This window comes from Nocardioides sp. B129/18 (assembly GCF_055282735.1).
The window spans coordinates 1-55,329 of the sequence record NZ_JBUZJI010000002.1 but is presented as its reverse complement, the minus strand read 5'-3'; the positions used below and the strand labels follow the sequence as shown (position 1 = coordinate 55,329).

Here is a 55,329-nt window from a genome sequence, read left to right as displayed (position 1 = left end):
CCTCCGCGACCAGGCGCCCGCCGGCGTCGAGGTCAGCATCGTCGAGGGCCTCGACCAGCTGCCCTTCTACAACGAGGAGCTCGACGGCGCCGAGGTGCCCGCCGCCGTCGCCGCCGTCCGCAAGACCATCGAGGACGCCGACCGCGTGCTCGCCGTCACCCCCGAGTACAACGGCACGATGCCGGCCGTGCTCAACAACGCCATCGACTGGCTCTCGCGCCCCTACGGCGCCGGCGCCATCAAGGCCAAGCCCTTCGGCGTCCTCGGCGCCGCTCCCACCCCGTACGGCGCCAAGTGGTCGCACGCCGACACCGCCCGCTCGGCCGGCATCGCCGGCGCGCTGGTCGTCGAGGACGTCACCGTCTCGCAGTCGACCCTCGAGGTCGACCCGGTCGCCGACGAGGCCACTCGCGCGACCCTGCTCGCCGCCCTGCAGACCCTGGTCGACGCCGACCCGGAGCAGCTCGCGGCCTGACGTCGACCGCAGGGAGTCCCGGGTCTGCGCCGGTCCGGGCTAGGTTCGCCGGGTGGCGACCGACCAGGACCTGCACGACCTGACCGCCCTGCAGCAGGGGGCGCTCGTCCGCGCCGGGGAGATCACCCCGCGCGCGCTCGTCGAGCACCACCTCGCCCGCATCGAGGGGCTCGATCCCGGATCACCCGGGGTCGAGCCCCTCGGCGCGTTCGTCACCGTCACCGCCGAGCAGGCGCTGGCGCGGGCCGACGCGCTGCTGCGCGCTGGGCGCCCCGACGACGCCGGCCCGCTGTGGGGCGTCCCGAGCGCGATCAAGGACCTCCAGCCGACGGCCGGCGTCCCGACGTCGTTCGGCTCGCCGGTCTACGAGGGGCACGTGCCGGAGACCTCCGATCAGGTGGTGCTCTCGATGGAGGGCGCGGGGCTGGTGAGCCTGGGCAAGACCAGCACGCCCGAGCTCGGCTCGCCCTGCTACACCGAGCCGGAGGGCCACCCCGCCGCCGTCACCCCGTGGGACCGCACCCGGATGGCCGGCGGCTCCTCGGGCGGTGCGGCCGCGGCCGTGGCCGCCGGACTCGTCCCGCTCGCGCAGGGCTCGGACGGCGGCGGCTCGATCCGCATCCCGGCCTCGTGCTGCGGGATCGTCGGCCTCAAGCCCTCGCGCGGCCGGGTCAGCGGGGCGCCGACCTACGGCGATCCCGTCGGACTCGCGACACCCGGCTCGCTGGCCCGCACCGTCCGCGACGCCGCCGCGCTGCTCGACGTCCTGGCCGGGCGGCGTCCGGGCGACCCGTCGTGGGCCCCGCCGCCGGCCACCACGTTCCTCGACGCCTGCGAGCGCCCGCCCGGGCGGCTGCGGGTGGCGCTGCTGACCGAGCCGCTCATCGCGGACCCGGACGTCGACCCCGTCTGCCTGCAGGCGGTGGACGACGCGGCGCGGCTGCTGGAGGGGCTCGGCCACGCCGTCGAGCCGATCGGCCGTCCGCTGCCGCGCGAGGCCGTCGCCGACTTCGAGACCTGCTGGGCGGTGCTCACCGCGCTCAGCCCGGTGCCGCCCGAGCGTGCCCACCTGCTGCGTCCGCTCACCGCCTGGCTCGCCGCGCGCGGCCACGCCGTCAGAGGCCCGGACTTCGGGCTCGCCATCGGCGCGCTGAGGCGTCACGCCGCCGCGGCGCTGGAGGCGCTCGCGCCCTTCGACGTCGTCCTCTCCCCGACGCTCGCCGCCCCGCCGCTGCCGGTGGGCGCGCTGCGCGACGACGCCGACCCGGCCGCGGACTTCGAGGCGCAGAAGCGCTTCACGCCGTGGACGAGCGCCTGGAACGTCACCGGCATGCCCGCGGTCTCGCTGCCCCTGCACTGGACCGACGCTGGCCTGCCGGTCGGCGTCATGCTCGCCGCGCGTCCGGCCGAGGACGAGCTGCTGCTGGGGCTGGCGGCCCAGGTCGAGGCGGCCGCGCCGTGGGCCGATCGGCGTCCGCCGCGCTGGTGAGTCTCGGCGCAGCCGCGATTCGGGCGGGATCAGGTCAGGGAGAACTGGACGTTGTCGGGGGAAGCTTCCCCTGACAACGTCCAGTTTCCCCGGACATCCGGGGAAACTGCCCCGCTCAGCCCAGCCACTCCCGAGCCCCGGCGACGAACTCCGCACGGGGGAGTCGACCCGAGCCGGCGGGGAGGACGCCGAGGAGGGGGGTGGCGGTGACGCGGGGGAGCTCGGTGCGGTTGACGCCCTCGGCGAGGTCGGGCTGCTCGGGCCACGAGCCGATGACCAGGCCGGCGGGCTCGAGGCCGCGGGCGCGCAGCGCGCCGACGGTGAGCTCGGCGACGTTGAGGGTGCCCAGGGCGCTGGCGACGACCACGACCACCTCGACGACGACGTCGTCGGGCGCCTGCGCCTGCAGGTGGGCGGCGAGGTCGAGGAGGGTGCCGCCGTCGGTGTCGAGGCGCACGAGCAGACCGCCGGCGCCCTCGACGATCACGGTGTCGTGGTCGGCGGCGAGCGCCAGGATGCGCGGCACGTAGGAGGCCACCGGCGGCAGCGTGATGCCGGCGCGGCGCGCGGCGGAGTCGGGGGCGAGCGGCTCGTCGAGCTCGGTCCAGGTCTGCACCTCGACGCCGGTGAGGCGGTGCACGGTGTCGGCGTCGGTGGGGTCGCCGTCGGCGATGCCGGTCTGCGCGGGCTTCACCACGACGACGCGGCCGGCGTCGCTCGCCCGTGCGGCGAGCGCGGCGGTGGCGATGGTCTTGCCGACCTCGGTGCCGGTGCCGGTGACGACGATGACGCGGGTGCTCACTGGTGCTCCTTGACGACGGCGACGAGGACCTCGACGGCCCGGTCCCACGCGGCCTCGGGGACGCCCGCGCTGCCGGTGATGCGCAGGCGGGAGACGCCGTCGGGCACCGACGGCGGGCGGAAGCAGCCGACGCGGACGCCGGCGGCGAGCGCGGCGGCCTGGGCGGCCACGGCCACCTGGGGGCTGGGCATCGGCACCGACAGCACCGCGCCGGCGGGCGGCTCGACGCCGAGCGCGGCGGCGAGGTCGTCGACGCGGGTGCGCACGCGGTGGGCCAGCTCGGGCTCGGAGCGCAGGATCCGCAGCGCCTCGAGCGCGCCGCCGGCGGCGGCGGGGGCGAGGCCGGTGTCGAAGATGAACGGCCGCGCGCGGTTGACCAGGTGGTCGATGAGCGCGGGGGAGCCGAGCACGGCCCCGCCCTGGCTGCCCAGCGCCTTGGAGAGGGTCAGGGTGACGACGACGTGCGGCGCGCCCGCGAGCCCGGCCCGCTCGACGACGCCCGCGCCGTGCACCCCGAGGCCGTGCGCCTCGTCGACGACCAGCAGCGCGCCGTGGTCCTCGCACACCGCCGCCAGCTCGCGCAGGGGCGCCTCGTCGCCGAGCACGGAGTAGATCGACTCGGCGAGCACCAGCGTCCGCTCCCCGCCGCCGGCGGCCAGGGCGTCGGCGACGGCCTCCACCGAGGAGTGCGGGACGACGGTGAGCCCGGCCTTGGAGAGCCGCACGGCGTCGACCAGCGAGGCGTGGATGTGGGCGTCGGAGACGACGTGGCAGTCGCGGTCGACCAGCGCGGTGACGACGGCGAGGTTGGCGTGGTAGCCGGTGGAGAAGGTGAGGGCGGCCGGCTGCCCGAGGTGCTCGGCCAGCTCGCGCTCGAGGGTCTCGTGCAGCGCGAGGGTGCCGGTGACCAGCCGCGACGCACCGGCGCCGGCGCCCCAGGCGAGCGCCGCGTCGGCGGCGGCCCGCGTCACGCGGGGGTCGCGGGCCAGGCCGAGGTAGTCGTTGCCGGCGAGGTCGATGGTGGTGTCGTCGACGGCCCGCGGACGCAGCGAGCGTCGCAGGCCTGCGGCCTCCCGCGCGGCCGCCTGGTCGGCCAGCCACTCCCCCCAGGAGACGTCGGCGCCGTAGCCCTCGTCCATCAGGCCACCTCGCTGGCTCGGGCCACCGCGCGGCAGATCCGGGCGACGTCGTCGTCGGAGGTGACGTAGGGCGGCATCGTGTAGATCAGGTCGCGGAAGGGGCGCAGCCACACGCCCTCCTCGGCGGCGGCGTCGGCGGCCTTCGCACCGTCGACGGGGTGGTCGAGCTGCACGACGCCGACCGCGCCGAGCGTGCGCACGTCGGCGACGCCCGGGGTGCCGCGCAGCGGCTCGAGCCCGGCGCGCAGTCCGGCGCCGACGCGGGCCACGTTGGCCGACCAGTCGCTGCTCTCGAGGAGGTCGAGGCTGGCCAGCGCGACGGCGCAGGCCAGCGGGTTGCCCATGAACGTGGGCCCGTGCATGAGGACGCCGGACTCCGAGGCCGAGAGGCCGCGGGCGACCTCGCCGGTGCACAGCACCGCGGCCATCGTCAGGTAGCCGCCGGTGAGGGCCTTGCCGAGCGCGAGGACGTCGGGGGCCACCCCGGCGGCATCGGCGGCGAAGAGGGTGCCAGCGCGGCCCAGGCCGGTGGCGATCTCGTCGAAGACCAGCACCAGGCCGTGCTCGTCGGCCACCTCGCGCAGCACCCGCAGGCAGGCGGCCGGGTAGGTCCACATGCCGCCGGCGCCCTGCAGCAGCGGCTCGACGACGACGCCGGCCAGCTCGTGGGCGTGCGCGGCGGCGAGGGCGCGGACGCCGTCGGCCCAGGCGGCGATCGTCGCCTCGTCGGCGTCGTGCGCGGGGGGTCGGTCGGCGAAGACGTGCTGGGGGAGCACGTCGGCGAACATCGAGTGCATCCCGCCGACGGGGTCGCACACGCCCATGACCCCGAAGGTGTCGCCGTGGTAGCCGCCGCGGACGCTGAGCATCCGGGTGCGCTCGGGGCGGCCCAGGCCGCGCTGGTGCTGCAGCACCATCTTGAGCGCGACCTCCATGCTCACCGAGCCGGAGTCGGCGAGGAAGACGTGCTCGAGGCCGGCGGGGGTGATCTCCACCAGCCGATGCCCCAGGCGGATCGCCGGCTCGTGGGTCAGCCCGCCGAACATGACGTGCGCCATCCGGCCGGCCTGCTCGGCCAGCGCGGCGTTGAGCACCGGGTGGTTGTAGCCGTGCACGGCCGCCCACCACGACGACATCCCGTCGACGAGCTCGCGGCCGTCGGCCAGGCGCAGGCGGACGCCGTCGGCGCCGGTGACCAGGCGCACCGGCGCGGGGTCGGTCATCGAGGTGTAGGGGTGCCAGACGTGCTCGCGGTCGTAGGCCAGCAGCTCGGCGGGGGTGGTGCCGAGGGGCGCACGTCCGCGGTCAGGGTCGGCGGCGGCGTTCGGGGACATCTGGACGATCCTAGGTTTCGGCGGCCCTCGCGACCCGGGCGGCCCAGGGCGTGAGCGGCCCGGATGTGACCTCGCCCTCGACGTCGCCACGCCGGCCGAGGACCCCTGGTGGTGGGAGGTGCGGGGCGCGCGGCTCAGGCGTTGGGCGCGAGCTCCGTGCCGGCGCCACGACGACGGATCGCGGGGTCGACGGCGGTGCGCTCGGCGGCGGTCTCGGCCAGGTGCTCCTCGGAGCCCAGGACGACGAAGCCGTTGTCGCGGATGAGCTCGAGGTCGGCCTCGGCGGCCTGGCCCTCGGAGGTGAGGTAGTCGCCGAGGAAGATCGAGTTGGCCACGTGCAGCGCGAGGCCCTGCAGCGAGCGCAGGTGCATCTCGCGTCCGCCGGCGATGCGGATCTCCTTGTCGGGGCACACGAAGCGCGCCATCGCGAGGATCTTCACGCAGCGGGTGGGGTCGAGCTCCCAGGTGTTCTCGTACGGGGTGCCGTCGAAGGGCATGAGGAAGTTGATCGGGATGGAGTCGGAGTCGAGCTCCTTGAGCGCGAACAGCGCCTCGACGAGCTGCTCGTCGCTCTCGCCCAGACCGGCGATGAGGCCCGAGCACGGCGAGAGGCCGGCGGACTTCGCCTTGCCGACGGTGTCGACGCGGTCGGCGTAGGTGTGGGTCTGCACGATCTCGTCGTGGTGGGACTCGGCGGTGTTGATGTTGTGGTTGTAGGCGTCGACGCCGGCGGCCTTGAGGCGCTCGGCCTGGCCCTCCTTGAGCAGGCCCAGGCAGGCGCAGACCTCGACCTCGGGGTGCTCGCCCTTGATGGCGCCGACCATGTCGGTGACGCGGTCGATGTCGCGGTTGGTGGGGCCACGGCCCGAGGAGACCATGCAGACGCGGGTGGCGCCGCCCTTGAGACCGGCCGCGGCCTGCTCGAGCGCCTCGCCGGTCTGCAGCCACTTGTACTTCAGGATGTCGGCGGTGGAGCCGACGGCCTGGCTGCAGTAGTTGCAGTTCTCCGGGCACAGACCCGACTTGAGGTTGACCAGGTAGTTGACCTTGACGGTGTTGCCGAAGTGCTCGCGGCGCAGGCGCGAGGCGGCGGCGACGACGTCGAGCAGCTCGGCGTCGTGGGCCCGCAGCACGGCGAGGGCGTCGTCCGCGGTGGCGGGCTTGCCGTCGAGCACGGCGCTCGCGAGCTGGTCGAAGAAGGTCATGCGGGTTCTCCTCAGGGTCTGCTGCGGACGGTCCAGTATGGCGGTGCGGGCTCGACGCCGGTGCAGCGGTCCGAACCCCGGTTGGCCGACGCGCGGGCCCTCACGGCTCGATGATCGCGCCGGACTGCTCGGCGAGGACGATGGCGCCGGCGAGGTCGAGGCGGGTACGCGCCAGGCGGGCGGAGGCGAGGTCGACGCCGTCGAGCCGGGCGCCGCGCAGGTCGGCTCCGGCGAGCTCGGCCTCGCGGAGGGTGGCGCCGGTGAGGTCGGCGTCGCGCAGCACGGCGTCGCGCAGCACGGCCATCGAGAGGTCGGCCTCGCGCAGGTCGAGGCCGGTGAGGTCGAGGCGGGAGAGATCGGCGCCGCGCAGCGACACCCCGCGCCACTGGCCGCCGATGACCCGCATCGGCCGCAGCGTGCCGCCCTCGAAGCTCGTGCCGGTGAGCTTGCAGCCCTCCCAGGTGGAGTCGAAGAGGTGGCAGCGCCCGAGGGTGCAGCCGACCAGCGCGGTGGTGTGGTGCGCCGAGGAGTTGAACCGGCAGCCGTCGAAGACGCAGCCCTCGAACACCGTGCCGCGGGTGGTGACCTCGCTGAGGTCGACGCGGTCGAAGCGACAGTCGACGAACCGGACCGGGCCGATCTCCAGGCCGTACCAGTCGCACTGGCTGAACACGACGCCCTCCGCGCCCTCGGCGGGCGGCGCGTCGGCGTGGGGGTCAGCCATCGACGTCGGCCACGCTGCCGCCGGTGCGCCAGTAGACGGCGTCCTCGCGGGAGAGCAGCCCCTCGATCACCAGGTAGCGGCGCAGCGCGGCGTGGTCGGGGTGGCGACGGGTCAGCACCTCGACGACCTCCGCCTCCGGGTAGCGGCGGCCCGGCTCGAAGTCCTGGACGAGCCAGTCGAGCACGACCAGCTGCTTGGAGCGCTTGCTGGGGATGGTGTGCAGGCGGCCGTCGTCGTCGAGGAACCCGCGCAGCACGCGCTGCCCCTCGGGGCTGTGGCAGGAGACCGAGTCCATGCGGAGCAACCTACGGCCCCCTGCCGACAGCCCGCGCCGTCAGCCGTGGACCAGCGGGCTGTCGAGCCACCCGGCGTAGAGGAACGACGACGCCTGGTCGTCCAGGCTCACCATCGTGCGCGGGTTGCGCAGCTGTAGCCGGTTGAGGCAGGAGTGCCGGAACCGCGGTCGCAGCAGGTCGTAGTGCGCGACGGCGTCGGCCAGCTCGGGGTGGTCGGCGGCGTGCTCCTCGATCACGGCGCGGGTCAGCGCCCAGAACCGCTCGACGTCGAGCAGGCCGGCGTCCTGGGCCAGGGCGGCGAGGTGGCGCAGGACGCCGTCGACGACGTCGGTGAGGATCGGCAGCGCCCGCTCGTCGTCGCCGACCAGCATCCGCACCCGCTCGCAGGCCTCCGGCAGCGGACGCTCGGAGAGCACCGCGATCTCCTCGCCGACGTCCTTGCCGATCGTGCGCACCACCCGGTGCTCGCGCAGCACGACGATGACGTTCTCGCCGTGCGGCATGAACGCGAGGTCGTGGGCCAGCAGGCAGTGGACGAGCGGACGCACGTAGGCCCGCAGCAGGTCGGCCAGCCACGCCTCGGGCGACAGCCCGGAGGCCTCGATCAGCGCGGCCAGCAGCGGGACGCCGTCGGGGTCGCGGTGCAGCATCGCGGCCAGCGTCATCGCCCGCTCGCCCTCGGCCAGCCGGGTCGAGACGTTCTCGCGCCACAGCGCGGCCACCATCTTGCGCTGGGGCGCGGACGCGGTGGCGTCGGTGGCGTGGAAGACGTCGCCGGTGTACCCGATCGCGGCCCGCTCGCGCAGCACCTCGAAGCCGCTCGAGCGCAGCTCGGGGTCGGAGGTCACCAGCGCGTGCACCCAGTCGTTGATGGCCGGGGTGTCGGCCATGTAGGCCGGGGACAGGCCGCGGGTGAAGCCCATCGTGCGCACGGCCACGGCGGTCTTGACGTAGGGCCGCGTCGGGTCGTCGACGTCGGCCATCGTCCGCAGCGACTGCAGCGGCACGTGGACGGCGTCGCCCTCGCCGAGGTGCACCAGGTCGCGTCGCGCGAGGTCGGGGGCGAAGGTCGTCGTCAGCGTGTGCTCCCACTGCCAGGGGTGCGCCGGGAGCAGGTGGTAGTCGGCCGGGTCGAGGCCCAGGCCGCGCAGCCGTGCGTCGAACCGGTCACGGCACTCCTTGCCCGGCAGCAGCGTCTCCACCTCGACTCCCTCCCCGAGGGAGAGCAGCGTCGCGTCGCGGCGGGCGGCCAGCCACTGCAGCCGCAGCCCGGCGGCCGACTCGGGGGAGTGGCGGTGCTGGTCGGTGACGCCGAAGCCGATGCGGCCGCTGTTGGCGATGAACCCGGGGTGCCCGTCGGTCATGGCGCCCTCGACGGTCAGGTGGTCGGCGTCGGCCAGCGCGCGGGCCGACGGGCCGGGGTGGGCCAGTCGCCAGCAGCGTCCGGCCAGCGTGGTCGCGAGCTCCTCGAGGTACAGCGGCAGGACGCCGTCGCCGAGCGGCAGCACGTCGACGAGGTCGAGCACGAGGCGCTGGACGTCGAGCTCGGTGGGCGCGCCGTCGACGAGCCGCTCGACGCTGTCGGGCTCGATCGCCCAGTGCTCGCCGGGCTGCACCTGTGCGTGGAAGCGGTACTCCACGCCGAGGCCGTCGACGACCCACGCGTCGGCGTCGCGGCGCGGCGTCAGCACCCGCTCGTGGCTCAGCTCACCGAGCGCCTTGGTGACCAGGTGGCGCTGGGCGGCGGCGAGCACGTCGGGACGCAGGTGGTCGTCGACGCGCGGACGTCGCTGCTCGTGCACGGCGCGCTCGAGCACGCTGAGCGCGGCGGTCTTGGTGGCCAGCGGCACCTCGCGCAGCACCCGGAACCCGGCCTCGGCGTTGCGACGCGCGATGGCCTCGTTGCGCACGTCGGGCTCGACGACGACGCGCCGCACCGTCGGATCGGCGAAGCAGGCGTCGAGCACGGCGGCCATGACGGCGCGGGTGTGGCCGGGCACCCGGCGACGGGGTGGGGCCAGCAGCACGTGCATGCCGAGGTCGCCGGGCTCCAGCTCGTCGAGGTGGGCGATCTCCGAGGCCTGCGCCAGCGCGGGGTCGTAGAGCTCGGCGAGGAACGCCGGCTCGCCGTCGACCCGCCCCAGCAGGACGCGGTGGTGCGGGTCGGCGAGCAGCGCCTCGTGGGCCTCGCGCACCTCGGCGGGCGTGGCGTCGCCCATCTGCCAGAACACCGCACGCGGGTGGGTGACCCACGCGTGGAGGGTGGCGACGGTGGCGTCGTCGAGCACCAGCGGCTCCAAGGTCAGGCCGGTCCTCATCGCAGCGCTCCCGCCCGCTCGCGGCCCGGCAGGACCTCGAGGCCCTGCGGCACGCCGAAGGTCTGCACGGCCACCCGCTCCTCGATCGGGTAGACCTCGCGGCCGAGCACCTCGCGCAGGATGATCGAGCTGCGGTGGGCGCCCATCCCGAGGTCGGGGGCCACCAGTCCGTGGGTGTGGGACTCGGCGTTCTGCACGTAGATCTCTCCTCCGGCGCGGTCGACCGCGTAGTGGGGGCTGACGTCGTAGCGACCCTGCGCGTCCAGCCGCAGCCGATCGCGGACGGGGTCGAGGAACGACGGGACGGGGGTGGCGTAGCCGGTGCCGAGCACCAGGCCGTCGGTGGCGACCTCGAACGGCTCGTCGAGGTCGCGCTGGCGCAGCGTCAGACGGTGCTCGCGACCGTCCCAGACGGCGTCCTCGAGCGCGCAGCCGGCCGCCAGCGTCGTGCGCGGCCCGTGGCCGAGCGCGCGCAGGCGGTGGTGCAGGTCGGAGATCTCGTCGATCAGGTCGGCGCTGATGCCGCGGTAGAGCGACTGGTGCTCCTCGAGGCGCTGGTCGCGCAGGCGCGGCGGGAGCGCATGGAAGTACGCGGTGTGCTCGGGCGAGGTGAGCTCGAGGGTGAGCTTGGTGTACTCCAGCGGGAAGAACCGGGCGCTGCGCGTGAGCCAGACCAGCTCGTAGTCGTGCTCGGGGCTGGCGGCGAGGAGGTCGCGGTAGACCTCGGCGGCGCTCTGGCCGCTGCCCACGATCGTGATCCGGCGGCAGCGCTGCAGCCGCTCGCGGTGACGCAGGTAGTCGCCGGTGTGCGTCCACGGCCCGCCGGCGCGCCGCACGACGTCGGGCACCTGCGGCTGGGAGCCGACGCCGAGCACGAGGCGTCGGGTGCGCAGCGTCTCCCCGCCGGCGGTGCGGACGACGTAGGCCTCGCCGTCGTGCTCGACGCTGGTGACCGGCCAGCCGAAGCGCACCGAGGCCAGCTGCTCGGCCACCCAGCGGCAGTAGTCGGAGTACTCCCGGCGCAGCGGGTGCCAGTGCTCGCGCAGGTAGAAGGGGTAGATCCGGCCGGTGGCCTTGAGCCAGGCCAGGAACGACCAGCGCGACGTCGGGTCGGCCAGCGTCACGAGGTCGGCGAGGAACGGCACCTGCAGGGTGGCGTCGTCGAGCATGAGGCCGGGGTGCCACTCGAAGCGCGGGCGCGCCTCGAGGAACACCGCGTCGAGGTCGTCGATCGGCTCGGCGAGCGCCGCTAGGCCGAGGTTGAACGGACCCAGGCCGATGCCGACGAGGTCGTGCACGTGGCCGCTCATGCGCGGGCTCCCGCGGTCGCGGCTGCGCGCGTCCGGCGGTCGGCGGCGGAGGCGATCTCCTCGACGATGGCGCGGACGTCGTCGAGCCCGGCCATCGGGTTGAGCAGCGTGAGCTTGAGCCAGCGGCGTCCGTCGACCCGGGTGGAGGCAACGAGCGCGCGGCCCTCGCGGGCGAGGTCGTGGCGCACGAGCGGCACGAGGGCGTCGACGGCGTCGGCGGCGGCAGGGGAGTCGTCGGCTGGACGCGGACGCAGCAGCAGCGTGGAGAGCTCGGGGGCGGCCCGCAGCTCGATGCGCGGGTCGTCGACGAGGTCGGCGTGCGCCGCGCGGGCCAGCTCGACGAGCGCGTCGACGTAGGAGCCGAGGGTCTCGGCGCCGATCAGCCGCAGGGTCAGCCACAGCTTGAGGGGGTCGAAGCGGCGGGTGGTCTGGAGGGTCTTGGCCACCTGGTCGGCCGGGCGGACGCCGGTGCCGCCGCCGTCGGCGGGGTTGAGGTAGTCGGCGTGCCAGGCGACGTGGCGCAGGTGGTCGGCCTGGCGCACGACGATCGCGCTGCAGGCCACCGGCTGGAAGAACGTCTTGTGGAAGTCGACGGTGGCGGAGTCGGCGCGCTCGACGCCGGCCAGCCGGCCGCGGTGCCGGGCCGAGAGCAGCAGCCCGCCGCCGTAGGCGGCGTCGACGTGCAGCCAGGGGCGATGGGCGTCGGGGTGGGTGGCGACGTGCTCGTCGAGCACGGCGGCGATCGCCTCGATCGGGTCGATGGCGCCGTGGTCGGTGGTGCCGGCGGTGGCGACGACGGCCGCGGGCACCAGCCCGGCGGCGAGGATCGCCTCGAGGCTGCGGGCCAGGGCGACGGGATCCATGCGGCGGCGGGCGTCGACGGGCACGCTGAGGACCGCGTCGGGGGCCAGGCCCAGCAGGCGCGCGGCGCGGTCGACGCTCATGTGGGCGTCGGCCGAGGCCAGCACGCGCAGGCGCTCCAGCGGCGCGCCGGTGCGCTCGCGGGCGTGGTCGCGGGCCAGGTGCAGGCCCTGCAGGTTCGAGGTGGTGCCGCCGGGGGTGAACACGCCGTCGGCGCGGTCGGCGTCGAAGCCCAGGAGGCCGGCGGTCCAGCCGATGAGCCGCTGCTCGATGAACGTGGCGCCCATCGACTGGTCGACGGTGTCGATGCTCGGGTTCACCGTGGCGGTGAGGAGCTCGGCGAGCACGGCCGGCGCGACGATCGGGCAGTTGAGGTGGGCGGCGTAGCCGGGCTCGTGGAACCACACGGCGTCGTCGAGCCACACGGCGTCGAGCTCGGCGAGCGCGGCGGCCGGGTCGGCCAGCGGACGGTCGAGGTCGACGGCGGCCACGCGGGCCGCGACCTCGGCGGGGTCGGCGCCGGTGTGCGGCCGGGTGGCCGCGGCGAGCCGGCCGTGCAGGTGCGTGAGGCCGGTGCGCAGCAGGGCGTCGAGGTGGTCGGCGGTGCGCGCGTGGACGAGGTGCCGCGCGTCGGGAGAGGGGGGCATGAAGGCGTCCTTCCGAGTAGGTAAGGCGAGCCTAACCTAACTTGAAGTGCCTGCCGGATCGGGGGTCAGTCGACGGACCCCCGCAGCCGCCACAGGTGGTCGACCGGACCGTGGCCGCGGCCCACCAGCCGCCCCGCGCCCGAGCGCAGCGCCCCCTGGAGGAACGCGTGCGCGGCGGCGACGGCGTCCGGCACGTCGTCGCCCAGTGCGAGCCGTGCGGCGATGCCGGCCGCGAGCGTGCAGCCGGTGCCGTGGGTGTGCGGGGTGTCGAGCCAGGGCGCCTCGAGCCGCCGCTCGCCGTCGGCGTCGACGAGCAGGTCCGTCACCACGCCGTCGCGCGGCACGTGCCCGCCCTTCACCAGCGCCCAGCGCGCGCCCATCGCGAGGAGTCGCCGCGCCGCCTCGGGGCGATCGGCGGTGCCGGTGAGCACCTCGGCCTCCGGCGCGTTCGGCGTCACCACCAGCGCCCGCGGCACCAGCAGCTCCGCGATCGCGGCGACGGCGTCCGCGGGCACCAGGCGGTGACCCGAGGTGGCGACCATGACGGGGTCGAGCACCAGCGGCACCCCGGGCAGCGACGCGTCCAGGCCCTCGGCCACGGCGCGCACGAGGGCGGCGTCGCCGAGCATGCCGGTCTTGACCGCGCGCACGTCGAGGTCGGCGGCCACCGCGTCGAGCTGGGCGCGCACCACCTCCGGCGGCACCGGGTGCACGCCGTGCACGCCGGTGGTGTCCTGCACGGTGAGCCCGGTGACGACGCTCGCGCCGTAGCAGCCGAGCGCCGTCGCGGTCTTGAGATCGGCCTGCAGGCCGGCGCCGCCGGAGGGATCGGAGCCGGCGATGGTGAGGACGACGGGCTCGCGCGCGCTCATGCGTCCCCCGTGCTCGCCGCCCTGCTCACTGCCGTGCCCACTGCCGCACGCAGAGCGCCCGCCGCGGTCGCAGGATCGTCGGCGTCGAGGATCGCGCTGATCACCGCGACCCCCACCGCCCCGGCCCGCACGACGTCGGCGGCGTTGGCGGCGTCGACGCCGCCGATGCCGATCACCGGGATCGGCAGACCGCGCTCGGCCAGGGCGTCCACGATCCAGCGGACGCCGTCGAGGCCCCACGGCTCGGTGTGCCTGGGCTTGCTGGCCGTCGGCCACACCGGTGCGGCGGCCAGGTAGGAGCAGGCGCGCAGCGCGTCGAGGTCGTCGAGCTGGGCCCGGTCGTGCAGCGACCAGCCGACCACCGCGTCGGGTCCCAGCCGCTCGCGCGCCACCGTCGGCGGGGCGTCGTCGGGGCCGACGTGCACGCCGTCGACCGCGGCCGCCGCCTCGAGGTCGTCGTTCACCACCACCAGCGCCCCCGGGCAGTGCTCCCGCACCGCGAGCGCGAGCGCGCGACGACGCGCGGTGTCGGCGTGCTTCTCGCGCACCTGCACGATGCCGACGCCGCCGGCCACCGCCTGCGCCGCGATCGCCGGCAGGCCCGGGCCCTCGGGCGGATCGGGGATCGGGCGGCTGACGAGGTAGAGGCCCAGGGCGTCCCTCAGGTCGTTGCTGGGATCAGGACGGAGATGTCCCACGTCGGCTCCCTCCACCGGTGCTAGCCGGATCAGGTTCGGCGGGTGTGATCTCAGCCCTCCCCGATGGAGGGCACCCCGGCCACGTGCTGTCGAACCTAGCGGGACGCCGGTCGGGGATCCGTCAGTCGAGCGTGACGCGCAGCGCCTCGGCGGCGCGACGGGCGCGATCGCGCGCCTCGGCGGTGGTGGCCCCGCGGGCCAGGGTCACCGCGACCCGGCGCTCGCCCTCGACCCGCGGCTTGCCGAACAGTCGCACCTGCACGCTCGGGTCGACGGCGTAGGCGGCCTCGAGCCCGTCGAAGGACGGCACCCCGTGGCCCTCCACCTTCACCGGCCACGACGCCGCGGCGCCCGGCCAGCGGGTGGCGGCCACCGGCAGCCCGAGGACGGCGCGCGCGTGCACGGCGAACTCGCTGACGTCCTGGCTGACCAGCGTCACCAGGCCGGTGTCGTGGGGCCGCGGCGAGACCTCGGAGAACACCACGCCGTCGGCGGTCAGGAACAGCTCGACGCCGAACAGGCCGAAGCCGCCGAGCGCGTCGGTGATCCGCCGGGCGACGTCCTGGGCCTCGACGAGCTGCGCCTCGGAGACGGTGCGGTCCTCGGGCGCCTCCTGCCACGACTCCGCGTAGTCGCCGTCGACCTGGCGGTGCAGCACCGGGTCGAGGAACAGCGTGCCGTCGACGTGGCGGGCGGTGAGCAGGGTGATCTCGGTGTCGAAGGCCACGAAGCCCTCGACGATGCACCGCGCGCTCTGGCTGCCGCGGCCGCCGGTCTGCGCGAACTCCCAGGCGGCGGCGAGGTCGTCGGGGGAGCGGACGAGCGACTGGCCCTTGCCGCTGCTCGACATCACCGGCTTGAGCACCACCGGCCAGCCGAGCTCGTCGGCCGCCGCGGTGAGCTCCTCGAGGGTGTCGACGAACGCGTACGGCGAGGTCGGCAGGCCGAGCTCCTCGGCGGCGAGCCGCCGGATGCCCTCGCGGTTCATCGTCAGCACCGTGGCCCGCGCGGTGGGCGCGACCCGCAGCGGCCACTCCTGGGCGGCCTCCAGCTCGGCGAGCACGCCGGTGGCGATCGCCTCGATCTCCGGTACGACGACGTCGGGCCGCTCGGCGCGCAGCACGGCGCGCAGCGCGTCGGCGTCCTGCATGTCGACGACGTGGCTGCGGTGGGCCACCTGCATGGCCGGGGCGTCGGCGTAGCGGTCGACCGCGACGGTCTCGACGCCGAGCCGCTGCAGCTCGAGCACCACCTCCTTGCCGAGCTCACCCGAGCCGAGGAGCAGCGCGGTGGTGGACGAGGCAGAGAGCGGGGTGCCGATCACGGGGCGAGTGTGGCAGGTGAGCGGGAACGGCGTCGTGCTCGACCGGGCGGGGTGGGCGCCGCCCCGCGAGCTGTGCGCGTGGGCCGGGACGGCACGCGCGCGACTGAGCGTCAGGTTCCGCGGGGTCCCGCGGTGCCGTGGGCCACCGCGCGCTCAGCGCCGCGCGGCCTCGACGGCCGCCGCGAACCGCTTCGCGCCGTAGCAGCGGATCCGCAGTCGCCCGCCGGGCCAGCCGACGTCGACGATGTTCATGCCGAGGGCCTTCGTGAACCGGACGTCCTGGATCTGGCGGAGATCGACGGTCACGTCCATCGTGCCGCTCTGGACGGCGCGGTTGGCTGCGTTGGCGGCGAAGACCAGCTCGGTCTCCGACAACGTCACCCGTCCGCCGACCCACAGCCCGCCGTCGCGTCGACGCCATCGGTCCATCTGGCGCTTGAAGCCGGGCGCGGCCTCCAGGGGCGAGGAGGCGTCCTCGATCAGGACGTTGGCGAGCTTCGTGATCGCGGGCACGGCTTCGAGTCTCGCAGCCCGGGTGCCGCGGCTCGCCTCAGGCCTGCCCCGTCAGCAGCCGCTCGCACTCCTTGAGGAGGCTGCGCCGGATCGGCTCGGCCCGCTCGCTGAAGATCCGCTGCTGCTCGGCGTACTCCCGCTTGCCCTCGGCGGTCTCGATCGGCACCGGCGTCCAGGGCTCGCCGGTGGGGTCGAGCGTCCAGCCGCTCATGTCGTAGGGCGCGGCCCGCATGTCGAGGACGCGGATGTCCCAGGCCAGCTCGAAGCAGTCGGCCACGAGGTCCGAGGGCAGCAGCGGGCTGAGCCGGAAGGCGTGCTTGTAGAGGTCCATGCCGGCGTGGAGGCAGCCCGGCTGCTCGAAGGCGGGGCGGTCGTCGCGGCCGGGCGCGAGGGTGTTGAGCGGGCGGGCGGGCTCGGTGAAGAAGCGGTATGCGTCGAAGTGGGTGCAGGCGATCCGGTGGCCCTCGACGACGGCGTCGGTGCCGGTGGTGCCCAGCCGCAGCGGCAGGGGGTGGCGGGTCTGCGGGCTGCCCGGGCCGCGGTCGGCGCCGTAGACCATCGCCCACTCGTGCAGGCCGAAGCAGCCCAGGTTCGCCGGACGTCCGAGGGTGGCGACGAGCAGGCGCCGCACCGCCTCGGAGATCGGACGGCGTCGCTCGAGCAGGTCGTCGGTGACGGCGCCGTCCTCGTACGCGGCCAGCGCCTCGTGCTCGGGAGCGTCCTCCAGCCGCACGCCCAGACCGGGGTGCCACATCAGCAGCTGCGCGGGGCGGTGGGAGTAGTAGGTGAAGAGGAAGTCGTGCACCGGGTGCGGATCGCCCGCGCGTCGACGCTCCAGGTGCGGCTCGACGTAGGGCGCGAGCCGGGCGCGGTGGGCGGCGGCCCGGGGCTCCCACTCCGCGCGGCTCATCGAGATCACGGCGGCCAGGCTAGGCGGGGTCGGCCCCGGACCCCGAGTCGCCGGCCGCTCCCGGCCAGACGTAGGCGCCCGGAAGCAGGTCCGGGACGCCGACGCTGCGCAGACCGTCCGCGGTCGGAATGATCACCCGGCAGTCGGGATGCAGGTCGAGCAGCACCTGTCGGTCGCGACCGCACGGCGCGAGGACCCCGCGGCCGCCGTTGCCGACGGCGACGATCGTCGACACCGCGCGACCGCCCCCGGCGCGCGCGGCGCCGAGCGCGACCAGCTCCGCGCAGGGCCCGCCGGTGAAGTGGTAGAGGTTCACGCCGACGAACGCGCGGCCGTCGGCGCACCGGACCGCCGCGCCGACGGTGTGGACGCCGTCGTCCTCGGCGGAAGCGGCGTCGGTCTGCGCGTCGATCGTCGCGGTGGCCAGCGCGAGGAGCTCCTCGTCGGCGTCGTCCAGGGGGCGGGCGCTCGGGAAGGTCATGGGGTGATCCTCCCAGCGCCGACGTCGTCCTCCTCGTGCGAGGGTGGACGCGCACGCCCGCCCGCGCCCCCGCTCGGGCGCCCGCCCCGAGAGGAGCCCCGATGACCCGCACGCGTCCGGTCCGACTGCTCGCCGCCGGCCTGCTCGCGACGCTCCTCGGCGGCGTGGCCGCCTGCAGCGACGACGCCGAGCCGGAGTCGAGCGGGGTGGTCAGCCCGACCGCGTCGACGAGCCCGACGGCGTCCCCGAGCCCGACGGCCAGCGCGTCGCCGAGCGACGACCCCTCGGAGTCCGCGTCGGCGAGCACGCCGAGCGTCACGAGCAGTCCGGGCACCCCGAGCACCGGGGGAGGAGCCGCGGCCGACGGCGCGCCCGGCGCCCTGGCGTTCTTCCGCGAGACCGAGGCCACCTGCCGCGCCTGGGCCCAGCGCACCGACAACCCGGTGCCGCCGGCGCGGCTGTGGGCGGGTGCGCGGGTCGTGGGCTCGCGGGGCGCGGCGGTGTGGGAGGTCCGCGACGGCGCCGGAGCGCGGCTGCTCGTCGACCTCGCCCAGCGCAAGGTCGCGCCGGCCTCGCCGGGCGGGCTCCCGCGGGCGTACTCCTTCGGCTGCCCCTCCGAGCTCTACCTCTCGGGCGCGCTCACCTGAGAGGACGACGGAATCTTTCGGTGGGCGTTCGAACCTTCGAACGCTCACCGTGCGTCTCGGCGGCTGGCCGCTGAAGCTTCGGCGGTTGGCCGCCGAATCTTTCACCACCCCGCGGATGCGGCCCACCCCGAGCCCCCTCGCTAGGGTCGGAGCCGTGCGCATCGTCCGATTCACCACCGGTGACGACCCCCAGTACGGCGTGCTGACCGGGGAGCTCGACTCCTACGGCCAGCCCGACCCCGACGCCGTCGTGGTCGCACTCGCGGGCGACCCGCTCTACGTCGGCGTCCGCCTCCTCGAGCAGCAGCACCGGCTCGAGGACGTCCGGCTGCTGGCGCCGGTGCTGCCGCGCAGCAAGGTGGTGGCGATCGGCCGCAACTACGCCGCGCACGCCGCGGAGCTGGGCAACGACGTGCCCGAGGAGCCCCTGATGTTCCTCAAGCCGAACACCAGCGTCATCGGGCCCGACGACGCCATCTCCTACCCGCGCCAGACCCAGGACCTCCACTACGAGGGCGAGCTGGCCGTGGTGATCGGGCGCATCTGCCGCGACGTCCCGGCCGAGCAGGCCACCGACGTCATCCACGGCTACACCATCGCCAACGACGTCACCGCCCGCGACCTCCAGCGCTCCGACGGCCAGTGGACCCGCGCGAAGGGCTTCGACACCTTCTGCCCGCTCGGCCCGTGGATCGAGACCGACCTCGACCCGCAGCACTTCATCGACGGAGTCCGCCTGCAGACCCACCTCAACGGCGACGTCGTCCAGGACGGCTCCACCGCCGACATGATCTTCGACGTCCCCACGCTCATCGCGCACGTCTCCTCGGTGATGACGCTCCTGCCCGGCGACGTCCTCCTCACCGGCACCCCCGAGGGCGTCGGTCCCATGCAGGTCGGCGACGAGGTCGAGGTCTCGATCGCGGGCCTGGGCACCCTCACGAACTCCGTCAAGGCAAGGTGAACCACCCCGTGAGCACGACCTCCGAGCGTCCCGTCCGCGTCCGCATGGCCCCGTCCCCGACGGGCAGCCCCCACGTCGGCCTGGTGCGCACCGCCCTCTACAACTGGGCCTTCGCGCGCCACCACGGCGGCACCTTCGTGCTGCGCATCGAGGACACCGACAAGCAGCGCTCCACCGAGGAGTCCTACCGCGGCATCCTCGACCTCTTCGCCTGGCTCGGCCTCACCTGGGACGAGGGCGTCGAGGTCGGCGGCCCCTACGGCCCCTACCGCCAGTCCGAGCGCAGCGACCTCTACCGCGACGTCCTCGCGAGGCTGGCGGAGTCGTCGTACACCTACGACTGCTTCTGCACCACTGACGAGGTCGAGGCGCGGCGCAAGGAGTTGGGCTCCAAGGTCGTCGGCTACGACGGCTTCTGCCGCGAGCTGAGCGCCGAGCAGCGCGCCGCCTTCGAGGCCGAGGGCCGCACGAGCGTCGTGCGGTTCCGCATGCCCGAGGGGTCGATCACCTGGGACGACCTCGTCCGCGGCGAGGTCACCTTCGAGACCCAGTACGTGCCCGACTTCGCGCTGTGCCGCGCCAACGGCGACCCGCTCTACACCCTCACCGCCCCGGTCGACGACGCCACGATGGCCATCACCCACGTGCTGCGCGGCGAGGACCTCCTCTCCTCCACACCCCGCCAGATCGCGCTCTTCGACGCGCTGAAGGCCGTCGGCGTCGCGGAGGAGACCCCGGCCTACGGCCACCTGCCCTACGTCATGGGCCAGGGCAACAAGAAGCTCTCCAAGCGCGACCCCGAGGCCAACGCGCTGGCCTACCGCGACCAGGGCTACCTGCCCGAGGGCCTGCTCAACTACATGGCGCTGCTGGGCTGGTCGATCGCCGCCGACCGCGACGTCTTCTCCACCGAGGAGATGGTCGAGGCCTTCGAGATCGGCGACGTGAACCCCAACCCGGCGCGCTTCGACCTCAAGAAGTGCGACGCCATCAACGCCTCGCACATGCGGCTGCTCTCCGTCGAGGAGATCCAGCACCGCGTGCTGCCGTTCCTCCAGGACGCCGGCGTCGTCTCCGACCCCGTCTCCGACGCCGACGCCCAGCTCCTCGAGCAGGCGATGCCGCTGGTGGCCGAGCGCATCAACAAGCTCGCCGAGGCGCCCGACATGCTCGGCTTCCTCTTCGTCGACGAGGCCGCCTTCACCCGCGAGCCCGCCGACGTCGAGAAGCTGCTCGACGAGGCCGGCCGCGAGATCGTGCAGGCCTCCCACGACGCCGTGGCGGCGCTCGAGGTCTGGAGCACCGAGGCCATCCAGGACGCCCTGCAGACCGCCCTCGTCGAGGAGCGCGGTCTCAAGCCGCGCGTCGCCTTCGGCCCGGTGCGCGTGGCCATCACCGGACGCCGGGTCAGCCCGCCGCTCTTCGAGTCGATGGAGCTGCTGGGCCGCGAGCGCTCGCTGGCGCGCCTGGCCTCGGCGCTGGAGCCCGCCTCCGTCTGAGCGACGAGCCGCCACCCCTCCGGCCCGCCTGGCAGGCTGGAGGGGTGAGCACCTCCGCCGCGCCCCTCGAGGGTCCCCAGGAACCCCTGGCCTACGACCGGCTGCTGCTGCGCGGCCAGGCGGCCTGGTGGCGCTCGCTGCTCGGCGTCGTCGCGCTGCTGGCCAGCGTCCTGGTGGTCATCCAGGTGGTTCTGGTCGTCGTCTTCGTCGCGGGCTACGCCGTGGCCGGCGTGGGGGGCCAGGACGCCCTCGACCGGCTCACCTCCACGACCGACCTCTCGCCGGTGGGGCTGGCCTTCGTCAACCTGACCCTGGCCAGCGCGATCCCCACGGTCTGGCTGATCGTCCGGGTGCTGCACGGTCTGCGGCCGGGCTGGGTGGCCAGCGTCGCCGGCCGCATCCGCTGGCGCTGGCTGGTCACCTGCCTGGGCCTCGCGGCGGCGACCCTCCTGGTCACCCTCGTCGTCGGCTCGTTCGTCCCCACCGATGCCGCCTCCACCCAGGACGACGGCAGCGGCCTGAACGCCATGACGTCCACGACGTGGTGGTTCGTGCTCGTCGTCCTGCTGCTCACGCCCCTCCAGGCGGCGGGGGAGGAGTACGCCTTCCGCGGCTACCTCACCCAGGTCTTCGGGGTGCTGCTGCGACGCCAGTGGCTCGCGATCGTGCTTCCGGCGGTGCTCTTCGCGCTCGCCCACGGGGCGCAGGACCCGCCGGTCTTCGCCGATCGCCTGGCCTTCGGCCTGGTCTCGGGCTACCTCGTGGTGCGCACCGGCGGCCTCGAGGCCGGCATCGCGATGCACGTGCTGAACAACCTGCTGGCCTACGGCGCGGCGCTGGCCTTCGGCGACATCGCCACGGTGCTCGAGCCGCGGGAGTCCTCCTGGTGGGGCATCGTCGTGACGCTCACGCAGTCGCTGGTCTTCGTCGCCCTCGTGCTGCCCGCGGCCCGGCGTCGAGGGCTCGCGACGACGGCGCCGGCGGCCGAATTGGTGGCCCCGGAAGCCCGCGTGTAAGGTCTGCTCTCGGTTCGGGACGCGGTGCGCGAGCAGCGTCGGCCCGATGCCCCTTGGGGTATGGTGTAATTGGCAGCACGACTGATTCTGGTTCAGTTAGTCTAGGTTCGAGTCCTAGTACCCCAGCGAGTCGCAGGACCTCCTCGTGAGACCCCCGCGATTTGGTGAGAACGACGGCTGAGGCTAGAGTTCCGCAGGCAGTCAGGGCCCACCGCGAGGCGGTCCCGAGCTCACGCCCCCGTTGTGTAGCGGCCTAGCACGCCGCCCTCTCAAGGCGGTAGCGCCGGTTCGAATCCGGTCGGGGGTACAGAGCAGATCAGGCCCCAGTCCTTCTCCAGGACTGGGGCCTGACGCCTTTCCGGGGCACGCCTCCTCGCGTCTCGGCCTCAGGGGGGCTCGGCCTCAGGGGAGCGGCTCCTCCCCGAGCCCCTCGAGCGCCCGCCCCAGGATGTCGCGCAGCCGCACAGCGTCCTCGGGGTCCAGGCCCAGCGAGTCCCACAGTCGCTGGGGCACGTCGGCCACCTGCTCCTGCAGGGCGACGCCGGCCGCGGTGACGTCCAGGAGCACGCGCCGCTCGTCGGCGGCGTCGCGGCGGCGCACCACCAGCCCGGCGGCCTCCAGGCGCTTGAGCACCGGCGTCAGGGTGCCGGAGTCCAGGTGCAGCCGCTCGCCGAGCCCGCCGACGGTCAGGGGCTGCTCGGCCTCCCAGAGCGCCAGCATCGTGAGGTACTGCGGATAGGTCAGGCCGACGTCGGCGAGCAGGGTCGCGTAGCGGCGTCCGACCGCGCGGGTCGCCACGTGCAGGGGGAAGCAGACCTGGGCGTCCAGGGCCAGCTGCGGAGGGACGGTCGACGACATGCCCCCACTTTAGCGTTTGCGCGATTCAATTGCGCGCAATACGTTTCTCGCATGGAGACCGTCTACACCGCGAGCGCCGTCGCCTCTGGCGACGGCCGCAATGGCCACGTCCGCTCCCTCGACGGACACATCGACGCCGACGTCCGCGTCCCCCAGGAGATGGGCGGACCCGGCGGCGCCACCAACCCCGAGCAGCTCTTCGCCGCCGGCTACGCCGCCTGCTTCCACTCCGCCCTGCGGATCGTGGCGGGGCAGGCCAAGGCCGACGTCACCGACTCCGAGGTCGTCGCCGACGTCTCGATCGGCCCCAACGGCTCCGGCGGCTACGGCCTGGCCGTGCAGCTGGAGATCACCCTGCCCGGCGTCGAGCGCGAGGTCGCCCAGGGCCTCGTCGAGCAGGCCCACCAGGTCTGCCCGTACTCCAACGCCACCCGCGGCAACGTCGAGGTCACCCTCACCGTTGCCTGAGCGATCGACCCCTCCGACGGCCTCCCGGCCGGACCTTGAGTCCGGTCAGGGGGCCGTCGGCGTCACCGCGGTCGCGCGGACGCTCCCGCGCCCGTCGTCGAGCGGGGTGCCCTGGCACGACCAGGTCGTGCCCCGGCCGCAGTCGTAGTCGAGCCCGGCGTTGACGAGCACCACCTCGGCGCTGCGCACCGTGCCGCTGGAGAACGGCACGACGACGCTGCCCGCGCCGGTGACGTCGAGGGGCACGCGGGTCAGCCGGTGGCCGCCTGAGGCCTGCACGACGTCGAGGAGCACTCGCGAGCCCGTGCCGGAGGGCACCTGCACGTCGAGACGCACGTCCTCGCCGGTCGTGACGTCGGTGGCGTAGACCGAGGTCGAGGAGCTGGCCAGGTGCCGCAGCACGACCGACCGCACGACCGAGCCGCTGCCCGGCCGCAGCCGCGCGGGGGTCGGGACGAGGCGCGTGTAGGCCGCGCCCTCGGAGAACGAGCCGGCAGGGTGGCGCAGCGCGAAGGCGAAGTCGGCGAAGACGTTCGCGAACGTCACCGGCCGCGCGGCGAGGACGTCGTCGACGCCCTCGATGGAGTAGGCGTCCGGCTCGCCGCGGTTGGTGCCGAGCTCGCGCCACAGGTCGCGGATGATGCGCGGCATCGAGCCGTAGCGGGCGGGGTAGCGCTCGGAGAGGTAGCGGAAGAAGATCCAGTCGCCGTAGACCCAGGTGTCGCGGCTCGAACCGTCGTCGAGCGAGCGGGACGGCGTGCTGATCGGGCTGGTGCGCAGGTACTGGCGGTTGTCGTTGACGCGCGTGTAGAGCTGGTCCTCCGCCCACGTCGCGGTGGCCTCCATGAGCCAGGTGTCCTCGCCGTAGTCGTAGGCGAACTGCACGGCGTGGAAGTACTCGTGGGCCGCGGTGACCCGCAGGTTGTCGGTGGAGGAGTGCGCGGGGTACTGGCTGCGGCTGAAGTCGTTGTCGAGCACGCAGAACGACGTCGCGGTGCGCGTGCCGGCCTTCGTGCGGCTCTCGGGCTGGCAGTAGCCGTAGAGGCCCTGCGGGCCGAGGTCGCGCAGGTAGACGTCGAACCGGCCGCTGCCACCCGCGCGACCGTCGGCGGGGGGACGCCGGTAGCCGGCGTCGGCGTAGGTGCTGCGGACGTGGTCGAGCACGGTCAGCACCCGGCTCACGTAGGCCGACGACGCCCGGTTGGCCCCCGACGTCGTGTAGTGCACGCACACGCTGGCACAGCGCACCCGCCCGCTGCTGGGGCGGGCGAGGAGGGCGTCGGCACGGGCGCGGTCGGTGCGGGCGAGGGCGCCCCGGCGCTGCCACAGGTCGTTCAGCGCCATGCTGGCGTCGGTCAAGGACGACGGGTCGGCCGCGACGGCGCGGCGCGCCGCCGTGCCGACGGGCGCCAGCAGGGACTCGACCCGCGCGAGCGAGGCCTCCGCGGCGGTGCGCGAGGGATCGTCGGCGCCCCCGGAGGAGGAGGCGGCGGTGGAGGAGGCCAGGGCGGGGGCCGCGAGCGAGGCGGCGAGCAGCGCCAGCGTGGCGAGGAGCGGGACGGACGAGCGACGGTGCATGGACCCTCCAGGGTCGAGGACCGTCCGGGGCGGGTGGTCCGAGATGGGTGGCGGGAGGTGGCAGGTGCGGTCAGGCGCAGAGGCCGTTGGCGAGGTTCTCCTGGGCCTGGGCGGAGTCGCTGGGCGAGGCGCTGGGGCTCTGGCTGGGGCTGGCGGTGCCGCTGGGGCTGCTGCTGGGGCTGGCGCTGGGCGAGCTCGACGCCGTGCCGCCCGGAGGCGCGGCCGCGGTGATCGAGCCGGAGGAGAACTGCGAGCCCAGCGGCTGGTCGAGGCGGATGCGCTTCCACAGCTCGGCGGCCTCCGGTGCCAGCACGAGGCGGTTCGGGTCGGGCTTGTAGGCCTCGAAGGGCACGGTGACGAAGCGGATGTCGCCCAGGCCGGTGGAGCCGAACTGCTGGGCGAGGTCGACGAGCTTGCCGAGGCTGCCCAGCCCCTGGTCGAGGCGCAGCGAGCCGATGGCGGCGTCGAGGAAGTTGTAGATGCGGTCGGGGCGCGCGAGCGTGCCGGCGGAGAAGACCTTGTTGATCATCGAGGCGATGAAGGCCTGCTGGCGCTTCATGCGGCCGATGTCGGAGTTGGTGGAGAGCACGTAGCGCTCGCGGACGTAGTCGAGCGCCTGCTCGCCCTTGAGCACCTGGGTGCCGGCGTCGAAGACGATGCCGTGCTGGCGGTCGTCGACCGGCCGGGGGATGCAGACCTGCACGCCGCCGACGGCGTCGACCATGTCGCGGAAGCCGCGGAAGTCGACGACCACCCAGTGGTCGATGTGGATGCCGGTGATGGCGCCGACCGTCGAGATGGTGCAGGCGGCGCCGCCGGCGGAGAAGGCGCTGTTGAACATCTGCAGGTCGGCGCCGGGGATGTCGGAGCCGTCCTTGGCCTTGCAGTCGGGCCGCGTGACGAGGGTGTCGCGCGGGATGGAGACCCCGTAGGCCTCCTTCCGGTCCGCGGAGACGTGCAGCAGGATCGTGGTGTCCGAGCGCTCGCCGCCGCCCTTCTGGCCGTCGATGTCGTTGCCGGCGCCGTCGCGGGAGTCCGAGCCCATGACGAGGATGTTGAGCGGCTCGCGGGGGCCGGAGACGGCCACCTTCTTGGGGTCCACCGTCACGCGACCGCCGAGGTCCTCGGTGCGCAGGTTGCCGTCGAGGTGGTTGTAGACGAGCACGACGGTGAGTCCGGTGAGCAGCGCCAGGCACAGCTGCGAGGCCAGGATCACCCGCAGGACGACGTGGTGGTGCGGGCGCGCTGCACGGCGCCGAGCGTGCTTGGAACGACTCACGATCACCGATCCTCCCAAACAGGTGGTCACCGCGGGTGCGAACCTCCGACCTCGCGGTCCGCACGGGCCCGGGAGGCCCTGGCGTCGCCGCGTCCGATTCCCGCCAGAACGCCGCCCCGCGGTGGGGCAGGATGGCGGCATGGCCCCGGTTCCCGCGCACGACGTCTGCTACGCCGCGGTGCGCTCCCGCGACCGGCGCTTCGACGGCGTCTTCTACACCGCCGTGCGCACCACCGGCATCTACTGCCGTCCCTCCTGCCCGGCCCGCACCCCGGCGCCCGGCAACGTCACCTTCCATCCGACCGCCGCGGCCGCCCAGGCCGCCGGGTACCGCTCGTGCCGCCGCTGCCGCCCCGACGCCACCCCCGGCAGCCCCGACTGGGACGTCGCCGGCGACGTCGCCGGCCGGGCGATGCGCCTGATCGCCGACGGCGTCGTCGACCGCGACGGCGTCGAGGGCCTGGCCGATCGGCTCGGCTACACCTCGCGCCACCTCGGGCGGATCCTGCAGTCCGAGCTCGGCGCCGGCCCCCTCGCCCTGGCGCGCGCCCAGCGCGCCCGGGTGGCTCGCACGCTCCTGGAGACCACCGAGCTCTCCTGCGCCGACGTCGCCTTCGCCGCCGGGTTCTCCAGCGTCCGCCAGTTCAACGACACCGTCCGCGAGGTCTACGCCGGCACGCCGTCGGACCTGCGGGGTCGCCGCTCGCTGCCCGCCGCTCCCGGCACGCTGCGGCTGCGCATCGCCGTCCGCACGCCCTACGCCGCGCGCGAGGCCCACGCCTTCCTCGCCCTCCACGCCGTCGCCGGCGTCGAGGCCGCCGGCCCGGACTGGTACGCGCGCACCCTCGACCTGCCCCGTGGCCCGGGGGCCGTGCGCATCGACTTCTCGCCGCTCCTCGACGAGGCCGCCGTGCCCGGCGTGGGTCACGTCGTCGCCGACCTCGAGCTCGGCGACCTGCGCGACACCACCGCCGCCCTCGAGCGCACCCGCCGGCTCCTCGACGCCGACTGCGACCCCGTCGCCGTCGACGAGCACCTCGGTGCCGACCCGGTGCTCGGCCCGCTGGTCGCGGCGCTGCCGGGGCTGCGGATGCCGGGCCAGACCGACGGCGACGAGCTCGCCGTGCGCGCCATCGTCGGCCAGCAGGTCAGCCTCGCCGGTGCCCGCACCGTCACCGGCCGCATCGTGCACGAGCACGGCGACGTCGTCGTCTCGGCCTTCCCGGGCCTCTCGCGGCTCTTCCCGCGCGCGGCCACCCTCGCCGCCGTCGACCCCGAGACGCTGCCGATGCCGCGCGCCCGGGGCCGGGCCCTGGTGACGCTCGCGGGGGCGCTGGCCGCCGGCGCGGTGGTCCTCGATCGCGGCGCCGACCGCGCGGAGGTGCGCGCCTCTCTCCTCGCGCTGCCCGGGATCGGCCCGTGGACGGCCGACTACGTGGCCCTGCGCGCCCTCGGCGACCCCGACGTCTGGCTGCCCACCGACCTCGCGGTGCGACGCGTCGTCGCGCGGCTCGGAGGGCCCGGCGACGCCCGGGGCGTCGCGGCGCTGGGGGAGTCCTGGCGGCCCTGGCGCAGCTACGCGCTGGCCCACGTCTGGCAGCGGGCGCTGGCCGACGTCCCCGTCCCCCTGACCCATCCTGCTGATCCCGCCGATCCCGCCGTTCCAGCCGAGGAGACCTGACCATGTGGACCGTCCTGGAGACCCCCATCGGACCCCTGCGCGTGGTCGAGCACGACGGCGCGCTCACCGCGATCGAGTTCCATCCCTGGACCGACGGCGACGGGCGTCCGCGCGGCACCCGCGACGACGACGTCCCGGTGCTCGCGGCCGCGCGCTCGCAGCTGGCGGAGTACTTCGACGGCGACCGCCACGACTTCGACCTGCCGCTCGCGCCGGAGGGCTCGGAGTTCCAGCAGCGGGTCTGGGGCGCGCTGCGGGAGGTGGGCTACGGCGTCACCGCCACCTACGGCGAGGTCGCCCGGGCCATCGGCATGACGCCGGCCGCCTCGCGCGCCGTCGGCCTGGCCAACGGCCGCAACCCGCTGCCGGTCGTCATCCCGTGCCACCGCGTCATCGGCGCCAACGGCACCCTCACCGGATATGCGGGCGGGCTGGAGCGCAAGCGGCGTCTGCTCGACCTCGAGCAGGGCGCCCTGCAGATCTGAGGCCGATCCGAGGATCAGCCCTCGGCGGCCGCGCGGCGCAGCGACTCCGAGAGCCGCTCGGCCGCGGCGAGCACCGCGGGGGCGTGCATGCGGCCGGGCTGGCGCGAGAGCCGCTCGAGCGGGCCGGACACCGACACCGCGGCGATCACCTTGCCGCTGGGGGAGCGGACCGGCGCGGACACCGACGCGACGCCCTGCTCGCGCTCGCCGACCGACTGCGCCCAGCCGCGACGACGGATGCCGGAGAGGGCGGCGGCGGAGAAGGCGGCGTTCTGCAGGCCGCGGTGCATGCGGTCCGGGTCCTCCCAGGCCAGCAGTATCTGGGCGGCGGAGCCCGCGCGCATCGTCAGCTGCGAGCCGACGGGGATGGTGTCGCGCAGGCCCGAGGGACGTTCGGCTGCGGCGACGCAGACGCGGTGGTCGCCCTGGCGTCGCCACAGCTGCGCGGACTCGCCGGTGATGTCGCGCAGGCGGGCCAGCACGGGGCCGGCAGTGGCCAGCAGGCGGTCCTCGCCGGCGGCGGCGGAGAGCTCGGCCAGCCGGGGGCCGAGCACGAAGCGACCCTGCATGTCGCGCGCCACGAGACGGTGGTGCTCGAGGGCGACGGCGAGGCGATGCGCCGTGGGACGGGCCAGCCCGGTGGCCGTCACCAGTCCGGCCAACGTGGCCGGCCCCGACTCCAGGGCGGTGAGGACGAGGGCTGCCTTGTCGAGAACGCCGACTCCACTGCTGTCCATATGGCAATACTCGCGTCTCGGATCATGGGATGCAAGCATTGTGACGCGTGCCTCACCGGGACCTCATCCTGGCCGACGTCCGACCGTGACACAAGGCGGAAGGTCTCATATGGCAAGACGCCAGTCTCATTCAGTGGGACGATGGTCGTATGGTCGGCAGGCACGCGGTGCGACGCGGCCATCCATGCCGTCCGCGCCGTGGCTGCGTCCACCCACGTTCCGCATCACGCGACGGTCACACGAAGGAGTGCGTCATGGGCAAGACCCTGGCCGAGAAGGTCTGGGACGAGCACGTCGTCCGCTCGACCCCCGGAGAGCCGGACCTGCTCTACATCGACCTGCACCTCATCCACGAGGTCACCTCGCCGCAGGCCTTCGACGGCCTGCGTCTCGCCGGGCGTCCCGTGCGCCGTCCCGACCTCACCCTCGCCACCGAGGACCACAACGTCCCCACGGTCGACTGGGACCAGCCCATCGCCGACCCCGTCTCCAAGACCCAGGTCGACACCCTGCGTCGCAACGCCGAGGAGTTCGGCGTGCGCCTGCACCCCCTCGGCGACGTCGAGCAGGGCATCGTCCACGTCGTCGGCCCGCAGCTGGGCCTGACCCAGCCCGGCATGACGATCGTCTGCGGCGACTCCCACACCTCCACGCACGGCGCCTTCGGCGCGATCGCGTTCGGCATCGGCACCTCCGAGGTCGAGCACGTGCTGGCCACCCAGACCCTGACCCAGGCGCGCCCCAAGACGATGGCCGTCACGGTCAACGGCAGCCTGCCCGAGGGCGTCACCGCCAAGGACCTCGTCCTCACCCTCATCACGCACACCGGCACCGGCGGCGGCCAGGGCTACATCGTGGAGTACCGCGGCCAGGCCATCGAGGAGCTCTCGATGGAGGGCCGCATGACGGTCTGCAACATGAGCATCGAGTGGGGCGCCAAGGCCGGCATGATCGCGCCGGACCAGACGACCTTCGACTACATCGAGGGCAAGCCCGAGGCGCCCACCGGCGCCGACTGGGACGCCGCCGTCGCGCACTGGCGCACGCTGGTCACCGACCCCGACGCGCAGTTCGACAAGGAGATCGTCCTCGACGCCTCCACGATGACGCCCTTCGTCACCTGGGGCACCAACCCCGGCCAGGGCGCGCCGCTGGGCGGCGTCGTCCCGACCCCGGCCGACTTCGAGCACGAGCAGGACCGCGTCGCGGCCGAGAAGGCGCTGGAGTACATGGGCCTGGAGGCCGGCACCCCGCTGCGCGAGGTCAAGGTCGACACCGTCTTCGTCGGCTCGTGCACCAACGGCCGCATCGAGGACCTCCGCCTGGCCGCGGAGATCATCCAGGGCCACCGGGTCGCCGACGGCACCCGCCTGCTCGTCGTCCCCGGCTCGGTGCGCGTGCGCCTGCAGGCCATGGAGGAGGGCCTCGACAAGATCTTCATCGAGGCCGGCGCCGAGTGGCGTGGCGCGGGCTGCTCGATGTGCCTGGGCATGAACCCCGACCAGCTCGCCCCGCAGGAGCGCAGCGCGTCCACCTCCAACCGCAACTTCGAGGGACGTCAGGGCAAGGGCGGACGCACCCACCTGGTCTCGGTGCCGGTCGCCGCGGCCACCGCCGTGCGCGGCACCCTCTCCTCGCCCGCCGACCTCGTCTCGGCCACCACCACGGGAGGCAACTGACATGGAGAAGTTCACGACGCACACCGGCGTCGGCGTGCCGCTGCGCCGCAGCAACGTCGACACCGACCAGATCATCCCGGCGGTCTACCTCAAGCGCGTGACGCGCTCGGGCTTCGAGGACGGGCTGTTCGCCGCCTGGCGCGGCGATGAGTCGTTCGTCCTCAACCAGCCGGCCTACGCGCAGGGCTCCGTGCTGGTCGCCGGCCCGGACTTCGGCACCGGCTCCTCGCGCGAGCACGCGGTGTGGGCGCTGCAGAACTACGGCTTCAAGGTCGTCATCTCCTCGCGCTTCGCCGACATCTTCCGGGGCAACTCCGGCAAGGCCGGCCTGCTGGCCGCGCAGGTCGACGAGAAGGTCGTCCAGGCGCTGTGGGATCACCTCGAGGCCCACCCGGGCGCGAGCATCACCGTCGACCTCGAGGCCCGCACGGTGCGTGCCGGCGAGGGCGCGGAGGCCATCGAGGACTCCTTCGACATCGACGACTACACCCGCTGGCGCCTGCTCGAGGGCCTCGACGACATCGGCATCACCCTCGGGCACGCCGACGCCATCGCGGACTTCGAGGCCACGCGCCCCACGTGGAAGCCGGTCACCCAGCGGGCCTGACCTGCTCCAGCCCACCGCCTCCCGAGGGGCGGACGCCGATCACGGCGTCCGCCCCTCGCCGCGTCTCCGGCCGTCCCTCTCCGCGTCCACCACCCCTCGGGGCGTGGCCGGATCTCCCCGGATCGGGGATTGTCTTGTGTGCAAGGTAAGCAGATCCCGTCCCCGATCCGAGGAGCACTCGTGCCCACCCTGCAGAGCAACGGCATCACCCTCAACTACACCGACGACGGCGAGGGCCGCCCCGTCGTCCTGATCCACGGCTGGCCGCTCTCGGGCGCCTCGTGGTCCGAGCAGATCCCCGCGCTCACCGCCGCCGGGCATCGCGTCATCGCCTACGACCGTCGCGGCTTCGGCGCCTCCGACAAGCCCGAGTCCGGCTACGACTACGACACCCTGGCCGCGGACCTGGCCGGTCTGCTCGAGGCCCTCGACCTGCGCGACGTCACCCTCGTCGGCTTCTCGATGGGCGGCGGCGAGGTGGCCCGCTACCTCGGGGCCCACGGCTCGGAGCGGATCCGCTCGGCGGTCTTCGCCGCGGCGGTGCCGCCCTACCTCCTCAAGAGCGACGACAACCCCGACGGCGGCCTCTCCGCCGAGGACGTCGAGGGCATGGTGCAGGGCGTCACCGACGACCGCGAGTCCTTCCTCGACCAGTTCACCACCGACTTCTTCTCCGTCGACGGCGAGATCAAGGTCAGCGAGGAGCAGCGCCAGGAGGCCCTCGAGCTGGAGAAGCCGGCCGTCCCGGCCGCGCTGGCCGGCTGCATCCGCGCCTTCGCCCTCACCGACTTCCGCGCCGACCTCGCGCGCATCGACGTGCCCACGCTGGTGATCCACGGCGACAGCGACGCGACGGTGCCCGTCGAGGTCTCCGGCGACCGCACCGCGGAGAGCGTCGCGGGCGCGAGCAAGGTGATCGTGGCCGGCGCACCGCACGGCTTCAACGTCAGCCACGCCCAGGAGTTCAACCAGGCGCTGCTGGAGTTCCTCGCACGCTGAGCGAACGAGAATCCCCAGTCCCTGCTGGGATTCCGGACCCGCCGCACCTCAGATGCGGCGGGCCCGTCGTCTCTCGAGGGCTCCTGAGTCGCGTGTCGAGGGGGCTCAGGAGGCCCGTGGTTGAGCGAAATTTGTCGTCGTTCATGACGGCGTGGTGATTGTCGCGGTGCTCAGAAGTCCCTAGCGTGCCTTGGAAAACCGGGCCAGGTGCCCGGTGCCGATCCGCCTTCGACGACGCAGGTGCGCGTGGTGGAGGTCGATCCGGCTCCATCCCGTGGGAACCCGAAGGGGAGACAAGTGAACAAGTCACAGCTGGTCGAGACGCTCGCAGAGCGCTTCGAGGGCAACAAGAAGGCGGCCGCGCACGCGCTGGAGTCGGTCCTCGACACCATCACCCGCGAGGTCGCCAAGGGGGAGAAGGTCGCCATCACCGGCTTCGGCTCCTTCGAGAAGCGCGTGCGCGAGGCCCGCTGGGTCCGCAACCCGCAGACCGGTGAGCGGATCAAGGCCAAGAAGACCTCCGTGCCGAAGTTCACCCCCGGCGCCGACCTGAAGAACGTCGTCTCCGGCGCCAAGAAGCTCCCCAAGCTGCCGAAGACCGCGGTCAGCGCGGCGGGAAGCTCGGTCAAGAAGGCCGCCGCCGCCCCGGCGAAGGCCGCCGGCGCGGTCAAGAAGGCCGTTCCGACCAAGGCGACGGCGAAGAAGGCCGCCCCCGCGAAGAAGGCCGCTCCGGCCAAGGCCGCCGCCACCAAGGCCGCTCCCGCGAAGAAGGCGCCGGCGAAGAAGGCCGCTCCGGCCAAGGCCGCCGCCACCAAGGCCGCTCCGGCCAAGAAGGCTCCCGCGAAGAAGGCGCCGGCCACGAAGGCCCCGGCGACGAAGGCGTCCGCGAAGAAGGCTCCGGCCAAGGCCGCCGCCACGAAGGCCGCTCCCGCGAAGAAGGCGCCCGCCAAGAAGGCCCCGGCGAAGAAGGCTCCGGCGAAGAAGGCCGCCGCCAAGAAGACCGCGTCCTGACCTGACGCCGCACCACCCCACCGACACGGCGGGCGCCCTCGGGCGCCCGCCGTGTCGGCGTTCCGGCTGCTGGGTCGGACTAGGCCGGTCGTGCCAGCCCGATGCGGTCGGCCATCGCGCGGGTGTGCTCGCCGACGCCCAGGCGCAGGGCCGCCTGCAGGTCGCGCAGGTCGTCGACGTCCTGCCGCAGGGGAGCCAGCGCGTCGTCCTCGAGCCGCACCACGCCCGCGTCCTCGTGGGCCGCGCAGGAGTCGAGGCCGTAGCGGGGCGCGAAGCGCTCCGGTGCCGCTGCGTAGAGCACCGTCCCGGTGCCGGCGGCGTCGGCCACGAACACCGGATCGCCTGCTGCCAGCGGCCCCTCGGCGAGGGCGAGGGCGGCGTCCAGGCTGGCGGCGCTGACGGCCGGGACGTCCGCGCACAGCGCCGCGGCCACCGCTCCCGGCCAGCGGCGGGCCACCTCGGCGGCGGCCAGGCGCAGCGCCTCGTTGAGGTCGGCGGAGGTGCCGTCGGGGATGGCCGGCACGCCGAGCGTCCCGACCCGGTGGGCCAGCCGCACGTCGTCGGTGACGACCAGCACCTGCGCGACGCGCTCGGCGGCCAGGGCGGCGGCGACGGTGTCGAGCGCGAACGCCTCGGCCAGGTCGGTGCGGTCGTCGTCGCTGAGGCCGACCAGGCGGGACTTCCCGTGCGCGGGCGGCTTCACGGGCACGAGGACGACGACGGGCGGCGTGGGAGGGGCGGTGGGGGACATCGCTGCCGATCCTGACATCTCACCCGGGCGGCGGCGCACGTGTCGCACCACCCGGACGCAGGGGTCGGTACGAGTACCCTGCGGCTCGTGAGTGTGGTGAGACGTCTGCAGCAGCCGCGCGGACTGGCGTACTCGATCGCCGTCCCGATCATCAAGCCGCTGCTCAAGGCCACCACCGTCCGGCACTGGGACGGCGGCACCCGCATCCCCGAGACCGGCGGCTGCGTGATCGCGCTCAACCACAACTCCCACGTCGATCCGCTCACCGCCGCGCACCTGGTCTACGACCACGGTCGCCTGCCGCGCTACCTCGCCAAGTCGGGCCTGTTCCGCGTGCGCGGTCTGGGCGCGTTCATGCACGCCGCCGGCCAGATCCCGGTCGAGCGCGAGAGCGCGGCCGCGGCCGGCGCCTTCGACGCCGCCGTCGAGGCCGTGCGCCGGGGCGAGTGCGTCGTGGTCTACCCCGAGGGCACCATCACCCGCGACCCCGACGGCTGGCCGATGCGCGGCAAGTCGGGCGCGGCCCGCATCGCGCTCGAGACCGGCTGCCCGGTGATCCCGGTCGGCCAGTGGGGCGCCCAGGCGCTGCTCAAGCCCTACTCCAAGCAGGTGCACCTGCTGCCGCCGCGCAAGCCGATCACCATGCTCGTCGGCGAGCCGGTGGAGCTCGACGACCTGCGCGAGCGCGCCGGCGACGGCCCGCTGCCCGCGGAGATCGTCGCCGAGGCCAGCGACCGCATCATGCACGCGATCGTCGAGCTCGTCGCGCAGATCCGGCAGGAGACCCCGCCGGACCACCTCTTCGACCCCCGCGCCGCCGGGGTCCGCACCATCGGCAACCCCCAGGAGGGCCAGGCCTCGTGAGCGCAGGGCAGAGCAACGGACGCGGCAAGGTCGCCGTCTTCGGCGCGGGGGCGTGGGGAACCGCGTTCTCCATCGTGCTGGCCGACGCCGGCAACGACGTCACCATCTGGGCGCGCCGCCAGGAGGTGGCCGACGCGATCAACTCCGAGCGGGAGAACGCCGACTACCAGCCCGGCGTCCAGCTGCCCGAGCGGATCTCGGCCACCCACGACGTCGAGAAGGCGCTGCACGGCGCCGACGTCGTCGTGCTCGCGACGCCCTCGCAGACCCTGCGCGCGAACCTCGCCGAGTGGGCCCCGCACATCGCCTCCGACGCGGTGCTCGTCTCGCTGATGAAGGGCGTCGAGCTCGGCACGCTGAACCGGATGAGCGAGGTGATCCACCAGGTCACCGGCGCCGGCCCCGAGCGCATCGCCGTCATCTCCGGCCCGAACCTCTCCCCGGAGATCGCGCGCCGCGAGCCGGCCGCCTCCGTGGTGGCCTGCGAGGACGAGGCGGTGGCGCGGATGCTGCAGGAGCGCGTGCACTCGCCGGCCTTCCGCCCCTACACCAGCGTCGACGTCCTGGGCTGCGAGCTCGGCGGCGCCTACAAGAACGTCGTCGGCCTCGCCGTCGGCATGGCCGTGGGCCTGGGCTTCGGCGACAACACCACCGCGTCGGTCATCACGCGCGGCCTGGCCGAGACGGCGCGGCTGGCGATGAGCCTCGGCGCCAACCCGCTGACCCTCATGGGCCTCGCGGGCCTCGGCGACCTCGTCGCCACCTGCTCCTCGCCGCTCTCGCGCAACCGCTCCTTCGGCGAGCGGCTCGGCCAGGGCATGACCACCGAGGAGATCTACGCCTCCACGCGCCAGGTCGCCGAGGGCGCGAAGTCGTGCTCCTCGCTGCGGGCGCTGGCCGAGCAGTCCGGCGTCGACGCGCCCGTCGCGCAGTACGTCGACGACGTCGTCGGCGGGCGGCTCACCGCGCAGCAGATGATGGACGAGATCCTCGCGCGCAGCACCAAGGCCGAGACCGACTGACGCCTCAGCGCACCTGATCCACTCGGTCGACCACGCGGTCGGCGCGGTGCGCGGCGGCCTCCACCAGCCGGGCGTTGGCCTCGTCGACGGCGCTCACCCACGCCTCGGCATCGGCGCGGGCCTTGCCGAACCGGACGTGCCGCTCGACGAGACGCCGCCGGCGCACGTCGTCGTCGACGCGCAGGTGCCAGGTGGCGTCGAGGGTCTCGGTCACGGGCGTCCAGGGACCGTCGAGGAGCAGGTAGTTGCCCTCGGTGAGCACGAACCGGCTTCCGGCGGGCACGACGAGCGCGGCGGCGAGCGGCTGCTCGAGGTCGCGCTCGAAGCCGGGCACGTAGACGTCGCGATCGAGCTCGTCGCGGCAGCGGCGCAGGACCGCGGCGTACCCGTCGGCATCGAAGGTGTCGGGTGCGCCCTTGCGGTCGCGTCGGCCCAGGCGCTCGAGCTGGGCGTCGGCGAGGTGGAAGCCGTCCATCGGCACGTGCGCGGCCCCGACGCCGTCGGCGCGCAGGGCGGCGAGCAGCTCCTCGACGAGGGTGGTCTTCCCGGCCCCGGGCGCTCCGGTGACGCCGAGCAGGCAGCGTCGCGTCGTCGGCGTCGCGTCCAGCAGCGCGCGGACGTCGGCGACGAGCCCTGGAACGTCGGGGCTCACGGGCGTGGCAGCGCGTCCAGGGCGGTGCGCAGGTCGTCCCAGAGGTCGTCGACGTCCTCGATGCCCACGGAGAGCCGCACGAGCGCGTCAGGGATGGTCTGCGGCTCCGAGGCCCAGCGACGTCGCCGCTCGAAGGTCGACTCGACGCCGCCGAGGCTGGTGGTGAAGACCCACAGGGAGGTCGAGCGGGTGAGCAGGTCGGCGGCCAGCGGCCCGCCCTCGAGCACGATCGAGACGATCGCGCCGAAGCCCGGGTGGCGCACCTCGGCGACGGCCGGGTGCGCGCGCAGCCGCTCGACGAGGGTGATCGCGTTGGCCTGCGCCCGCTCCAGCCGCACGTGCAGGGTGCGCAGACCGCGGGTGGCCAGGAACGCCTCGAGGGTGCCGGGCACGGCGCCGATGAGGTCGCGGCGGCCCTTGAGGACGCCGTGCAGCTGCTCGTCGCGCACCACGATCGCGCCCATGAGCACGTCGCTGTGGCCGGCGAGGTACTTCGTCACCGAGTGCACGACGATGTCGGCGCCGACGTCGAGGGGCCGCTGCAGCAGCGGCGTCGCGAAGGTGTTGTCGACGACGACCGACGCGCCCGCCTCGTGCGCCACCCGCACGGCCGCCTCGAGGTCGATGACCTCCAGGGCCGGGTTGGTGGGGGACTCCAGCCACACCAGGGCGACGTCGTCGTCGCAGGCGCGGGCCAGCGCGTCGGGGTCGGTGACGTCGACCAGGCGCGTGGTGATGCGCCCGCGCGCCTCGAGGTCGCCGAGCTGCAGGATCGTGCCGTTGTAGGAGTGCTGCGGCGCCACGACGACGCCGTCCTGCCCGACGAGGTCGAGCACCGTGGCCACCGCGGCGAGGCCGGAGGAGAACGACAGCGCGCGGCCGCCCTCCAGCGCCCCGAGGGCCTCCTCGAAGGCCTGCCAGGTGGGATTGCCCCAGCGCCCGTACTCGCGGTCGCCGCCGCCGACGAAGGTCGAGGCCGGCACCAGCGGGGTGTTGAGCGGCTGGTCGGCCTCGTGGGGCGGGCGTCCGGCGTGGACGGCGAGGGTCGCGGGCTTGCGGGAGTCCATGGCCCCAGGCTAGTGAGGCCCCTGACGACGCCGGCAGGCGCCGGTACTAGGTTCTGGCCATGCTCACCCTGCCGGAGACCGTGTCGGAGACCGTGTCGGAGACCGCGTCGTGATCGCCCTGACCCTCGCCGAGATCGCCGCGATCGTCGGCGGCGAGGTCGTCGGCACGGACGCGGGTGCGCGCGAGGTCGTCGTCAGCGCCCCGGCCGTGATCGACGGGCGCGAGGCGCGGCCCGGCGCGCTGTTCGCCGCGTTCGTCGGCGAGCGCGTCGACGGCCACGAGCACGCCGCCCAGGCCGCGGAGCACGGCGCCGTCGCGGTGCTCGGCTCGCGGCCCACCGTGCTGCCCACCGTCGTCGTCGCCGATCCGCGTGCGGCTCTGCAGCATCTGGCCTCCCACGTCGTCGCCCGTCTGCGCGCCGAGGGCGAGCTGCGCGTCGTCGGGCTCACCGGCTCCCAGGGCAAGACCTCCACCAAGGACCTCCTGGCGGCGATCCTCGCCGACGTCGCGCCCACCGTCGCCACGGCCGGGTCGTTCAACAACGAGCTCGGCATGCCGCTCACCGCGCTGCGCGCCGATGCCGACACCCGCTTCCTCGTGCTCGAGATGGGCGCCCGCGGCATCGGCCACATCGCCGAGCTCACCTCCCTCATCACCCCCGACGTCGGCGTCGTCCTCAACGTCGGCCAGGCGCACCTGAGCGAGTTCGGCTCGGTCGAGGCGATCGCGCAGGGCAAGGGCGAGCTGGTCGAGTGCCTGCCGGCCACCGGCACCGCCGTGCTCAACGCCGACGACCACCGCGTCGCCGCGATGGCCTCGCGCACCTCCGCGCCGGTGCGCACCTTCGGCGACCCGGGCGCCGACGTCGCGGTCGAGGACGTCGTGCTCGACCGGCTGGGACGCCCGTCCTTCGACCTCGTGACGGGCGGCGAGCGGGTCGCGGTGCGCCTCGGTCTCGTCGGCGGCCACCAGGCCCGCAACGCCGCGGCCGCGGCCACCGCCGCCCTGGCGCTCGGCGTCGACCTGCCGCGCATCGGCGCCGCGCTCAGCGGCGTCCAGGAGCTCTCGCACTGGCGCATGGAGCTGCACGAGCGACCCGACGGCCTGATCGTGCTCAACGACGCCTACAACGCCAACCCCGACTCCATGCGCGCCGCCCTCGACGCCCTCGGCGTGATCGGCGCCGACGCCGACGTCGTGCGCACCGTCGCGGTGCTGGGCCCGATGTTCGAGCTCGGCGAGACCTCGGCCGCCGAGCACGCCGGCATCGGCCGGCACGCCGTCGCCGCCGGGATCACCCAGGTCGTCGGCGTGGGCGAGGCCGCCCGCGCGATCCTCGAGGGAGCCGGCGGCCGCGACGGCGACGTCTGGCTGCCCGACAACGACGCCGCCACGGCCTGGGCGCGCGAGCACCTCGGCGCCGGTGACGCCGTGCTGTTCAAGGCCTCCAACGGGGCGCGCCTGTTCGAGGTCGCTGCGAGCGTTCTGTAGCGTCGACCCCCGTGTCCGACTCCACGCAGCCGCCCGTGACCGCGCCAGCCGAGGGACGCAAGGTGCGCGTCGCCCTGCTCTTCGGTGGACGCTCGGGGGAGCACCCGATCTCGGCGGCCACCGCGGCCGGCGTCATGAAGGCGATCGACCGCGACCGCTTCGAGGTGCTGCCGGTCGGCATCACGCGGCAGGGCCAGTGGGTCCTCACCGGCGGCGACACCGCGCGCTTCGAGCTGCAGGGCGATCGGCTGCCCGAGGTCACCGACGAGGTCGGCAGCGCGATCGCCACCCTCGGCGACCTCGGCGAGGTCGACGTCGTCTTCCCGCTCCTGCACGGCCCCTTCGGCGAGGACGGCACCATCCAGGGCCTCCTCGAGCTGGCCGACGTCCCGTACGTCGGCGCCGGCGTGCTCGCCTCGGCGGTCGGCATGGACAAGCACTACATGAAGATCGTGCTCGCCGGGCACGGCCTGCCCGTGGGTCCGTGGGTCACCATCACGCCGCGCGAGTGGGAGCACCGCCGCGACGAGGCGCTGGCCCGCGTCGAGAGCGAGCTGCAGTTCCCCGTGTTCGTGAAGCCCGCCCGCGCCGGCTCCTCGCTCGGCGTCACCCGCGTCGACACCCCCGGCGGGCTGGTCGAGGCGATCGAGGAGGCCCGCTACCACGATCCGAAGGTCCTGGTGGAGCAGGGACTCGAGGGCCGCGAGATCGAGTGCGCGATCCTCGGCGGTCGTCACGGCGCCGAGCCGCGTGCCTCGGTGTGCGGGGAGATCGTCGTCGACCACGACGCCGCCGACTTCTACGACTTCGAGGCCAAGTACGTCCACGACTCCGATGCGCGCACCGACGCCCCCGCCGACCTGCCCGAGGAGGTCTCCGAGCGGGTGCGGGCGATGGCGATCGCGGCGTTCGAGGCGGTCGGCGCCGAGGGGCTCTCGCGCGTCGACGTGTTCGTCACCGAGGACGGCCACGTGACGATCAACGAGATCAACACGTTGCCGGGCTTCACCCCGATCTCGATGTACTCCAAGCTCTGGGAGGCCTCCGGCCTGTCCTACACCGAGCTGGTCTCCGAGCTCATCGAGCTCGCGCTCGAGCGGCCCACCGGCCTGCGCTGAGCAGCACCGCGGGCCCGGCCGGGGAGCTCAGCGGGCGAGGACGCCCAGCACGAGGTCGCGGGCCACGGCGCCGAGCGAGGTGCCCGAGAGCGTGCACGCGAACGGCATCACCGAGGTCTCGGTGGTGCCGGGGGTGATGGCGGTCTCGAGCAGCACGGCCGAGCCGTCGGGGCCGACGATGAAGTCCGAGCGGGAGACGTCGGAGAGGCCGAGCACGCGGTGGGCCTCGACGGCGGTGCGGCCGAGCTCCTCGATGAGCGAGGCGTCGAGCGCCGGGCCGTTCAGCGAGACGAACTCCGCGGTGTAGCGGGCGGAGAAGTCGAACTCGTGGCCCTTCTCGTAGGCCACCTCCACCGGCGCGAGCGCGCGCGGGCCGTCGGCGTCCTCGACCACGACGACCGAGACGTCGACGCCGTCGTGGTAGCGCTCGATGAGGGCGTCCTCGCCGTAGGCGTAGCAGCCGACGAGCGCCGAGGGCAGCGCGGAGAGGCCGTCGACGCCGGTGACGCCGAGCGCGGAGCCGCAGCGGGTGGGCTTGACGACGACGCGGGTGCCGAGGCGCTCCATGACGTGCTCCATGAGCGCGGCCGCGCCGACGTCGCGGAAGGTCTGGGCGGACAGGCCGACGCTCTCGGGCACCGGGATGCCGGCGCGCCGCAGGAGCTCACGGGCCGTGCCCTTGTCGAAGGCGACGCGGCAGGCGTTGCTGGAGGAGCCGACGAACGGCAGGCCGAGCAGCTCGAGGAGCGTCTGGATCTCGCCGTCCTCGCCGAACTGGCCGTGCAGCGCGGGCACGGCCGCGACGACCTTGTCGCGCTCGAGCGCGCTCATCAGGGCGCGGTCGAAGTCGTAGGCGTGGGCCTCGACGCCGACCGAGCGCAGCTCGCGGACGAGGTTGCGGCCCGAGGCCAGGGAGACGTCGCGTTCGTGGCTGAGCCCTCCGGCGATGACGGCGACGGGGCCGCGCAGCTCGGGGGTGGCGGGGGTGCTCGCGCTCATGGGGTCAGCGTCCCACACGCCGATGACCGCTCCGTGACGCCCTCCGGCGTGCGGTCGTCGGCCGGATCTCAGCGGCAGGGCTTGACCAGCTGGAGGTGCTTGCGCACGGGGTCCGCGAGGGTGGAGAGCGCGTCGAGGGAGACGTTGCCGCGGTAGTCGGCCGGCACCGTCAGGCTGACCCGGGGGCGGTATCCCACGGCGGTGGCGGTGAGGGTCGTGGTCGGGTCGGCGTACTCGGCGGGCGGGAAGTACCAGCCGACGCCGCGGATCTCGTCGCAGCCGGAGACCTGGTTGAAGTCCGCCGGCTGGGGCGCGCCGCAGGTCAGCACCAGGCCCTGGTCGCCCCAGGCGCGCGCGGGGGCGTCGTCGGGGGAGATGTCGCGGGAGGAGAGCCCGGCGATCTTCTCGGGCAGGGCGTCGAGCAGGGCGGTGCAGGCGCGGGCGTCGGAGTCCGAGAGCGTGGGGGAGTCGACGTCGACCGCCCCGGCGCTGCAGCCCGACAGCGCGGCGCAGAGCAGCGGTGCGGTCACCGCGAGCGCGACGACGCCCCGCAGCCGGAGCGGCGCGGGGCGTCGGGACGCGGTGGTGCTCACCGATCTGCTGGTCTCAGATGTGGACGACCGGGCAGGTCAGGGTGCGGGTGATGCCGTCGAGGGTCTGCACCTTGGCGACCACCAGCTTGCCGAGCTCGTCGACGTTGCGGGCCTCGGCGCGCACGATGACGTCGTAGGGGCCGGTGACGTCCTCGGCGAGGGTGACGCCCTTGACCTGCGCGATGGCGGCAGCGACCTCGGCGGCCTTGCCGACGTCGGTCTGGATGAGGATGTAGGCCTGGACGACCATCGGGTTCTCCCTCTACAGCGGCGTTGCTGGATCGTTGGTGGGATCGCGGTGCGGACCCCGGGGTGGGAGTCCGCAGGTCAACCTAGCGCGGGAGCGCCGGGGACCGTTACTCGGGCGGCGGTGCCGGACCCGGCACGTCCGGACCGGTCAGGGGTGATGGGATGGGGGCATGTCGACGCCCGAGCCGGCCGCCCGTCCCGACCTGCGCACCGCCACCCTCGCCGAGGCGGGGGAGTTCGGCCTGATCGCCGCGCTCACCGAGATCTTCGCCCAGGGCGAGCACGTGATCGTCGGGCCCGGCGACGACGCCGCCGTGCTCCGGATCCGGCAGGGCCACGTCGTCGTCTCCACCGACCTGATGGTCGAGGGGCGGCACTTCCGGCGCGAGTGGGCCGACGCCGCCGACGTGGGCCGTCGCGCCGCCGCCCAGAACCTCTCCGACCTCAACGCGATGGGCGGCCGCGCCCACTCCCTCACCGTCGGCCTGGCCGCCCCCGCCGACCTCCCCGCCCAGTGGGCCCTGGACTTCGCCACCGGCTTCGCCGAGGAGTGCGCGAAGGTCGGCGCCAGCGTGGTCGGCGGCGACGTCACCCGCGCCGACGAGGTCGTCATCGCCGTCACCGTCATCGGCGCCTGCACCGTCGCCCCCGTGCTGCGCGACGGCGCCCGCCCCGGCGACGTCCTCGCGCTCTGCGGCCGCCAGGGCTGGGCCGCCGGCGGCCTGGCCGTGCTGGGCCGCGGCTTCCGCTCCCCGCGCGTGCTCGTCGAGGCCTACCGTCGCCCGGAGCCTCCGTACGAGGCCGGAGCGCAGGCGGCCGAGGCCGGCGCGAGCTCGATGATCGACGTCTCCGACGGCCTCCTCGCCGAGGCCGGCCACCTCGCCGAGGCCTCCGGCGTGGCCATCGACGTGCGCAGCGACTCCCTCGAGGTCGCCGAGCCCCTCCACGCGGTCGGCGCAGCGCTCGGCGCCGAGCCGATCTCCTTCGTGCTCACCGGCGGCGACGACCATCCGCTCCTCGCGACCTTCCCGCCCGACGTCGCCCTCCCCGAGGGCTGGCAGGCGATCGGCGAGGTGCGCGCGGGCTCCGGCGTCACCGTCGACGGCGCGCCCTTCGAGGGCCCCACCGGGTGGACGCACTTCTGAGGTCGCTCGCGCCGTGAGGACGCACCTTCAGCCCGGGACCGGGTGTCGGTCACGGGCTGGGGTCTCGACAGGCTCGACCACCGGAGCCAGCGCGACCACCGGAATCTGACGGTGATCGAGCCTGTCGAGATCCGGTGAGCCGACGGGTGTCAGGTCCCGAACCCGCATCCGCCCAGCTGCGCCTGTCACAGGACGAAGCGGACCAGGAGGCCGCCGACGACGAGCAGGCCCGCACCGGCAGGCGCGCCACGAACAACCCTGGAAAGCACGACAGGCCGCCTCCCTCAGGAGACGGCCCGTCGCGGGTGGTTCAAGGGGTCAGCGGGTGACCTTGCCGGCCTTGAGGCAGCCGGTGCACACGTTGAGGCGCTTGGGCGTGCCGTTGACCGTGGCGCGGACGCGCTGGATGTTGGGGTTGAAGCGACGCTTCGTGATCTTGCGCGACCAGGGTCGGTTGTTGCCGAAGCCCGGCTTCTTGGCGCAGATGTCGCAGACGGCAGCCACCGTGAACTCCTGAGTGATGAGGAAAGAATGGTCATGTCGGCCCGCCTCCGGCTCACGGGCCGGGGCCCGGAGGTGGCGGGGCAACCGGACGAGGATATCCGCTCCGCCGGACCAGGGCGAATCGTCGGGCACGCGGGGCCGGGACCGTCGGTGTCATGGCCTAGTCTCGCGCGCAGCAGGTCGGCACGAGTGGACGGGGGAGTGGCGGTGAAGGCACCCGAGGACGTCCGCGGCGTCCAGGTGGGCGTCGTGTGCCGGTTCGTCGACATCGCCACCGACGCGCTCGAGCAGGCGCGCGAGGAGATCGACGCCCTCAACGTCTACCCGGTGCCCGACGGCGACACCGGCACCAACATGTACTTCACCGTCAGCGCGGCCCGCGACGCCCTGCGCCGCGAGCGGGCCCGCCTGGCCGACGACGACGTCCCGGCCGACGCCCCCGAGCACCTCGCCGCGGTGCTCGCCGCGCTCTCGCGCGGGGCGCTGCTCGGCGCCCGCGGCAACAGCGGGGTCATCGTCAGCGAGATGCTCCGCGCCGTGTGCAGCCGGCTGGCCGACGCCACGCCCGAGGAGCGCAACGCCGTCGTCCTCGCCGACTCCCTGCTGCGGGCCAGCGAGGCCAGCCACGCCGCGGTCGGCACGCCCGTCGAGGGCACGATGCTCACCGTCGCCCGCGAGGCGGCCCATGCGGCCGTCGCCGCCGCCGAGGAGCCCGGCTCCCGGGGGCGCGACGTCTTCACCGCGGCCGCCCAGGCGGCTCGCGAGGCCCTGGCCCGCACCCCCGAGCAGCTCGAGACCCTGCGCCTGGCGGGGGTCGTCGACGCCGGCGGGCGCGGCTTCTGCGTCATCCTCGACGCCGCCGAGACCGCCATGACCGGACGCCGTCCGGTGGCCGTGCCGGCGCCCCTGGGCAGCCGCTCCATCCCGGTGCCGCAGCTGCCGGTCGGCGACCTCACCGCCGACGGCCCCGCCTACGAGGTCATGTACCTCCTCGACGCCCCCGCCGAGCGCATCGGGCCGCTGCGTGCGCGGCTGGCCGGGCTCGGCGACTCCCTGGTCGTCGTCGGCGACGAGACCCTCTGGAACGTCCACGTGCACGTCGACGACGTCGGCGCGGCCATCGAGGCCGGCATCGAGGCCGGGCGTCCGCACCGCATCCGCGTCACCCACTTCGCCGACCAGGCCGGCGACCCGCGCGGCGAGCAGCCGGCCCCGGTGCGGGTCCGCGAGGGCCGGCGGGTCGTCGCCGTGGCCGCGGGCCCGGGCCTGCGCGCGGTCTTCGAGCAGGCCGGCGCCGTCGTGGTCGAGACCTCGCCCGGACGCCGTCCCTCGGCCGGCGAGGTGCTCGAGGCCATCACCTCCTGCGGCGCCAGCGAGGTCGTCGTGCTGCCCAACGACGCCGACTCCGTGCGCGTCGCCCAGCTGGCCGCCGGCACCGCCACCCACGACCACGGCCTCACCGTCGCCGTCATCCCCACCCGCGCCCAGGTGCAGGGGCTCGCGGCGCTGGCGGTGCACGAGCCCGGCCGCGCCTTCGACGCCGACGTGCTCGAGATGACCGCCACCTCCCGCCACGTCCGCCACGGCGGCGTCACCCGCGCCGCCCGCGCGGCCATGACCATGGCCGGGCCCTGCGAGGCCGGCGACGCGCTCGGCATCATCGCCGGCGACTTCGCCGTGGTCGGCCCCGAGGTCGAGGACGTCGCCCGCGAGGTGCTCGCCCGCCTGCTGGCCGGCGGCGGCGAGCTCGTCACGCTCGTCGCGGGCCTCGAGGCGCCCGATCTCGCCGAGCGCTGCGCCGCGTGGCTCGAGCGCGAGCATCCGTTCGTCGACGTCGTCGTGTACGACGGTGGCCAGGAGCGCTACCCGCTCCTGGTCTCGGTCGAGTGATCGGCCTGGACTCCCCGATCGAGACGGTGCTCGGGGACGCGCAGGGCAAGACCCAGCGGGAGAAGCGCGAGAAGATCATCAAGAAGCTCGGGCTGGAGACCGTCGGCGACCTCCTGCGCCACTTCCCCCGGCGCTACCTCAAGACCGGCGAGCTCTCCGAGGTCACCGACGTCGCCGAGGGCGACCCCATCATCGTCGTCGGGCAGATCCTCACCTCCGAGATCCGCACCTACGTCGACCGCCGCACCGGCCGCACGGCCTTCCGCCTCGACGCCGTCGTCGGCACCAACGGCCTGCGCCTGCAGATGTCGTTCTTCGCCAAGCAGCACCACATGGCCGAGTGGCACAAGAAGCGCATGCCCGTGGGGCGGCGCGGCATCTTCCAGGGCAAGGTCGGCCGGTTCCGCAACGACTGGACCCTCACCAACCCGCAGATCGTCCTGTTCGGCTCCGAGGAGGAGGACGCCGCCCAGCTCGCGCTCGACGCCATGGGCGACCTCTACCCGATCTACCCGCTCACCGCCGGCGTCGAGTCCTGGGACCTCCAGCGCGCCATCGCGTTCGCGCTCACCGTGCTCGACGACGTCCCCGACGTCCTGCCGGAGTCGCTGCGCCACGAGCGCGACCTCGCCGACCTCGTCACGGCCCTGCGCCTGGTGCACCTGCCGCGCTCCCACGGCGACATCACCCGCGGCCACCAGCGCTTCCGCTTCGAGGAGGCGCTGATCACCCAGCTCGTGCTGGCGCGGCGACGCCGGCTCCACGCCGAGGCGGGCGCGCAGGCCCGCACCGGCGGCCAGGGCGGGCTGCTGGCCGCCTTCGACGCCCGTCTGCCCTTCGAGCTCACCGCCGGCCAGCGCGAGGTCGGCGCCACGATCGAGGCCGACCTCGCGCGCTCCCGGCCGATGAACCGGCTGCTGCAGGGCGAGGTCGGCTCGGGCAAGACCCTCGTCGCGCTGCGGGCGATGCTCCACGTCGTCGACTCCGGCGGCCAGGCGGCGCTGCTGGCGCCCACCGAGGTGCTCGCCCAGCAGCATCACCGCTCCATCACCGCGATGCTCGGCGACCTCGCCGCGGGCGGGATGCTCGGCGGGGCCGCGGAGGCCACCGGCGTCGAGCTGCTCACCGGCTCGATGACCAAGGGCCAGCGCACGGCGCCGATGTCGCGCCTGGCCTCCGGCGAGGCAGGCATCGTCATCGGCACCCACGCCCTGCTGGAGCAGAAGGTGCAGTTCGCCGACCTCGGCCTGGTCGTCGTCGACGAGCAGCACCGCTTCGGCGTCGAGCAGCGCTCGGCGCTCACCGAGAAGTCCGGCGGCACCCCGCCGCACGTGCTCGTCATGACCGCCACGCCGATCCCGCGCACCGTCGCCATGACCGTCTTCGGCGACCTCGAGGTCTCCACGCTCAGCGAGCTGCCGGCCGGCCGTGCGCCGATCCAGAGCACCGTGGTGCCGCTGGCCGACGCCCCGCACTGGTTCCCGCGGGTCTGGGAGCGAGTGCGCGAGGAGGTCGAGAAGGGTCACCAGGCCTACGTCGTGTGCCCCCGCATCTCCGGCGACGTCGCCGAGCAGGGCGAGCTCGACGACGTCCTGCTCGGGGCGCCCGAGGCATCGAGCGGCTCCGGCGGCAAGGGCGGCTCGGGCGGCTCGGGCGGCAAGGGCGGCAAGGACGCCAAGCCCGCGCCGGCGCCGCTGCACGCCGTGGAGGAGGTCCTCGCCGAGGTCGCCGAGGGTCCGCTCGCGGGTCTGCGGGTGGCCGCGCTGCACGGTCGTCTGCCTCCCGAGGAGAAGGAGCGCACCATGCGCGACTTCGCCGCCGGCGAGATCGACGTCCTGATCTCCACCACCGTCATCGAGGTCGGCGTCGACGTCGCCAACGCCACCATGATGGTCCTGCTCGACGCCGACCGCTTCGGCATCTCCCAGCTCCACCAGCTGCGCGGCCGCGTCGGCCGCGGCGGCCTGCCCGGCCTGTGCCTGCTGGTCACCCGGGCCGAGGCCGGCAGCGACGCCCGCGAGCGGCTCGACGCCGTCGCGTCCACCACCGACGGCTTCGAGCTCAGTCGCGTCGACCTCGAGATGCGCCGCGAGGGCGACGTCCTGGGCCGCTCGCAGTCGGGCTGGCGCTCGAGCCTGCAGAACCTGCGGGTGCTGCGCGACGAGAGGACCATCGTGGCCGCCCGCGAGGTGGCCGAGCGGCTCCTCGACGCCGACCCCGCGCTGGCCTCCGCGCCGCTGCTGGCGCGCGCCGTCGCCGAGCTCGAGGCCGACGTCGCCTCGGAGTACATGGAGAAGGGATGACCCGCATCATCGCGGGCACGGCCGGCGGCCGGCGCCTGCAGACCCCCGCGGGCCGTGACACCCGGCCCACCACCGACCGCGTCCGCGAGGCGCTGTTCTCCGCGATCACCACCTGGGCCGGCTCGCTCGCCGATCTGGAGGTGCTCGACCTCTACGCCGGCTCCGGCGCGCTCGGGCTCGAGGCGTGGTCGCGGGGCGCACGCCGGGTCACCCTCGTGGAGTCCGACCGCCGCACCGCCGGCGTCATCGCCGCCAACGTCCGCGCCCTCGACGCCGGGGGAGCCGCTCGCGTCGTCACCGGCTCGGTGCCCACGGTGCTCGCCCGGGGGCCCGAGCGCCCCTGCGACCTCGTGCTCTCCGACCCGCCCTACCCGCTCGCCGAGGAGGCGCTGGCCGCCGACCTCGCGCTGCTGCTCGACCACGGCTGGCTGACGCCCGACGCGCTCGTCGTCGTCGAGCGCTCCTCCCGCAGTCCCGAGCCCACCTGGCCGCCGGGCCTCGTCGACGTCGAGCGCCGCGCGTACGGTGAGACCACCCTGTGGCTGGCCCACACCCCGCCATCCCCGACCCAGGAGACCTGAGTGCGCGCCGTCTGCCCCGGATCCTTCGATCCCGTCCACCTCGGCCATCTCGACGTCATCGCCCGCGCCGCGCGGCTCTTCGACGAGGTGATCGTGGCCGTGGGCGTCAACGTCTCCAAGTCGCGGCTCTTCGAGCCCGAGGAGCGCCTGGAGATGCTGCGCGAGGCCACTGCCGACCTGCCCGGCGTCCGCGTGGAGGGCTTCACCGGCCTGGTCACGGAGTTCTGCGCCGCCCACGACGTCCAGACGATCGCCAAGGGGCTGCGCGGCGGGGGCGACTACGCGTACGAGCAGCAGATGGCGCACATGAACCGGCACCTCACCGGCGTCGACACCGTCTTCCTGCCCACGAGCCCCGAGCTGTCGTTCGTGTCCTCCAGCCTCGTCAAGGAGGTCGCCTCCTTCGGGGGCGACGTCTCCGCGTTCCTGCCGCCCCTCGTCCACGCGCGGCTGCAGGCGCGGCTGGCCGAGCGGCGCGACCGAGCCGGGCGGCCGTGAGGGGGAGGGTGCGTTTTGCCCGGTCAACAGCCCGGGCGTTACCCTTCTCGACGATTCGTCGTGCACCGGAACCGGAAGTGATCCCCTGACCAGCCTGGACCCGAGAGCGCCGCTCGTGCTCGACACCCGCGAGCTCGGCCGCCGCCCGGGGTCCATGCGTCAGGTGTCACGTCAGGTCCCGGCGCCGGCGGATCTGGGCATCGAAGTCCTCCGTGTCCCCGAAGGCTCCCAGGTCGACCTCGACCTGAGGCTCGAGGCGGTCATGGAGGGGGTCCTGGTCACGGGGACGGCGCGAGCCGGCCTCGAGGGCGAGTGCGTGCGGTGCCTGGAGCCGATCTCCGACGACGTCGAGGTCGATCTCCAGGAGCTCTACGTCTATCCCGACCAGCGGCTCTCCGACGAGGAGGACGACGACGTCAGCACGCTCGAGGACGACCTGCTCGACCTCGAGCCCCTGCTGCGGGACGCGGTGGTGCTCGCACTGCCGTTCCAGCCCATGTGCGAGGACGACTGTCCTGGCCTCTGCCCCGAGTGCGGGGCACGCCTGGTCGAGGACCCCGAGCACAGCCACGAGGCACCGATCGACCCGCGCTGGGCCGGTCTGACCGCCCTCGCGCAGACCGACGACCAGCCCACCGGCTCGTCGTCCTAGGGCCCCGGCCCACCCCGACCATCCGGCGGATCCGAGGAACGGACCCGCCAGCAGCACCCGAGCGCCGGCACGACGCCGGCCCAGGCAGAGGAGAGAACAGTGGCAGTCCCGAAGCGGAAGATGTCGCGCAGCAACACCCGTCACCGCCGTTCGGCGTGGAAGGCCACCGTGCCGACCCTGGTGACCTGCGCGAACCCCGCCTGCGGTGCCCAGCACCTTCCGCACCGCGCGTGCGGCGAGTGCGGCCAGTACGGCGCGCGTGCCAGCCGCCGTCAGGTCCTCTGAGCCCGGCCGCATCAGCGCCCTGACTCAGTACGACGCCTTGCGCGCAGCGCTCGGGGATCCGATCCTGGACCCCGAGCTGCTGGACCGCGCCCTCACGCACCGCTCGTACGCCTACGAGAACGGCGGACTGCCCACCAACGAGCGCCTGGAGTTCCTGGGCGACTCGGTGCTGGGCGTCGTCGTCACCGAGACGCTCTACCGCACCCACCCCGATCTCTCCGAGGGTCGGCTGGCCAAGCTGCGGGCCGCGGTCGTCAACGCCCGCGCGCTGGCGGAGGTCGGCCGCGCGATCGGGCTGGGCGAGCACGTCAAGCTCGGCCGGGGCGAGGAGTCCACGGGCGGACGTGAGAAGGCCTCGATCGTCTCCGACACCGTCGAGGCGGTCATCGGGGCCATCCACCTCAGCGGCGGCTTCGAGGTCTCCGCGCCGGTCGTCCACCGGCTCTTCGACCCTCTCATCGAGGCGGCGTCGGCGATGGGGGCCGGGCTGGACTGGAAGACCTCGCTGCAGGAGCTCGCCGCCGCGCACTCCCTCGGCGTGCCGGAGTACGTCATCGAGGACGCCGGCCCCGACCACCAGAAGACCTTCACCGCCCAGGTGCGCGTGGGGGACTCCCTCTACGGCAACGGCACCGGCCGGTCGAAGAAGGAGGCCGAGCAGGCCGCCGCCGAGACCGCCTACGGCGAGATCGCCGCGGCCGTCGCGCTCGGCACGGAGGGCTCCGGCGACGCCGGCGCGCCCGGCACCGCCGAGACCGCCTGAGGCCGGCTCCGTGCCCGAGCTCCCCGAGGTCGAGGTCGTCCGCGCCGGCCTCGAGCGTCACGTCCTCGGTGCGCGCATCCGCGGGGTCGAGGTGCTCCACGAGCGCCCGATCCGCCGCGAGCCCGGCGGCGCCTCGGCCTTCGCCGCGGCCCTGGTCGGCCGCACCCTCACCGGCGCCTCGCGCCGCGGCAAGTACCTCTGGCTGCCCCTCGACGACGGCGCCGCCCTGCTGGCCCACCTCGGCATGAGCGGCCAGCTGCTGGTGCAGCCGCCCGACGCCCCGCCGGAGCGTCATCTGCGCGTGCGGCTGCGCCTCGACGGCGCCGCGGGGGGTCGCGAGCTGCGCTTCGTCGACCAGCGGATGTTCGGCGGGCTCAGCGTCTCGCCGGGCGGTGCCGCGTTGCCCGCCGAGGTCGCCCACATCGCGCTCGACCCCCTCGACCCCGCCTTCGACGCCGTCGCCGTCACCGCCCGCATCCGGCACCGCGCCTCGGCGATCAAGCGCCAGCTGCTGGACCAGACCCTCGTCTCCGGCGTCGGCAACATCTACGCCGACGAGGCCCTCTGGCGCGCCCGCATCCACGGCGAGCGCCCGGGCGACCGGCTCTCGCGCGCCCAGGTGTTCGAGCTGCTCGGCCACGTCCGCGACGTCATGGTCGACGCCCTCGCGCAGGGCGGCACCTCCTTCGACGCGCTCTACGTCAACGTCAACGGCCAGTCCGGCTACTTCGACCGCTCGCTGCACGCCTACGGCCAGCAGGACCGGCCCTGCGAGAGGTGCGGCACGCCGATCCGCCGGGTGGCGTTCATGAACCGCTCGAGCCACTTCTGCCCCACCTGTCAGCCGCCGCCCCGGGCGCGGCGCACGAGCGCGGTGCGAGGCCCTCGCACGAATTGACCGGCCGGGGTCTCGGTGGGACTCTTGAAGACGGCCCGCCAGACCGTGTGGGCTCACCCATCCACCCGGAGGCTCACCCATGGCCAAGGCGCTGATCGGCCACCTGAACAGCGACCTGCGGGACCCGCGTCTCGCGATCGAGAACGCCCGACTCCGCACCCGCGTGCGCGAGCTCGAGGCCCTCGTGCTCCGTCTGTCCGAGGAGAACGACTCCCTGGTGGCCACTCGTGCCGCCGAGCTGCTCGACGCGCCGCTGCAGGAGATGCAGCCCGCCTGAGCCCGTCGGCCTCCCGGCCGATCGGAAACCCGGTGGCTCCGCCCCGGAGCATCACCTAGGGTCACGTCCTCGTGACCTCCACGCGGATCTGGACGCCGGCTCCCGCGCGCCTCGGGCCCGACTTCCGCCGGCTCCTCGGCTCCAGCTGGGTCTCCCAGATCGGCGACGGCATCGGCCTCGCCGCCGGACCTCTGCTCGTCGCCCAGCAGACCAGCGACGCCGGCCTGGTCGCGCTGGCCGCCACCGTGCAGTGGCTGGCCCCGCTGCTGCTGGCGCTGGTGGCCGGCACGGTCGCCGACCGCTTCGACCGGCGCCGCATCGTCGTCGTGGTCGACCTGCTGCGCGTGGGCGTCCTGACGCTGCTGGCGGTGACGATCCTCGGCGGCGCGGTGTCGGTGTGGATCGTGCTGGTGGCGCTGTTCCTGCTGGCCAGCGCCGAGGTGTGCGCGGACACCGCGAGCAGCGCGCTCCTGCCGATGGTCGTCCACCGCGACGACCTCGCGGTCGCGAACTCGCGGCTCCAGGTCGGCTTCATCGTGCTCAACCAGCTGGCCGGCCCGCCGCTGGGTGCGATCCTCTTCGGCCTCAGCGCCTTCGTGCCCGCCCTGGCCCAGGCCGTGCTGATCGCGGCGGCGGTCTCGCTCGTCGCCCGGGTCGGCGCGGGAGCGCACGAGCCCGAGCCCTCGCGGGGGCTGCGCGCCGAGATCGCCGAGGGCTTTCGCTGGCTGGCCGGCAACCCACCGGTGCGCACGCTGGCGCTCACCATCCTCATCTTCAACCTCACCTTCGGCGCCGCCTGGTCGGTGCTGGTGCTCTACACCCGCGACCGGCTCGGGCTGGGCAGCATCGGCTTCGGCCTGGTCACCACCGTGCAGGCGCTCGGCGGCGTGGCCGGCACCGCCGCCTACGGCTGGCTCACCGCCCGGCTGACCCTCGGCGCGATCATGCGCATCGGCCTGATCATCGAGACGCTCACCCACCTCGTGCTCGCCTGGACCTCCAGCCCCTTCGTCGCGCTGCCCGTGCTGTTCGTCTTCGGCGCGCACGCCTTCGTCTGGGCCACGACGTCCACGACGGTGCGCCAGCGGCTGGTGCCCACGTCGCTGCAGGGTCGCGTCAGCGCCGTCTACCTGATCTGCATCTACGGCGGCCTGGTCATCGGCTCGGGGGTCGGCGGGCTGCTGGCCCAGTGGCACGGCCTCACCGCGCCGTTCTGGTTCGCCTTCGCCGGCTCCGCGGTGTTCGTCGCGGTGTGGTGGCCTCAGCTGCGTCACCTCGATCGCGACGAGCCCGCGGGCGAGTAGGCTCACCGCGCCGAGCGGGGTCGTCCCGCGCGAGGGACCAGCACGCGGAGGCGTCGACGATGTACCTGAAGAGCCTGACCCTCAAGGGGTTCAAGTCCTTCGCGTCCTCGACCACCCTTCAGCTCGAGCCCGGCATCACCTGCATCGTCGGGCCGAACGGCTCGGGCAAGTCCAACGTGGTCGACGCCCTCGCCTGGGTCATGGGCGAGCAGGGCGCGAAGTCGCTGCGCGGCGGCAAGATGGAGGACGTCATCTTCGCCGGCACCAGCGGCCGCCCGCCGCTGGGCCGCGCCGAGGTCGTGCTCACCATCGACAACTCCGACGGCGCGCTGCCGATCGAGTACGCCGAGGTCACGATCAGCCGCACCATGTTCCGCAGCGGCGGCTCGGAGTACGCCATCAACGGCACCTCCTGCCGGCTGCTCGACGTCCAGGAGCTGCTCTCCGACTCCGGCATCGGCCGCGAGATGCACGTCATCGTCGGCCAGGGCCAGCTCGACACCATCCTCCACGCGACCCCCGAGGACCGCCGCGGCTTCATCGAGGAGGCCGCCGGCGTCCTCAAGCACCGCAAGCGCAAGGAGAAGGCGCTCCGCAAGCTCGACGCCACCGAGGGCAACCTCAACCGCCTCGGCGACCTCATCACCGAGATCCGCCGCCAGCTCAAGCCGCTGGGCCGCCAGGCCGAGGTCGCCCGCCGGGCCGCCACCGTGCAGGCCGACGTGCGCGACGCCAAGGCCCGCCTGCTCGCCGACGACCTCGTCACCGCCTCCGCCTCGCTGGAGCAGGAGCTGGCCGACGAGTCGATGCTGCTGGCCCGCCGCGAGGAGGTCGAGACCGCGCTGGCCGAGGCCCGCCGCGTCGAGGCCGAGCTCGAGGCGTCGCTGCGCGAGTCGCTGCCCGCGCTGGCCGCCGCCCAGGACACCTGGTTCGCGCTGTCGGGGCTGCGCGAGCGGCTGCGCGGCACGGCGTCCCTGGCCTCCGAGCGGCTGCGCAACGCCGCCGGGGCGGGGGAGTCCGAGGGCTCGCGGGGCCGCGACCCCGAGGAGCTCGAGGCCCAGGCCGCGCAGGCCCGCGAGGCCGAGGCCCGCACCGACGCCGAGGTCGCCACCGCCCGCGTCGCCCTCGACGCCGCCGTCGCCGTCCGCAAGGACGCCGAGGACGCCGCCAGCGCCGAGGACCGTCGTGTCGCCGCCCTGCAGCGTGCCGCCGCCGACCGTCGCGAGGGCCTGGCCCGGCTGCACGGGCAGGTCAACACCGTCCGCTCGCGGGCCGCGGCCGCCGCCGACGAGATCGGCCGGCTCTCCGCCGCCCGGGAGGAGGCGCTGGCCCGCGCCGAGCGCGCCCAGCGCGACTTCACCGCCCTCGAGACCCGCATCGCCGGCCTCGATGCCGGCGAGGAGGGGCTCGACGCCGAGCACGAGGCCGCCAGCCTCGCGCTCGAGGACGTCGAGGAGCGGCTGGCCGCCGTGCGCGCCGCCGCCCAGCAGTCCGACCGCGACCGCACCGCGCTGGCCGCCCGCAAGGACGCCCTCGAGCTGGGCCTGTCCCGCAAGGACGGCGCCGGCGCCCTGCTGGCCGCCACCGACCGCCTCGACGGCGTGCTGGGCTCCGTCGCCGCGCTCCTCACCGTCCGCGCCGGGTTCGAGGCCGCCGTCGCCGGCGCGCTCGGTGCCGCGGCCGACGCCGTCGTCGTCGCCGACCCCGGTGCCGCCGTCGGTGCGCTCGAGCACCTCAAGACCGAGGACCTCGGCCGGGCCGGCCTCGTCCTGGGCGGCGCCCCCGCCGCCGACGGCCCGTCCGCCTGGGGAGCCCTGCCCGCCGGCGCCACGTGGGCGATCGAGGCCGTCGAGGCCCCCGACGCCGTGCGGCCCGCCCTCGCCCGCCTCCTCGCCCGCACCGCCGTCGTCGACGACCTCGCCGCAGCCCGCGCGCTCGTCGCCGCCAGCCCCGAGGTCGTGGCCGTCACCCGCGACGGCGACGTGCTCGGCGTCCACCGGGCCTTCGGCGGCTCGTCCTCGGCCCCCTCGCTGCTGGAGATCCAGGCGGCCGTCGACGAGGCCACCACGCGGCTGGCCGAGGTCGTCGCCGACGGCGAGCGCCTCGGCTTCGAGCTCTCCGGCCTCGAGGCCGAGCGGCTCGAGGCCCTCAAGCGGGTCGACGTCGCCCTGGCCCGCCTGCACGAGTCCGACGCCACCCTCGCCGCCGTCGCCGAGGAGCTCGGCCAGCACGGCGCCCAGGTGCGCGCCGCCCGCGGCGAGGCCGAGCGGATGGCCCAGGCCATCGAGAAGGCCGAGGTCGCTCGCGAGGCCGACGTCGCCGGGCTCGCCGAGCTCGAGGCCCGCCTGGCCGCCGCCGAGGTCGACCCCGACGCCGACGAGCCCGCCACCGACGACCGCGAGCGCCTCGTCGAGGCCGCCCGCGCCGCGCGCCAGGAGGAGATGGACGCCCGGCTCGCCCTGCGCACCGCCGAGGAGCGCGCCCGCGCCCAGCACGGCCGCGCCGACGCCCTGCTG

Annotated in this window: 55 protein-coding genes, 2 tRNA genes and 1 riboswitch (1 of these 58 only partly in view); of the genes, 31 read left to right on the top strand and 26 right to left on the bottom strand. The window is 74.4% G+C overall.

Annotation, left to right across the window (positions count from 1 at the left end; all coding sequences use genetic code 11):
* Positions 1 to 475: the 3' portion of an NAD(P)H-dependent oxidoreductase gene (locus tag ACZDWJ_RS01920; RefSeq protein WP_463519222.1), read on the top strand. The gene continues 68 nt to the left of window position 1, outside the view; the window shows 475 of its 543 coding nt (coding positions 69-543); its start codon lies off the left edge, out of view; its stop codon occupies positions 473 to 475.
* Between the two features lie 52 nt (positions 476 to 527).
* Entirely contained in the window at positions 528 to 1,964 is a 1,437-nt protein-coding gene (locus ACZDWJ_RS01915; protein WP_463519221.1) for an amidase, read from the top strand.
* A gap of 115 nt (positions 1,965 to 2,079) precedes the next feature.
* Here the strand turns inward: ACZDWJ_RS01915 and bioD are convergent, their stop codons facing one another.
* The 15 genes from bioD to ACZDWJ_RS01840 all read right to left on the bottom strand — a co-directional run bounded on the left by bioD (position 2,080) and on the right by ACZDWJ_RS01840 (position 17,398).
* Positions 2,080 to 2,766, bottom strand: coding sequence for a dethiobiotin synthase (gene bioD / locus ACZDWJ_RS01910; protein ID WP_463519220.1), 687 nt, complete (start codon positions 2,764 to 2,766; stop codon positions 2,080 to 2,082).
* Positions 2,763 to 3,905 carry an 8-amino-7-oxononanoate synthase gene (locus ACZDWJ_RS01905; protein ID WP_463519219.1) on the bottom strand — a complete coding sequence of 381 codons (1,143 nt, stop codon included), beginning with the start codon at positions 3,903 to 3,905 and terminating at the stop codon, positions 2,763 to 2,765. The genes bioD and ACZDWJ_RS01905 overlap by 4 nt, the downstream gene beginning before the upstream one ends.
* Positions 3,905 to 5,239 (bottom strand): adenosylmethionine--8-amino-7-oxononanoate transaminase, encoded by a 1,335-nt coding sequence (locus ACZDWJ_RS01900; protein WP_463519218.1) that lies wholly within the window; start codon positions 5,237 to 5,239, stop codon positions 3,905 to 3,907. The genes ACZDWJ_RS01905 and ACZDWJ_RS01900 overlap by 1 nt, the downstream gene beginning before the upstream one ends.
* A gap of 134 nt (positions 5,240 to 5,373) precedes the next feature.
* On the bottom strand, positions 5,374 to 6,444 hold the full coding sequence (bioB, locus tag ACZDWJ_RS01895) for a biotin synthase BioB (RefSeq protein ID WP_463519217.1): 1,071 nt from the start codon (positions 6,442 to 6,444) through the stop codon (positions 5,374 to 5,376).
* 100 nt (positions 6,445 to 6,544) lie between these two features.
* Entirely contained in the window at positions 6,545 to 7,168 is a 624-nt protein-coding gene (locus ACZDWJ_RS01890; protein WP_463519216.1) for a pentapeptide repeat-containing protein, read from the bottom strand.
* On the bottom strand, positions 7,161 to 7,463 hold the full coding sequence (locus tag ACZDWJ_RS01885; protein WP_463519215.1) for a DUF2087 domain-containing protein: 303 nt from the start codon (positions 7,461 to 7,463) through the stop codon (positions 7,161 to 7,163). Before ACZDWJ_RS01885 ends, ACZDWJ_RS01890 begins: the two co-directional genes overlap by 8 nt.
* 39 nt (positions 7,464 to 7,502) lie before the next feature.
* Positions 7,503 to 9,782: a GNAT family N-acetyltransferase gene (locus ACZDWJ_RS01880; RefSeq protein WP_463519214.1), complete on the bottom strand. Its 2,280-nt coding sequence runs from the start codon at positions 9,780 to 9,782 to the stop codon at positions 7,503 to 7,505.
* Entirely contained in the window at positions 9,779 to 11,092 is a 1,314-nt protein-coding gene (locus ACZDWJ_RS01875) for a lysine N(6)-hydroxylase/L-ornithine N(5)-oxygenase family protein (protein ID WP_463519213.1), read from the bottom strand. The genes ACZDWJ_RS01880 and ACZDWJ_RS01875 overlap by 4 nt, the downstream gene beginning before the upstream one ends.
* Complete coding sequence (locus ACZDWJ_RS01870) at positions 11,089 to 12,600, bottom strand: pyridoxal phosphate-dependent decarboxylase family protein (RefSeq protein ID WP_463519212.1); 1,512 nt, start codon at positions 12,598 to 12,600, stop codon at positions 11,089 to 11,091. The genes ACZDWJ_RS01875 and ACZDWJ_RS01870 overlap by 4 nt, the downstream gene beginning before the upstream one ends.
* 65 nt (positions 12,601 to 12,665) lie before the next feature.
* A complete protein-coding gene (gene thiD / locus ACZDWJ_RS01865) occupies positions 12,666 to 13,472 on the bottom strand; it encodes a bifunctional hydroxymethylpyrimidine kinase/phosphomethylpyrimidine kinase (RefSeq protein ID WP_463519211.1) in 807 nt (268 codons plus the stop codon).
* On the bottom strand, positions 13,469 to 14,170 hold the full coding sequence (gene thiE / locus ACZDWJ_RS01860; protein WP_463519210.1) for a thiamine phosphate synthase: 702 nt from the start codon (positions 14,168 to 14,170) through the stop codon (positions 13,469 to 13,471). Before thiE ends, thiD begins: the two co-directional genes overlap by 4 nt.
* Positions 14,160 to 14,258: riboswitch (TPP riboswitch) on the bottom strand. (Overlaps the previous gene by 11 nt.)
* Before the next feature lie 33 nt (positions 14,259 to 14,291).
* Positions 14,292 to 15,494, bottom strand: a complete 1,203-nt coding sequence (purT, locus tag ACZDWJ_RS01855; protein WP_463519209.1) for a formate-dependent phosphoribosylglycinamide formyltransferase — start codon at positions 15,492 to 15,494, stop codon at positions 14,292 to 14,294.
* A 153-nt stretch (positions 15,495 to 15,647) separates the two neighbouring features.
* Positions 15,648 to 16,007, bottom strand: coding sequence for a hypothetical protein (locus ACZDWJ_RS01850; protein ID WP_463519208.1), 360 nt, complete (start codon positions 16,005 to 16,007; stop codon positions 15,648 to 15,650).
* A gap of 37 nt (positions 16,008 to 16,044) precedes the next feature.
* Positions 16,045 to 16,917 (bottom strand): 3-methyladenine DNA glycosylase, encoded by an 873-nt coding sequence (locus ACZDWJ_RS01845; RefSeq protein ID WP_463519395.1) that lies wholly within the window; start codon positions 16,915 to 16,917, stop codon positions 16,045 to 16,047.
* A gap of 19 nt (positions 16,918 to 16,936) precedes the next feature.
* Positions 16,937 to 17,398 carry a cytidine deaminase family protein gene (locus tag ACZDWJ_RS01840; RefSeq protein WP_463519207.1) on the bottom strand — a complete coding sequence of 154 codons (462 nt, stop codon included), beginning with the start codon at positions 17,396 to 17,398 and terminating at the stop codon, positions 16,937 to 16,939.
* A gap of 101 nt (positions 17,399 to 17,499) precedes the next feature.
* On the opposite strand from ACZDWJ_RS01840, the gene ACZDWJ_RS01835 reads away from it, so the two are divergent.
* From ACZDWJ_RS01835 to ACZDWJ_RS01810, 6 genes are all read left to right on the top strand, one after another.
* Positions 17,500 to 18,045 carry a hypothetical protein gene (locus tag ACZDWJ_RS01835; protein ID WP_463519206.1) on the top strand — a complete coding sequence of 182 codons (546 nt, stop codon included), beginning with the start codon at positions 17,500 to 17,502 and terminating at the stop codon, positions 18,043 to 18,045.
* A gap of 154 nt (positions 18,046 to 18,199) precedes the next feature.
* Positions 18,200 to 19,009, top strand: a complete 810-nt coding sequence (locus tag ACZDWJ_RS01830; RefSeq protein ID WP_463519205.1) for a fumarylacetoacetate hydrolase family protein — start codon at positions 18,200 to 18,202, stop codon at positions 19,007 to 19,009.
* Positions 19,010 to 19,053: 44 nt separating this feature from the next.
* The gene (gltX, locus tag ACZDWJ_RS01825; RefSeq protein WP_463519394.1) at positions 19,054 to 20,508 is read left to right on the top strand and encodes a glutamate--tRNA ligase; all 1,455 of its coding nucleotides are present in this window, start codon (positions 19,054 to 19,056) and stop codon (positions 20,506 to 20,508) included.
* 44 nt (positions 20,509 to 20,552) lie between these two features.
* The gene (locus ACZDWJ_RS01820; RefSeq protein WP_463519204.1) at positions 20,553 to 21,524 is read left to right on the top strand and encodes a lysostaphin resistance A-like protein; all 972 of its coding nucleotides are present in this window, start codon (positions 20,553 to 20,555) and stop codon (positions 21,522 to 21,524) included.
* 54 nt (positions 21,525 to 21,578) lie between these two features.
* Positions 21,579 to 21,650 (top strand) — tRNA-Gln (locus ACZDWJ_RS01815).
* Between the two features lie 108 nt (positions 21,651 to 21,758).
* Positions 21,759 to 21,831, top strand: a tRNA-Glu gene (locus tag ACZDWJ_RS01810).
* Between the two features lie 95 nt (positions 21,832 to 21,926).
* On the opposite strand, the gene ACZDWJ_RS01805 is transcribed toward ACZDWJ_RS01810, so the two are convergent.
* The gene (locus ACZDWJ_RS01805) at positions 21,927 to 22,382 is read right to left on the bottom strand and encodes a MarR family winged helix-turn-helix transcriptional regulator (RefSeq protein ID WP_463519203.1); all 456 of its coding nucleotides are present in this window, start codon (positions 22,380 to 22,382) and stop codon (positions 21,927 to 21,929) included.
* Positions 22,383 to 22,433: 51 nt separating this feature from the next.
* Here ACZDWJ_RS01805 and ACZDWJ_RS01800 point away from each other — a divergent pair, with 51 nt between their 5' ends.
* Entirely contained in the window at positions 22,434 to 22,850 is a 417-nt protein-coding gene (locus ACZDWJ_RS01800) for an organic hydroperoxide resistance protein (protein WP_463519202.1), read from the top strand.
* A 45-nt stretch (positions 22,851 to 22,895) separates the two neighbouring features.
* On the opposite strand, the gene ACZDWJ_RS01795 is transcribed toward ACZDWJ_RS01800, so the two are convergent.
* A complete protein-coding gene (locus tag ACZDWJ_RS01795; RefSeq protein ID WP_463519201.1) occupies positions 22,896 to 24,428 on the bottom strand; it encodes an MXAN_6640 family putative metalloprotease in 1,533 nt (510 codons plus the stop codon).
* 70 nt (positions 24,429 to 24,498) lie between these two features.
* A complete protein-coding gene (locus ACZDWJ_RS01790; RefSeq protein ID WP_463519200.1) occupies positions 24,499 to 25,707 on the bottom strand; it encodes an LCP family protein in 1,209 nt (402 codons plus the stop codon).
* A gap of 139 nt (positions 25,708 to 25,846) precedes the next feature.
* On the opposite strand from ACZDWJ_RS01790, the gene ACZDWJ_RS01785 reads away from it, so the two are divergent.
* Both ACZDWJ_RS01785 and ACZDWJ_RS01780 read left to right on the top strand, forming a co-directional pair.
* Complete coding sequence (locus ACZDWJ_RS01785; protein WP_463519199.1) at positions 25,847 to 27,388, top strand: AlkA N-terminal domain-containing protein; 1,542 nt, start codon at positions 25,847 to 25,849, stop codon at positions 27,386 to 27,388.
* Between the two features lie 2 nt (positions 27,389 to 27,390).
* Complete coding sequence (locus tag ACZDWJ_RS01780) at positions 27,391 to 27,873, top strand: methylated-DNA--[protein]-cysteine S-methyltransferase (RefSeq protein ID WP_463519198.1); 483 nt, start codon at positions 27,391 to 27,393, stop codon at positions 27,871 to 27,873.
* Positions 27,874 to 27,887: 14 nt separating this feature from the next.
* On the opposite strand, the gene ACZDWJ_RS01775 is transcribed toward ACZDWJ_RS01780, so the two are convergent.
* Complete coding sequence (locus tag ACZDWJ_RS01775; protein ID WP_463519197.1) at positions 27,888 to 28,610, bottom strand: IclR family transcriptional regulator; 723 nt, start codon at positions 28,608 to 28,610, stop codon at positions 27,888 to 27,890.
* Positions 28,611 to 28,864: 254 nt separating this feature from the next.
* On the opposite strand from ACZDWJ_RS01775, the gene leuC reads away from it, so the two are divergent.
* The 4 genes from leuC (at position 28,865) to ACZDWJ_RS01755 (ending at position 32,906) form a co-directional block, all read left to right on the top strand.
* Entirely contained in the window at positions 28,865 to 30,289 is a 1,425-nt protein-coding gene (leuC, locus tag ACZDWJ_RS01770) for a 3-isopropylmalate dehydratase large subunit (protein WP_463519196.1), read from the top strand.
* A gap of 1 nt (position 30,290) precedes the next feature.
* On the top strand, positions 30,291 to 30,896 hold the full coding sequence (leuD, locus tag ACZDWJ_RS01765; protein WP_463519195.1) for a 3-isopropylmalate dehydratase small subunit: 606 nt from the start codon (positions 30,291 to 30,293) through the stop codon (positions 30,894 to 30,896).
* A gap of 180 nt (positions 30,897 to 31,076) precedes the next feature.
* Positions 31,077 to 31,895, top strand: a complete 819-nt coding sequence (locus tag ACZDWJ_RS01760) for an alpha/beta fold hydrolase (protein ID WP_463519194.1) — start codon at positions 31,077 to 31,079, stop codon at positions 31,893 to 31,895.
* Between the two features lie 297 nt (positions 31,896 to 32,192).
* Positions 32,193 to 32,906, top strand: coding sequence for an HU family DNA-binding protein (locus ACZDWJ_RS01755; protein ID WP_463519193.1), 714 nt, complete (start codon positions 32,193 to 32,195; stop codon positions 32,904 to 32,906).
* Positions 32,907 to 32,985: 79 nt separating this feature from the next.
* On the opposite strand, the gene cofC is transcribed toward ACZDWJ_RS01755, so the two are convergent.
* On the bottom strand, positions 32,986 to 33,657 hold the full coding sequence (gene cofC / locus ACZDWJ_RS01750) for a 2-phospho-L-lactate guanylyltransferase (protein ID WP_463519192.1): 672 nt from the start codon (positions 33,655 to 33,657) through the stop codon (positions 32,986 to 32,988).
* An 87-nt stretch (positions 33,658 to 33,744) separates the two neighbouring features.
* Here cofC and ACZDWJ_RS01745 point away from each other — a divergent pair, with 87 nt between their 5' ends.
* A complete protein-coding gene (locus ACZDWJ_RS01745) occupies positions 33,745 to 34,521 on the top strand; it encodes a lysophospholipid acyltransferase family protein (protein ID WP_463519191.1) in 777 nt (258 codons plus the stop codon).
* Entirely contained in the window at positions 34,518 to 35,543 is a 1,026-nt protein-coding gene (locus ACZDWJ_RS01740) for an NAD(P)H-dependent glycerol-3-phosphate dehydrogenase (protein WP_463519190.1), read from the top strand. Before ACZDWJ_RS01745 ends, ACZDWJ_RS01740 begins: the two co-directional genes overlap by 4 nt.
* 4 nt (positions 35,544 to 35,547) lie before the next feature.
* Here ACZDWJ_RS01740 and ACZDWJ_RS01735 read toward each other — a convergent pair whose 3' ends face one another.
* Positions 35,548 to 36,195: a nucleoside/nucleotide kinase family protein gene (locus tag ACZDWJ_RS01735; protein WP_463519189.1), complete on the bottom strand. Its 648-nt coding sequence runs from the start codon at positions 36,193 to 36,195 to the stop codon at positions 35,548 to 35,550.
* Positions 36,192 to 37,262: a trans-sulfuration enzyme family protein gene (locus ACZDWJ_RS01730; protein ID WP_463519188.1), complete on the bottom strand. Its 1,071-nt coding sequence runs from the start codon at positions 37,260 to 37,262 to the stop codon at positions 36,192 to 36,194. The genes ACZDWJ_RS01735 and ACZDWJ_RS01730 overlap by 4 nt, the downstream gene beginning before the upstream one ends.
* Before the next feature lie 109 nt (positions 37,263 to 37,371).
* Between ACZDWJ_RS01730 and ACZDWJ_RS01725 the strand changes: the two genes are divergently transcribed.
* Positions 37,372 to 38,754 (top strand): UDP-N-acetylmuramoyl-tripeptide--D-alanyl-D-alanine ligase, encoded by a 1,383-nt coding sequence (locus ACZDWJ_RS01725; RefSeq protein ID WP_463519187.1) that lies wholly within the window; start codon positions 37,372 to 37,374, stop codon positions 38,752 to 38,754.
* Between the two features lie 11 nt (positions 38,755 to 38,765).
* Complete coding sequence (locus tag ACZDWJ_RS01720) at positions 38,766 to 39,872, top strand: D-alanine--D-alanine ligase family protein (RefSeq protein WP_463519186.1); 1,107 nt, start codon at positions 38,766 to 38,768, stop codon at positions 39,870 to 39,872.
* Between the two features lie 27 nt (positions 39,873 to 39,899).
* Here ACZDWJ_RS01720 and ACZDWJ_RS01715 read toward each other — a convergent pair whose 3' ends face one another.
* From ACZDWJ_RS01715 to ACZDWJ_RS01705, 3 genes are all read right to left on the bottom strand, one after another.
* Positions 39,900 to 40,871 (bottom strand): D-alanine--D-alanine ligase family protein, encoded by a 972-nt coding sequence (locus tag ACZDWJ_RS01715; RefSeq protein ID WP_463519185.1) that lies wholly within the window; start codon positions 40,869 to 40,871, stop codon positions 39,900 to 39,902.
* A gap of 68 nt (positions 40,872 to 40,939) precedes the next feature.
* Entirely contained in the window at positions 40,940 to 41,464 is a 525-nt protein-coding gene (locus ACZDWJ_RS01710; protein WP_463519184.1) for a DUF3515 domain-containing protein, read from the bottom strand.
* 13 nt (positions 41,465 to 41,477) lie between these two features.
* Positions 41,478 to 41,714: an Lrp/AsnC ligand binding domain-containing protein gene (locus ACZDWJ_RS01705; RefSeq protein ID WP_344735486.1), complete on the bottom strand. Its 237-nt coding sequence runs from the start codon at positions 41,712 to 41,714 to the stop codon at positions 41,478 to 41,480.
* 169 nt (positions 41,715 to 41,883) lie between these two features.
* On the opposite strand from ACZDWJ_RS01705, the gene ACZDWJ_RS01700 reads away from it, so the two are divergent.
* Positions 41,884 to 42,858, top strand: a complete 975-nt coding sequence (locus ACZDWJ_RS01700) for a thiamine-phosphate kinase (protein WP_463519183.1) — start codon at positions 41,884 to 41,886, stop codon at positions 42,856 to 42,858.
* 318 nt (positions 42,859 to 43,176) lie between these two features.
* On the opposite strand, the gene rpmB is transcribed toward ACZDWJ_RS01700, so the two are convergent.
* Positions 43,177 to 43,362 carry a 50S ribosomal protein L28 gene (gene rpmB / locus ACZDWJ_RS01695; RefSeq protein WP_129473193.1) on the bottom strand — a complete coding sequence of 62 codons (186 nt, stop codon included), beginning with the start codon at positions 43,360 to 43,362 and terminating at the stop codon, positions 43,177 to 43,179.
* Positions 43,363 to 43,569: 207 nt separating this feature from the next.
* Between rpmB and ACZDWJ_RS01690 the strand changes: the two genes are divergently transcribed.
* The 11 genes from ACZDWJ_RS01690 to smc form a co-directional block, all read left to right on the top strand.
* Positions 43,570 to 45,252, top strand: a complete 1,683-nt coding sequence (locus ACZDWJ_RS01690; RefSeq protein WP_463519182.1) for a DAK2 domain-containing protein — start codon at positions 43,570 to 43,572, stop codon at positions 45,250 to 45,252.
* Entirely contained in the window at positions 45,249 to 47,555 is a 2,307-nt protein-coding gene (locus tag ACZDWJ_RS01685; protein ID WP_463519181.1) for an ATP-dependent DNA helicase RecG, read from the top strand. The genes ACZDWJ_RS01690 and ACZDWJ_RS01685 overlap by 4 nt, the downstream gene beginning before the upstream one ends.
* On the top strand, positions 47,552 to 48,136 hold the full coding sequence (rsmD, locus tag ACZDWJ_RS01680) for a 16S rRNA (guanine(966)-N(2))-methyltransferase RsmD (protein ID WP_463519180.1): 585 nt from the start codon (positions 47,552 to 47,554) through the stop codon (positions 48,134 to 48,136). The genes ACZDWJ_RS01685 and rsmD overlap by 4 nt, the downstream gene beginning before the upstream one ends.
* Entirely contained in the window at positions 48,137 to 48,634 is a 498-nt protein-coding gene (gene coaD, locus ACZDWJ_RS01675; protein WP_463519179.1) for a pantetheine-phosphate adenylyltransferase, read from the top strand.
* Positions 48,635 to 48,896: 262 nt separating this feature from the next.
* Positions 48,897 to 49,286, top strand: coding sequence for a YceD family protein (locus ACZDWJ_RS01670; protein WP_463519178.1), 390 nt, complete (start codon positions 48,897 to 48,899; stop codon positions 49,284 to 49,286).
* A 99-nt stretch (positions 49,287 to 49,385) separates the two neighbouring features.
* The gene (gene rpmF, locus ACZDWJ_RS01665; protein ID WP_463519177.1) at positions 49,386 to 49,571 is read left to right on the top strand and encodes a 50S ribosomal protein L32; all 186 of its coding nucleotides are present in this window, start codon (positions 49,386 to 49,388) and stop codon (positions 49,569 to 49,571) included.
* A 37-nt stretch (positions 49,572 to 49,608) separates the two neighbouring features.
* On the top strand, positions 49,609 to 50,334 hold the full coding sequence (gene rnc, locus ACZDWJ_RS01660) for a ribonuclease III (RefSeq protein ID WP_463519176.1): 726 nt from the start codon (positions 49,609 to 49,611) through the stop codon (positions 50,332 to 50,334).
* Between the two features lie 10 nt (positions 50,335 to 50,344).
* Positions 50,345 to 51,232, top strand: coding sequence for a bifunctional DNA-formamidopyrimidine glycosylase/DNA-(apurinic or apyrimidinic site) lyase (gene mutM / locus ACZDWJ_RS01655; protein ID WP_463519175.1), 888 nt, complete (start codon positions 50,345 to 50,347; stop codon positions 51,230 to 51,232).
* A 79-nt stretch (positions 51,233 to 51,311) separates the two neighbouring features.
* Complete coding sequence (locus ACZDWJ_RS01650) at positions 51,312 to 51,509, top strand: hypothetical protein (RefSeq protein WP_463519174.1); 198 nt, start codon at positions 51,312 to 51,314, stop codon at positions 51,507 to 51,509.
* A 71-nt stretch (positions 51,510 to 51,580) separates the two neighbouring features.
* Entirely contained in the window at positions 51,581 to 52,813 is a 1,233-nt protein-coding gene (locus tag ACZDWJ_RS01645) for an MFS transporter (protein WP_463519173.1), read from the top strand.
* A 59-nt stretch (positions 52,814 to 52,872) separates the two neighbouring features.
* Positions 52,873 to 55,329: chromosome segregation protein SMC (gene smc / locus ACZDWJ_RS01640; protein ID WP_463519172.1), on the top strand; the 2,457-nt coding region annotated here is incomplete at its 3' end.

Coding starts and splice junctions, on each gene's coding strand:
- ACZDWJ_RS01775 (WP_463519197.1), bottom strand. CDS start 28,610: ATGGACAGCAGTGGAGTCGGCGTTCTCGACAAGGCAGCCCTCGTCCTC.
- rsmD (WP_463519180.1), top strand. CDS start 47,552: ATGACCCGCATCATCGCGGGCACGGCCGGCGGCCGGCGCCTGCAGACC.
- ACZDWJ_RS01780 (WP_463519198.1), top strand. CDS start 27,391: ATGTGGACCGTCCTGGAGACCCCCATCGGACCCCTGCGCGTGGTCGAG.
- ACZDWJ_RS01805 (WP_463519203.1), bottom strand. CDS start 22,382: ATGTCGTCGACCGTCCCTCCGCAGCTGGCCCTGGACGCCCAGGTCTGC.
- ACZDWJ_RS01870 (WP_463519212.1), bottom strand. CDS start 12,600: ATGCCCCCCTCTCCCGACGCGCGGCACCTCGTCCACGCGCGCACCGCC.
- ACZDWJ_RS01890 (WP_463519216.1), bottom strand. CDS start 7,168: ATGGCTGACCCCCACGCCGACGCGCCGCCCGCCGAGGGCGCGGAGGGC.
- ACZDWJ_RS01875 (WP_463519213.1), bottom strand. CDS start 11,092: ATGAGCGGCCACGTGCACGACCTCGTCGGCATCGGCCTGGGTCCGTTC.
- ACZDWJ_RS01670 (WP_463519178.1), top strand. CDS start 48,897: ATGGAGGGGGTCCTGGTCACGGGGACGGCGCGAGCCGGCCTCGAGGGC.
- ACZDWJ_RS01785 (WP_463519199.1), top strand. CDS start 25,847: ATGGCCCCGGTTCCCGCGCACGACGTCTGCTACGCCGCGGTGCGCTCC.
- cofC (WP_463519192.1), bottom strand. CDS start 33,657: ATGTCCCCCACCGCCCCTCCCACGCCGCCCGTCGTCGTCCTCGTGCCC.
- ACZDWJ_RS01840 (WP_463519207.1), bottom strand. CDS start 17,398: ATGACCTTCCCGAGCGCCCGCCCCCTGGACGACGCCGACGAGGAGCTC.
- leuC (WP_463519196.1), top strand. CDS start 28,865: ATGGGCAAGACCCTGGCCGAGAAGGTCTGGGACGAGCACGTCGTCCGC.
- ACZDWJ_RS01700 (WP_463519183.1), top strand. CDS start 41,884: ATGTCGACGCCCGAGCCGGCCGCCCGTCCCGACCTGCGCACCGCCACC.
- thiD (WP_463519211.1), bottom strand. CDS start 13,472: ATGAGCGCGCGCGAGCCCGTCGTCCTCACCATCGCCGGCTCCGATCCC.
- ACZDWJ_RS01885 (WP_463519215.1), bottom strand. CDS start 7,463: ATGGACTCGGTCTCCTGCCACAGCCCCGAGGGGCAGCGCGTGCTGCGC.
- bioB (WP_463519217.1), bottom strand. CDS start 6,444: ATGACCTTCTTCGACCAGCTCGCGAGCGCCGTGCTCGACGGCAAGCCC.
- ACZDWJ_RS01715 (WP_463519185.1), bottom strand. CDS start 40,871: ATGAGCGCGAGCACCCCCGCCACCCCCGAGCTGCGCGGCCCCGTCGCC.
- ACZDWJ_RS01650 (WP_463519174.1), top strand. CDS start 51,312: ATGGCCAAGGCGCTGATCGGCCACCTGAACAGCGACCTGCGGGACCCG.
- leuD (WP_463519195.1), top strand. CDS start 30,291: ATGGAGAAGTTCACGACGCACACCGGCGTCGGCGTGCCGCTGCGCCGC.
- gltX (WP_463519394.1), top strand. CDS start 19,054: ATGGCCCCGTCCCCGACGGGCAGCCCCCACGTCGGCCTGGTGCGCACC.
- ACZDWJ_RS01880 (WP_463519214.1), bottom strand. CDS start 9,782: ATGAGGACCGGCCTGACCTTGGAGCCGCTGGTGCTCGACGACGCCACC.
- ACZDWJ_RS01800 (WP_463519202.1), top strand. CDS start 22,434: ATGGAGACCGTCTACACCGCGAGCGCCGTCGCCTCTGGCGACGGCCGC.
- ACZDWJ_RS01730 (WP_463519188.1), bottom strand. CDS start 37,262: ATGGACTCCCGCAAGCCCGCGACCCTCGCCGTCCACGCCGGACGCCCG.
- ACZDWJ_RS01900 (WP_463519218.1), bottom strand. CDS start 5,239: ATGTCCCCGAACGCCGCCGCCGACCCTGACCGCGGACGTGCGCCCCTC.
- ACZDWJ_RS01795 (WP_463519201.1), bottom strand. CDS start 24,428: ATGCACCGTCGCTCGTCCGTCCCGCTCCTCGCCACGCTGGCGCTGCTC.
- ACZDWJ_RS01835 (WP_463519206.1), top strand. CDS start 17,500: ATGACCCGCACGCGTCCGGTCCGACTGCTCGCCGCCGGCCTGCTCGCG.
- ACZDWJ_RS01845 (WP_463519395.1), bottom strand. CDS start 16,917: ATGAGCCGCGCGGAGTGGGAGCCCCGGGCCGCCGCCCACCGCGCCCGG.
- ACZDWJ_RS01705 (WP_344735486.1), bottom strand. CDS start 41,714: ATGGTCGTCCAGGCCTACATCCTCATCCAGACCGACGTCGGCAAGGCC.
- ACZDWJ_RS01905 (WP_463519219.1), bottom strand. CDS start 3,905: ATGGACGAGGGCTACGGCGCCGACGTCTCCTGGGGGGAGTGGCTGGCC.